Below are 56,490 nucleotides of genomic sequence, written 5' to 3'. Positions count from 1 at the left end.
GCACATGAAGCGCTCACGCGGAACCGAAACCCCTGGGGTCAGTCCTGATCTTGGCTGTACTGGGCCGCGTACCAACTGGAGTCGATGGCGGGGTTGCGCAGCGCCCCCCAGAATCGGTCGTCAGGTATCAGTGGCAGGGGCTGATTGCCCAGGTCCGCATGGAGATCCGCACGCCAGTCGAGAGTGAAGTGACTCCGGATCTCCGCGCTCTCGCACACGGACCTGTACGGGGACCCCCAGATCCCGAGGGCTATCTTCTCCGCGGCCCACCTGCGCGTGTGGTCTCGGCCGGTGTCGGCCTGTGCGAGCACCGCGCGGAGTCGCAGGGCGAGCGGGCCGGTCTGGCCAGGCTGCGGCAGTGCCGCACCGCACTCCCACGCGTCCAGGGCTGTCTTGACCTCCGGGTAGTCGTTCAGACCCGTTTCGACCGCCAGTCTGCGCAGCTGCTTCCGCGCGGCGTCGACCACCTGCTCATACGGCAGGACTGCGATCAACGCACCGAGTTCCTCATGCCCGTCCAGGCGGCTCACATGGAGGAGGTCGGTGGGACCGTAGGACAGGTCCAGCTCCGGCAGCTGCTCATCCGGTGCGGGAAGGGGCTCGTCGGCACCGTACTGCGGCCTGGCAGGCGGACGCGCCTCCCAGAACAGCCGGCCGTTGAAGGTGACGACACCGGCGTCCTGGCCGCGCTCAAGCGTGCCGGCCAGTTCGGCCAGATACTCACCCAGCGAGTCGGCCTGCCCGAAACTGGTGCCCGTCTCGTCGAAGAACCGTCCGATCGCACCGAAGGAGTTCCGCCCGGTACGGCAATCCATCAGAAGACCGTCCGACGTCACGTCGTAAGAACCGAACTTCACGTAATCGTGAAGCCAGTAGCCCTCGGTCTCCCCGTCGAGGCCCTGGTCGATGCCCCGCATGAACCCGGTGTCCCCGAGGATTCCGCTCACTCCGAGCAGCCGGTCGCCCGTGCTGAAGCGGAAGGCCTCAGGTCCCTCCAGCGCCCCGTTGTGCCGGAGGAGTGAAGCGACCAGGTCCGGAGGAAAGGTGACCCCCAGTTCCTGTTGCGCCGCTGCGATCTCCTCGCCGCCTGCAGGCGGCCGGAGCGTGGCGAACGTGCGGGGCGCGTGCTCGCGCAGCCACGCGTCTATGCGAGTCCATGAGTCCTGGACCAGGTCTGATGTCATGGGGCCGACCTTAGAACCAGCGGCTGACAACAGCTTGATCGTCGCTCACCGGCCTTGCCGCCGGGTCGCCACCATCCGGACCGGACCGGCACCCTACGGTGCGAGCACGTCCAGTTCCTCCAGCGCGCCGACCGCGATCTGGCGCGTCAGCGCCTCCGCGGCGGCCGCGTCCCCCTCCCGTACGGCCTCGGCCACCCGCACGTGCAGGGTGACGGCCGCCGGGTCGGGGTCGTGGAACATCACCGCGTGCCGGGTGCGCCCGGTCAGGACCTCGGCGACGACATCGCCGAGCCGCGCGAACATCTCGTTGCCGGAGGCGTTGAGCACGATCCGGTGGAAGTCGATGTCGTGGCGGAGGTACCCGTCGAGCTGGTGGCCGCGTGAGGTGCGGACCATGCCCAGGGCCGCCTCGGTGAGATCGGCGCACTGCTCCGGGGTGGCGCGGACCGCCGCGAGTCCGGCCGCGACCGGTTCGATGGCCGAGCGCAGCACGGTGAGGGAGCGCAGCTGCCGCGGGCGGTCCGCGCCGGCGAGGCGCCAGCGGATGACGCGCGGGTCGTAGACGTTCCACTCCTCGGTGGGGCGGACGGTGACGCCGACCCGGCGGCGGGACTCGACCAGCTGCATCGATTCCAGGACGCGGACCACCTCGCGGACCACGGTCCGCGAGGCCCCGAAGCGTTCGGCGATCTCGTCGGTGCGCAGCACGCTGCCGGGTGGGTGCTCCCCCGCCGTGATCGCCAGGCCGAGCGTGTCCAGTACGTGGGAGTGGAGCCCTTGGCCGCCCGGCCCGCCCGGTCCGTCCGGTCCGCCCGGCCCTTCAGTGGTCATGGCGTAAGCGTACGGTGACGCCCAGAGGGACAAAAGATGTGATGTTTTACCGAGCAACCCTTGAATAAGTACTACGTAATGCGTTTCAGTGGTGCCCAGGCCTTCCGGGCCGATGTCAACGAGGACAAGAACAACGAGAACGAGGTGCGCGATGACGCGCGTCATTGTGGTGATGGGCGTGGCCGGGACGGGAAAGACGACCGTGGGCCGACTGCTCGCCGACGCGCTCGCCCTCCCCTATGCGGAGGGCGACGCCTTCCACCCGGCGGCCAACGTCGCCAAGATGTCCGCCGGCATCCCCCTGGACGACGCGGACCGCCGTCCCTGGCTGGACTCGATCGGCGAGTGGATGCGCAACCGGGCCGGTGCCGGCGGCGGGGTCGTCTCCGCCTCTTCCCTCAAGCGGGCCTACCGGGACCGGCTCCGGGCCGTCGCCCCGGACACCGTCTTCGTCCACCTCACCGGCGACCGGCCGCTGATCGAGGAGCGCATGGCCGCGCGCAAGGGGCATTTCATGCCCACCACGCTGCTGGATTCGCAGTTCGCCGCCCTGGAGCCGCTCCAAGGCGACGAACTGGGCGTTCTCGTCGACGTGTCGGGGGCCCCGGAGGAGATCACCGCGCGGGCCCTGGCCGCCCTGCACCGCCTCCCGGCCCCGGCCGCGTAACCACACGGGCCCCAACCCCAACCCCGGCCCCCGCTCCGCCCCTTGCCCCCTGCCCCTGCCCCTGCCCCTGCCCGTACGCAAGAACGAAGGAACCGTCACCGTGACCAGTCTCAGCGTCGAGACTCTGGCAGCGGCCGCCACCGAGCCGATCACCTCGGCCGGCAACACCCAGCTGGGGATAGCCGTCCTGGCGGGCATCGCCGTCATCGTCCTGCTCATCACCCGCCTCAAGCTGCACGCCTTCCTGGCGCTGACGCTCGGCTCGCTCGCCCTCGGGGTGTTCGCCGGCGCTCCCCTGGCCAAGACCGTCTCCAGCTTCACGGCCGGGCTCGGCTCCACCGTCGCGGGCGTCGGCGTGCTCATCGCGCTCGGCGCCATCCTCGGGAAGCTGCTCGCCGACTCGGGCGGCGCGGACGAGATCGTGGACACCATCCTGGCCCGCGCCAAGGGCCGGGCCATGCCGTGGGCGATGGTGCTGATCGCCTCGGTGATCGGCCTCCCGCTCTTCTTCGAGGTCGGCATCGTGCTGCTGATCCCGGTGGTCCTGCTGGTGGCCAAGCGGGGCAACTACTCGCTCATGCGGATCGGCATCCCCGCGCTGGCCGGCCTGTCCGTGATGCACGGGCTGATCCCGCCGCACCCCGGGCCGCTGGTCGCCATCGACGCCCTCCACGCCAACCTCGGACTCACCCTCGCGCTCGGCGTGCTCGTCGCCCTCCCCACCGTCGTCATCGCGGGTCCGCTGTTCTCCCGGTACGCGGCCCGGTGGGTGGACATCCCGGCGCCCGAGCACATGGTCCCGCAGCGGCCCTCGGAGGAGCTGGAGCACCGCCCGCGCTTCGCGGCGACGGTCTTCACCGTGCTGCTGCCCGTGGTCCTGATGCTGATGAAGGCCCTGGTCGACATCGTGGTCAACGACCCGGCCAACGCGGTCCAGCGGGTCACCGACGTGGCGGGCTCACCCCTGATCGCACTGCTCGCGGCGGTCCTGGTGGGCATGTTCACCCTCGGCCGGGCGGCCGGCTTCACCAAGGCGCGGCTGTCCGTGACGGTGGAGAAGTCGCTGGCCCCGATCGCGGGCATCCTGCTGATCGTGGGCGCGGGCGGCGGTTTCAAGGCCACGCTGATCGACGTGGGCGTCGGCCAGATGATCATGGACCTGTCGGAGAACTGGGCGATACCCACCCTCCTGCTGGCCTGGCTCATCGCGGTGGCCATCCGCCTGGCGACCGGTTCGGCCACGGTCGCCACCATCTCGGCGGCCGGCCTGGTGGCCCCGCTCGCGGCGGGCATGTCCTCCACGGAGACCGCCCTGCTGGTGCTCGCCATCGGAGCCGGGTCGCTGTTCTTCAGCCACGTCAACGACGCCGGGTTCTGGCTCGTGAAGGAGTACTTCGGCATGACGGTCGGCCAGACCCTCAAGACCTGGTCGGTGATGGAGACCATCATCTCGGTGGTCGGTCTGGGCTTCGTCCTGCTGCTGTCACTGGTCCTCTGACCTCCCACCGGGTCGGCCGGTCAGCCGCTCCTCCGGTCAGCCGCTCCTCCGGTCAGCCGGTCCTCCGGTCAGCCGGTCCTCCGGTGCCTGCCCCGCGTCCCCTCCCGGGACCCGGGGCAGGCCAGTTGGGCCGCCGCCAGGTCGAAGCCGCCCGCCGCGGTGGCGCAGCGCTCGGCCAGGGACTCCACCTCGGCGCGGAAGGCGTCGCCCCCCGGACCCTGCCAGCGCAGGTCTCCGGCGGCGCGGCGCAGCCGCTCGGCGTGCGAACGCAGGGCGGCCGAGTGGGCGCGCAGGCCCTCGGCCGGGGCCGGACGGGGCTCGGACCGGGACGCGGGCCCGGCGGTGTCCGTCACTGGGGCCGCCCCGGAACGTAGACGTCGGGGTGGCCGGGCAGCCGTACGAGGTCGCTTCCGGTGACCCGGCCCCCGAAGGCGGCGAGGGCCGCCGCCGGACCCGGCTCGGGGCCGGAGCCCACCCAGGTGACCCGGTACACGGTGGTGAACTCCCGGCTCCCGGCGAGCCGTCCGGCCGTCCGGGCGCCCGGGCCGTGGCCGAGCAGGGCGAGTTCGGTCCCGGACGGCACGAGGCGGCGTACGGTCGCGGCCACGTCCCGGACGTGCGCGGCTGGCTCCTCGTACGGGGCGTCCGCGCGGCCGGACTCCGTTGGTGGTCCCGCGAGTTGGAGCACGCACCGCTCGACCCCGTCCGGGCCGACGACCTGCTGGATCAGGACCGCGCCGGGGGATCCGCCGATCCGGTCGGCATTGCCCCGGTACCCGGCCGGGGTGCCGGTGGTGTCCAGCTCGGCGAGGAGGCGGCTCCCCGGCTCGGAGCAGGCGGGTCCCCGGTCGAAGAACGCCCGCAGGGCGGCGCCGATCCCGAGGAGCGGTTCGGCGGCCACGGCCCTGCCGGTGGCGACCTGCCAGCCGGCGTGGTCGTTGAACGGGTTGTCGTCGGTCAGCGCGTTCCAGGCCAGGATGTCGGCGAAGGAGGGGTTCAGCAGCGCGAAGGCGGACCCCTCGCCGCGTCGGCGCACGAGCTCGCGGAACGCCCGGGCGGCGTCCGCCTGCCGGTCCTCCTCCACCGCGAGGAACACCTCGGCGGCGGCCGGGTCCGCCGACCTCGCCGGGTTACGGGTGCTCTCGGCCCGGATCCGGCCCTTGAGGCCGCACACCGCGAGGCTGACGGCGAGGCTTTCCCGGCCGGTGACGACCCCCGCGAGCCACCCGGCCCGCGCCACGCCCCGCCCCCGGGCGGCCCAGCCGAGTCCGTCCGGGTCGGTGAGGGCGCGCAGCAGCGTACGCCAGGCAGCGCGGCGGCGGCTGCCGAGACCCAGCGCGGTGACCGGGAGGCGGGAGCCCAGGGCGAGCCGGGAGGCGTAGCGGCCGGCTTCGCCGACGGCGTCGGCCGCCTCGGCCAGCTCCCGGCACAAGGCGCCCAGTTGGTCGGCGTCCGGGTCGGTGGGCGCGGAGGGCGCAGACGTCCCGGGGGTCGCGGCGTCGGACATGGATTCCTCGTCGGGTCGGATGAACGTCGGGCAGGACGGGGCGGGACGGCCAAGTCGGTAGACAGGGCGGGCAGGGAGGCGGGCGAGGCGGATCCGTTGCGCCGCCGGGGTGCGAGCAGGGCCGGTGGTGGGGTCAGCGGCGGGTCAGGCGCAGGCGGATGCCTTGCGGATCCAGGGCCGCGGGGAGCGGGCCGAGGGGGTCGAGCAGGGGCCGGACGGGCCGGACCCGGTGGCCGCGCAGCACCTCCGCGCAGAGCGCCGCGGTGACCAGCAGCCCGAGCTGTTCACCGGGGCAGCGTCCGCCGGCATGGCTGAACGGGGCCATCCGGACGTCCCGGTCCGCTTCGCGCGAGGCCCACCGGCCGGGCACGAAGACGTGCGCGGCGGGCACGTGTTCGGGGTCGCGCTGGTGGAACAGCACGGGCAGCACCACGCAGGTCCCGGCGGGATGCCGGACGCCCCGCCATTCGGTCTCGGCCCGGGTGATCCGTATCAGGTCGGGCACGGCCGGGTAGAGGCGCAGCGATTCCCGGACGCAGGCCCGCAGCCGGGGCAGTGCGCCCTGGGCGGCGCCCTGCGCCCATCCGGCGGCCCGGGCCTCGGCGGCGACGGCGTCCTGTTCCGCCGGGTGCGCGCCGAGGAGCAGCAGGGTGCGCAGCAGGACGCCGGGGACGAGGTCGAAGGCCGCCAGCCACTGGCGGACCTGCCCGACCGGGTCCGGCCCGGCCGCCCCGGGAAAGGGTTCCGCGTGGCGGCGGGCCCGCCCGATGAGGGTGTGCGGCTCCGCGAGGGCGGCGTACGCGGCGATGCGCACGCCGGCCTTCTCGTGGAAGCGCCCGAGCCGGCGGCCGAGTTCCGCGTCCTCGGCGGCCGCGTCGCCGAGGACGATGCGCCGGGCCGCGCGGGCCACGGAGTGCCGGACGCGGGCGAGTTCGAGGGAACCGCCGGCCGTCAGGCGCCGGGCCTCGTCGGTGAGGACCGAGAGGAACGCCCCGCAGGAGGGGTGCACGGTCAGCCCCGCGGCGAGCACGGAGTCGTCGACCGCCCGCCGCTCGTCGCGGAGCCCGGTGTGGGCGCAGCCGTCCGTGCCGGCGGCGGCCCGGCCGAGGGAGCCGGCGGGTTCGGCGTAGAACTGCCGGATCTCCTGTGGATCGAGGATGAGCAGGACGGTGCCGGTCAGCCCCCGTACGAGCACGGGCGCCCCGCCGTGGCGGTCGCGCAGCGCCCGCAGGGTGGCGGCGGACCAGCGCGGCCGGTCCGGCCCCGCGTGGCCGTGCGCCGCACGGGGGCGGGCGCTCACGAAGCCCCGTACCAGTGCCGGCAGCGTGTGGGCGGCGGCGAACCGGGCACTCTCGCCGCGCCCCGCCCGCGCCGTCATGCGGGCGCCTCCGCGGCCGGGGCCGGTGGGGTGCACGCATCGCGGGCGGTCTCGTGAGCCGTACGCATGGGTGTACCTCCGCGCAGCCTGGAGTCGACGTTCGGTGATCTCGCGCTCACCGTACGTCGACCGTCCCGGCTCCGCGCTCCGAGGACCACGAGGGGGGTGAGCGAGGGCCGCGGGTGGGTCAGGCCGCGCCCGGTTCCGGATCGGGACGGCAATCGAGGCCGGAATCGGGGTCTGAATCGGGGTCGAGGTCGACCAGCAGTGCGGCGATCTCCGGACCGGCGGCGAGGTAGTCCGTGAAGGCCTCGTTGTACAGGGCCCAGGGGGAGCGTCCGAGGCGGACGAGGCCGATGGCCGCGGCCGGCGCGAGGCCGCCCTCCACGAGGCACTGGGCGACGACCAGGCCGGAGCGGTTGTAGCCGGAATGGCAGCGCACCAGGATCCGCCGTCCGGAGTCGAGGGCCGCGCGGGCGGCCGCGGCCAGCCGGAGGACGGTGCGCAGCTGCGCGCCCGTGAGCGGGGCGTCGGGCATCTCGCCGACCAGGTGTTCCACGCGGGGGTCGGGGCCGTGGCCGGGGCGGGTGAAGAGGCTGATGACGAGGTCGAACTCGGCTCCGACGACGACCGGGCGCAGCTCCCCGGCCGGGTCGGTCCAGTAGTGGCCGCCCATCCACAGGCCGGGGGTGATCTCGTCCCAGGGACTCTGCGGACCGGGTACGTCACGGTCCTTCTGCCGGGTCTTCTTCATCGAACTCCGAAGATACAACGGCGTTGGGCTGGAGGTGAGTTCAGGCGAAGACCACTTCGCGGAAGGCGGTACGGAGCGAGGCCGACGGGGTGGTGGGGAGGAGGGCCGCCCAGCGCCGCCCGCGCGGGGAGATCCACAGGGCCGGGCCGTCGCCGTGGGACCAGGATCCGTACGCGCCGGGGTTCCAGAGGAGGCCCCGGGCGGGGAGGAGTTCGCCGGTGCGGATCCGCAGGGACTGCTCGGTCCAGGCCCGGCTGACGGGTCCGTCCGCCGGGTTGAGGAGGTGACTCAGGAACCGGCCGAGGTCGGCGGCGGGCGCACTCAGGGTCCCGTCGGCGGCGAAACCCGTACGGGTCATGCCGAGCGGCCCCCAGATCCGGTCGGCGGCGAACCCCTCGAGGGGGCTGCCGCACAGCCGCTCGGCGAGCCCGGTGAGCGCGGGCGACACCCCGGAGCCGTGGGTGAGCAGATGGTGCGCGGTGGTTCCGGCGGGCAGGCCGTCGCCCGCCCCGTAGGCGGTGAGCGGGGTGTGCAGGGCCAGCTCCCCCGCGTCCACGAGCATCCCGATGACGGGCCAGACGACGAGTACCCCCACCAGCCCACCGGCATCGGCCGTGCCGCTGCACCCACGGACCCGCTCTCCGGACCCGGCGGCGGCTCCGACGCCGGACTCTCCGGCGGGTCCGGGTCCGGGGCCGGGTCCGGGTCCGGGTCCGGGTCCGGGTCCGGCCTCGACCACCGCGTACGGCCCCTCGGGGCCTCCGATCGCCCAGCCGGCCCCCGGGTCCGCGTCGCGGACGAGGGCCGCGATTCGGTCGGCGCGGCCGGCCGGGATGGGCTGCGTGACCGGCTCGCGCTGCTCGGCCTGCTCGGCCTGCTCGGCCTGCTCGGCCTGCTCGGCCTGCTCGGCCCGGTCGCTCTGGAGCGTCATGGTCAGCCACGGTACGGCGCCCGCCGCGGCCGACCCCGCGCGTCGCGCGCTCCGGCCGCGGCGGGCCACCCGAATGCCCCGCACGCGCCCGGTACCGCCGGTCAGGTGCGGGAGCCGGGGGCGGGGCCCCGAACCGACCCGTCCGGGCCGCGGCCCCCGGCCTCGTACGGCCGGCCACGGACAACCGGTGCCTCGTACGCCCCGTCAGGCCCGGTCCGCCCCGGCCGCCTCCTCCCCGCGCTCCGCCGGAGGCTCTGCGCGGATGCCCGCGACCACCACGGTGATCAGGCAGAACGCGATGAGGATCTCCGCCCAGAGGAAGGCGAGGTAGTCGAGCAGACAGCCGATCGGCGGTGTGCCCGGGGCGGTGTTGCGGAAGGCGGCCAGGGCGAACAGGGTGGCGGCCATCCAGCCGAGGGCGGGCCAGGTGAGCCCCTTGCGGCGGGTGACGAGGAACCAGCCGCCGATCAGGACGGACACGGCGAGCGCCCACATCGCGATCATCATGAACACCGCGAACACGAGCACGCTGTTGGAGCGGGCGAGCCCGATGTCCAGGACGGCCGCGCCGTCGTCCGCCGTCGAGGCCTCCACCGTGGACGCGAAGAGCACGTCGTTGTTGGAGAACAGGACCCGCACCGGGACCTTCTCGTGGCCCAGTACGGCCGCGAACTGCACGTCCGCCCCGTAGGCGTCGAAGGGGTAGTCCGTGATGGAGCCGCCCGTCATGGCCACCGGCACGTCCAGGGTGGAGATGCGCTGGTGGGCCTTGAAGGTCAGGTCGCCGCGGGTGGCCGTCGAGGTCTGGAGGGTGAGGTCGTCGACCGGGGCGATCCCGCCGGCCTCGGCCAGCGCCCCGCGGGGCGTGACCAGGACCCGCAGCACCAGTTCGCGCCCGGCTGCGTCGACGCGCTGGATCGTCGCCTCGATGTCCACCCGGTCCGGATCGGCCCGCCCCGCGGTGTGGACGGTGTCCTGGGCCTGGCGTTCGCCGAACTGCAGCCAGGCCCCCACACCGACCGCCGCGACGATCGCCAGCAGGAACAGACCCGGGAGCAGCGGGAAGCGGCGCCCGGACGGGCGGCGTCGTACTGCGCTCACGCGGCGGGCTTGCCGGGCTGGTCGTGGGTCGCGCAGTGGATGCCGCCACCGCCCGAGGCGATGGTGTCGATCGCGAGGGGCACGATGTCCCGCTTGGGGAAGTGTTCCTGGAGGATGCCGCGGGCCCGGTCGTCGGCCTGGCGGTCCCCGAACTTCGGCATGAAGACGGAGTCGTTGGCGATGTAGAAGTTGGCGTAGGTCGACACGAAGTCGTCGCCCTCGCCCGTGATCTTGTCCAGGTCGGGCTGCGGCAGGTCGATGATCTCGAACTTCCGGCCGCGGGCGTCCGTGGCCTTCGAGAGCACCGACTTCGCCTGGTCGGCGGAGCGGGACCAGGAGTCCTTCGGGGTGTTCGGGTGGGCGCGGTCCAGCAGGACGACGCCGGGCGCGACGAACCGTACGAGGCTGTCCACGTGGGCGTCGGTGATGTCCTCGCCGCGTACGCCGGCCAGCCAGACCACCTTCTCGACGCCCAGGCTCTGCTTGAGCTCGGCCTCGATCGTGTCCCGGCTCTTGCCGCGGTTGCGGTTGTCGTTGACGATCGAGCTCTCGGTGATCAGCAGGGTGCCCTCGCCGTCGGTCTCGAAGGAGCCGCCCTCGGCGACCAGCGGCGCCTGGACCCGCGGGATCCCGTACTTCTGGAGCAGGAGGCGCCCGACCTGGGCGTCGTTCTTGTGCTCCTGCTTGTTGCCCCAGCCGTTGAAGTTGAAGTCGACGCCGAGGAGTTTGTCCCCCTCCTCGACGAAGACGGGGACGGTGTCGCGCACCCAGAAGTCGTCCACGGCCAGCGGGATCACCTCGACCTCGGAGCCGCAGGCCTTCTGTGCCGCGTCCACCTGCTCGGGCCGGGCCATCATGATGACCTCCTCGAACCCCCCGACGGCCCGGGCGATCCGCGCGATGTCCTCGCGCACGTACTTCAGGTCCTCCATCCAGACCGCGTCCAGGGCGGGCCAGGCCATGAAGGTGCGGGTGTGGCTCTCCCACTCGGCGCCGAACCGGCGCTTGGCCCCGGCCGGGGACGGCGAGGTGGAGACCTCGGGGGCCGGCGAGCGCGGGGCGCTCTGCGAGGGGCCGCAGGCGGCGGCCCCGAAGGCCACGGCGCCGATCCCGGCGAAGGTGCGGAGGACGGTCCGGCGCGTGGGGGGCAGGTGGGACACGGGAGGACTCCGATCAAAGGCTGGCGGGACGACTGCATCCGGCCAGGACGGGCGCGGGGCACGGCACGGGCCGACGGTCCCGGGCCCCTGAGACAAGGGTGCGCCCTCCGCCTGCGAAGGGCAGTCACGCGGGGCGGATGGTGCGGGCACGTGTCGCCCACTCTGACACTGACTGAAAATTCAGTCAATTCATGGCACGATGCGCGCAGGCCCCTGCCGCATCGCAGGGCATCTCGCCCCGCACCGTCGAAAGAGCCACCGCATGACCGAGCAGCACTCCGGCGCACAGCCGGCCCGTACGGAACTGTCCGCCGACGATCCCCACGAGATCGGCGGCTACCGCCTGCACGCCCGGCTCGGCTCCGGCGGCATGGGCGTGGTCTACCTGGCCCATACGCCCGGCGGCCGCCCCATCGCGCTGAAGGCCGTCCGCAGGGAGCTGGCCTCCGATCCGGAATTCCGCCAGCGGTTCGCCCAGGAGGTGGCCAGCGCCCGCCGGATCCACGGCCTGTTCACGGCCCAGGTGATCGACTCCGGGGTCGAGGACCCCACGCCGTGGCTCGCCACCGCGTACGTGTCCGGCCCCTCGCTGCACGAGGTCGTACGGCGGCACGGGCCGCTGCCGGCCCGCACGGTCCTGCTGCTGCTCGCGGGGATAGCCGAGGCGCTCCAGGCCATTCACGGGGCGGGGGTCGTCCACCGCGACCTGAAACCGGCCAACGTCCTGCTCGCGGGGGACGGCCCCCGGGTGATCGACTTCGGCATCGCCCGCGCGGCCGACGCCGCCGCGCTCACCGGTACGGGGCTGCGGATCGGCACGGCGGCGTTCATGGCGCCCGAACAGGCCCTCGGCCATCCGGCGACGCCGGCGACCGACGTCTTCGCGCTCGGGACCCTGGCCGCGTACGTCGCCTGCGGGATCGCGCCCTTCGGGAACGGGCCGGAGTCCAGCGCCCTCTACAGGGTCGTCCACGAGCATCCCGACCTCACCCGGGTGCCGCACGAGCTGTACGGACTCGTCTCGTGGTGTCTCGCGAAGCGACCCGAGGACCGTCCGCAGCCGGCCGAACTGATCGCCTCCGTACGGGCGCACCCCCTGGTGTCCGGGCGGCCGGAGTTCACCGGCGGCTGGTTGCCCCGGCAGGTCCGGGAGGAGCTCGGGGGCGGGGGCGACACCGCCCCGCCCGCCCCTGCGCCGTTCCAGGCCACCAGGACGGCCACCGCACGTCCGGGCCCGGCGGACGTCACTCCCCCGTCCCCCGGACCGCATGTCCCCGCGCAGGCTTCCGTCCCCGAACGGGGCCGCGGCAGGCCGGGCCGCGGACGCCGGTTCGCGGTGCCCGTCGCCCTCGCGGTGGCCGGCACCCTGCTGGCCGCCGCCGGAGCCGTGTACTACCTGGACGACCCCGCGGACGAGGCCCCGAACACCGGCCCCACCGGCCCCACGGCCTCCGCACCCGCCACGGCCGGTTCCGCCCCGGCGGACCCGGCCGACCCGGCCGACCCCGCCGCCGCGTACCTGCCCGGCTACGCGAAAGCCAGGCTCACCGCCCCCGACTCGGGATACGAGTTCGACCTGAAGGCCGGCAAGGTGGTGCCCTCGGAGACGGCCGCCTGGTACTTGGCGCCCGACGGCCAGGCCCTGGTCCCCTCCGAGGAGTCGGACTCCTTCGTCTCCGACACCGGGGAACTGACCGTCGCCGCCTGCCTCCAGGGCATCGAGACACGCCCGGCCCCCGCCCTGCCCTTCGCGGCGCTCGCGAAGGACCGGCCGTTCTGCGTGCGCAGCCCGGACCGGAGCCAGATCGCGATCGCGAGACTGGCCGAGGCCCCGGCCGACGGCTCCGTCACGATCCTGGTGGACCAGTACCGCCGGAGCTGACGGCGCGTCCGCCCCGAAACCCGGATGACGCGGGCCGGTGCCTTCGACAGGATCTCCGCATGACCCTCCTGCTCCCGCCCCGTGTCACCGCGTCCGCCGCCCGGCTCCGGGACGCGGCGCACGCGCGCGGGCTGGCCACCGTACAACTGCAGGGCTTCGCCGTGCCCGAGGGGCTGCGGGCCGGTCACCTGCACGCCGGGCCGCGGTTCGCCGATGCCGTGGCCCCCGCGCTCGGGATCGGTCTGCTGGAGGCCCCGTCCGACTGGCTGGCGCGACTGCCCCGGGAGTTCACCGGGCGGGAGGTCCTGCTGATGCCGATCCGCGAGGCGTACGGGCTGCGCAGGCCGGCCTTCGTGAAGTCCCCGAACGACAAGGGGATCCCGGCCCTCGTCTACGCGGACGGCTCCCGCCTGCCGGGGCCGGACGCGGTGGATCCGGGGACGGAGGTGCTGGTCAGCGACGTGGTCCGGTTCACGGCGGAGCACCGCATGTTTCTGCTCGACGGAGCCGTGCACACCGCGAGCCGCTACGCCGAGGACGGTCGCCTCAGCCGCGGCCCCGCCTCGGCCGACGCCCTGGCCTTCGCGGCCGGCCTGCCCTTCTGCGGCCTCCCGTCCGCGATCGTCGTCGATGTGGGCCTCGCGGGCGGCCGCTGGTCGGTGATCGAGGCCAACGCCGCGTGGGCCAGTGGTACGTACGCCTGCGATCCGGACCGCGCCCTGGACGTGGCCCTCCGCGCGGCGGCCCCGCTGGCCTCCTTCGCCGACCGCGACCGGGAGTTCCTCCGCTGACCGCGGGCCCGGCCGGACGGCGGGACGGCGAAGGGCGGGGCGCCCGGAGGCACCCCGCCCGTCGTGCTGTCGCCGGAGGTCAGGCCTTTCCGGAGGTCAGGCCGTGCCGGAGGTCAGGTCTTGTCGGGCCGGTCCGTCACGCGCAGGGAGTTCAGCAGGGGTTTGCCGAAGCCGGTGTGGGTGACGAAGCGGACGTTCAGGGTGCCGTCCGTGACCGTGACCGTGTAGGTGCGGGTCAGGGCAGTGTACGAGCCCGCCTCCAGGGCGATGTCCAGGGAGGGCAGTACCTGGGTGCCCTCCGCCAGGACGTCGAAGACGCGCTTGTTCGGCTTGGTGGAGGAGAGCTCCGCGAAGCCCAGTTCCACGGTGTAGGTGCCGTTGGGGACGTTGTCGAAGCGGTACTCGTACATGCCTTCGCGGGCGTTGCGGAAGAGCTTCTGGTCGTCCGTGCCCGCGATCGTGCGGCTGGTGGACCGGTCCGAGGTGTTGCCCTGGTAGCCGTACGAGCCGGTCGTGTACTTGCGGTCCGGGGACCAGCCGTCGCCCAGCGCGTCCGTGCTCGCGCCCGTGGATCCGGCGTCCAGGGCGACCTGGTAGCGCGGGACGACGAGCTTGACGGGGACGGTGAGCACCGGGGTCCGGCCGCTGGCCGAGGTGATCTTCAGGTCGGCCGTGAGGACGGTGCCCGGGGTCAGGCCCGTGGTGTCCACGGACAGGGTGAGCGGGGCCTTCCCGCCCGTCGGGAGGTCCCCGGAGCCCGGGGTCACCGTCAGCCAGGCCGCGTCCTCGGCCGCCGTGAAGGCCGTGCCGAGACCGGGGTTGGTGAGGTCGAGGGTCCGCGTCCGCTTCTGGCCGGGCGGCAGGACGATCTCCACCGCCGACTTCGACGGGGTCGCCTTGCCGGTGCGCAGGGACCGGGTCACCTGGGTGACGTCGGCCGCCTTGACGTCCACGGTGGCCGTCGCCGGCTCGTACTGGGTGGCGGTCAGGGCGAGTTCCCGTGCTCCCGAGGGGCTCTGGACCACGTACCCGCCGTCCGCCGCGGTGGTGGCGGAGACCGCGGTGGCGCCCGTGCCGATGGTCACGGTGGCTCCGGCGACGCCGTTGCCGTCGTTCGCGTCGAGCACCCGGCCCGCCACCACGCCGCTCTTGGTGGTGCGGAAGGAGACGGACAGGCCGTCCGTGATCACGGGCGTGTTGAACGAGTACCGGAAGGCGTCGGTGCCGGTGGCGTTCTCCACGCCGACCGTGGCGGTGGAGCCGCCCTTGATGCCGGTGCCGCCGGTGCCCTTGTAGAAGTACCGCACGGTGCCGTCCTCGCCGACCGCCGCGGAGAAGGAGAACTTGTCGGACTGCGCCGACCAGTGCGACACCTCGCGCCATTCGATGACGTAACTGCGGTGCGGCGCCGTGCCGGTGACCGCGGTGAAGACGCCGGACCCGCTGCCGGCGGCGCCGACCACCAGGTCGTCCCAGAAGGGGTAGAGCGCCGCGTTGGGCGTGGCCGCGCTCGGGATGTCCCCGTTGATGTCGCCGGTGTTGTTCCCGCCGAAGCTGACCGTGCCGTTCGTGCCGATCCAGGCCTGCGCGTACGTCTTGCCGTACAGCGGCAGCGGGAAGGGCAGGTCGACGCGCTCGGTGGTGTTGTCGCCGGTCAGCGCGAGCTGCCGGTCGCCCGGCTGGTACGGGCTGCCGTTCGCGGCGGCGCAGGCGTAGCCGTAGCCGTCGGTGCGCTCGGGCAGGTTCACCGCGACGGTGGTGTCCCCGGCGACGGTGACCGCGGCCGCGCCGGCGGTGAGGCAGCGGGAGGAGTGGGTGGCGTTCACGGTGTAGGTGCCGTGCGGCAGGGTGACCTCGAAGCGTCCCTGGGCGTCGGTGGTCGCGGTCACCGGGGTGTCCGCGACGGTCACCGCGGCGCCCGCGACGGGGCCCGCGGCCGAGGCGACGGTGCCGGTGAGTTTCCCGGAGGCTGCCTGGACGAGGTCGATGTCGCCGGTGGCGGTGGCGTTCTCGGTCACCGCCACGGTCGCGACCTGCTGTCCGTAGCCGAACTTCGAGGCGGTGACCGCGTACGAGCCCACAGAGAGGGTGGGGAAGCGGTACGTGCCGTCGGCCGCGGTGGTCGTCGTACGGTCGATCGGGCCGTCGGCGGCGACCTTCACCCCGGCGACGGGCTGTCCGCCGGAGCGGACTGTGCCCGCGAGCGCGCCGAGGGCTCCGCGCGGAGCGGCGGAGACGGCGGCGAGCACGTCGAGCTTGCCCTCGCCGAAGACGTTGTTGTCGGCGGCGTTCCCGCCGCACTGGCTGCTGTCGGTGTCCAGCGCGGTGCCGTCGAGCAGCGCTTCGGTCTGCGCGATGTCGCCTTCGAGGGCGGGCGCGGCCGACCAGAGCAGGGCCACGGCCGCCGCGGTGTGCGGGGAGGCCATGGAGGTGCCGGAGAAGGACGCGTATCCGCCGCCGGGGACGGAGGAGCGCACGTTCACCCCGGGGGCCGCGATGTTCGGCTTGACGATTCCGCCGGGGCCCGCGCCGCGCGAGGAGAAGGAGGCGATGGCGCCGTTGATGTCGAAGGCGCCGGAGCTGTAGGAGCTCGCGTAGTCGCCGGGCGATCCGCTGGTGGCGCAGCCGGGTCCGGAGTTGCCGTTGGAGAAGGCCGGGAAGATGCCGGCGGCCCGCCAGGTGTCGACGATCTGCTGGTACCAGGTGTCTCCGCCGGGGCCGCCCCAGGAGTTGTTGACGATGTGCGGGGCCAGGTCGGGGCGCGGGTTCTGGCCGTTCAGGTCGGTCGGGGCGACGATCCACTGGCCCGCGGCGAGCAGCGAGGCCTCGGAGCAGGAGGTGGTCTCGCAGCCCTTGGCGGCGATCCACTTCGCCCGCGGGGCGACGCCGGTCTTGTTGGCGCCGCCGTCGTCGCCGACCATCGTGCCCATGGTGTGGGTGCCGTGGTCGTTGTTGTCGCAGGGGGCCGCGGTGGGGCACACCCCGGCCGGGTCGAACCAGTTGTAGTTGTGGTCGTAGGACCCGTCCGCGCCCCTGCCGCGGTACTGGGCGGCCACGGCCGGGTGGGTGTGGTCCACGCCGCTGTCGATGTTGGCGACGACGATGCCCTCACCGCGCACGCCGAGCTGGTCCCAGACCTGCGGTGCCTTGATCCGGTCGACGTTCCACTCGACGGCGTCGGCCGCCGTCTTCTCCCGGGTGCCCTCGGCGGGCTTCGCCAGGGCGATCTTGTCGTCGGCGTCGATCCGGGCGACCTCGGGGCGCTGGGCCAGGGCGGTGGCGAGCTTCTCGGTACCGACGACGCGGACCGCGTTGACGATCCAGTACGAGGTGTACTCGGCTTGCGTGCCCTCCAGGGCCTTGATCACCTCGGTCTGGCTGCGTGCGGCCTGCTCCTTCTTGAGCCGCAGCACCGTCTCGGCCTTCGCGGCGCGGGTCGGCTGCGCGGCCGCGGAGGTGAGGTCGGCGGCGCTGTCGAGGTAGACCCAGAAGACGGCCTTGGCGGAGCCGTCGAGCTGGGCCCGGAGACTCGGCTCGATCTTGCGCTCGGCCGCGCCCGGGGTGGGGGCCGGATCGGGGGCGGCCGCGGCCACGCCCGCACCGAGGGGCAGGAGCAGGGCCGCGGTGAGGGCGGCGAACCCTGCGCGCAGGGCTCGTAATCGCGCTCGGGAGGATCGTCGGGTGTCGCTTGGTGCCACGTGTGTCTCCTCGTACGCCGTGTGCAGAACGTGCGGAAAGGGTGTGCGTGACGTGCGCGGGCCATGGTGCGGGAGATGTCATGGCCCGTACAAGAGTGCCTAATGAGCCGTATCGCCAGCGGAACCGCCTGCGGCCGGGTGGCCGTTCCGGGCCGCGCGGGCCAGCCTGGGGGAATGACCGCCCCCGCCCCGCCCCCCGCCCCCTCCCCCGGGGTGCGGCTCGGTACCGCGCAGGGCCGGTGGATCGTGCTGACCACCGTGCTCGGGTCCGCCATGGCGCTGCTCGACTCGACCGTGGTCAACGTGGCGCTGCCCGCCATCGGGCGGGATCTCGGCGCCGATCTCGCGGTGCTCCAGTGGACGGTCAACGCCTACCTGCTGACCCTCGCGGGTCTGATCCTGGTCGGCGGGGCGCTCGGGGACCGGTTCGGGCGACGCCGGATCTTCGTGCTCGGGGTGGTGTGGTTCGCGGTGGGCTCCCTGCTGTGCGGGATCGCGCCGAACGCCGGGGTACTCATCGCCGCCCGCGCCCTGCAGGGGATCGGCGGGGCGCTGCTGACGCCCGGTTCCCTCGCGTTGATCCAGGGCTCGATCCATCCCGACGACCGGGCCCGCGCGGTGGGGCTGTGGTCGGGGTTCGGCGGGGTGGGCGCGGCCGTGGGGCCGTTCCTGGGCGGCTGGCTGGTGGACGGGCCGGGCTGGCGCTGGGTGTTCCTGCTGAACGTGCCGGTGGCCGCGCTGTGTGTCCCGGTCGCGCTGCGGCATGTACCGGAGTCGCGGGATCCGGCGGCGCACGGGCGGTTCGACGTGGCCGGGGCGGTGCTCGGGGCGGCCTCGCTCGCGCTGCTGACCTACGCGCTGATCGAGGCCCGGTCGGGCACCGCGCTGGTGGCGGGCGCCGCCGTGGGCGGAGTCCTGCTGGCCGCGGCGTTCGTGGTGGTCGAGCGGCGGCGGGCCGATCCGATGGTGCCCCCGGACATCTTCTCCTCGCGCCGGTTCACCGCCGTCAACCTGGTCACCCTGTGCGTGTACGCGGCCTTCGGCGGGTTCTTCTTCCTCGTGGTGCTCCAGCTCCAGGTGGTGTCCGGCTACTCCGCCCTGGGCGCCGGGGCCGCCCTGCTGCCCACCACGGCCCTGATGCTGCTGCTGTCGGCCCGGTCGGCGCAGCTCGGGGAGCGGATCGGCCCGCGGATCCCGCTGACCGTCGGGCCGCTGCTGTGCGCGGCGGGGATGCTGCTGATGCTGCGGGTGGGCCGGGAGGCCTCGTACGTACGGGACGTGCTGCCGGCTCTGCTCGTGATGGGCCTGGGCATGGCGGCCCTGGTGGCCCCGCTGACGGCGACCGTCCTGTCCTCGGTGGACCCGGGGCGGGCGGGCCTGGCCAGCGGCATCAACAACGCGGCCGCGCGCGCCGCCGGGCTCCTCGCGGTGGCCGCGCTGCCGCTGCTGGCCGGGATGGGCCCGGACGCGTACCTCTCGGCCGGCGCCTTCGACGCGGCCTTCGGGCGGGCGATGTACTGGTGCGCGGGGGTGCTGGTGGTCGGGGCCGCCGTGGCCTGGGCGACCGTACGCTCCCCCGTGCCCGGGGCCTGTCACCCGCAGTGCCGTACGAACTGCGCGGTGACCGCTCCGCCGCTCGAACCCCCGGGAGCGGCGGAGCGGTGACCCCCGTCGACCGGCCGGCCTCTACCAGGGGCTCGGGGCCGGCGGGGCGACGACCGGCGGGCGGTCGTCGCAGGTGATGGTGTTGGGCAGTTCCCAGCCGGCCAGCCAGGGTCCCGTGGTGCCGCCGCCTTCGTTGCCGCCGCGGTCGACGAGGGTGAACTCCGAGCCGGTGGCGGGGAAGTTGAAGGAGCCGCAGTTGTTGACGCCGACGGCCCCGACGTTGCGGGCGTCGACGTTCTCGAAGCTCGCCGAGCCGGCCACGCGCGCGCTGACCACGGAGGTGCCGGTGCCGTCGACGCGGACGTCCTTGAAGTGGACGTTCTCGATGCGCACCTTGTCCTTCACCGGCCAGTCGCTGACCAGCATGATCGCGTTGTAGGTGCTGTCGAGGAAGGAGTTCCCGGTGACCTGGACGTCGGCCTGGTCGATGCTGCGGTCCAGGGCGTAGAACCAGATCGCGCCGAGCCCGATGTTCCAGTTCAGTTCGTACGTGCCGGAGCGCACGGTGGTGTTGCCGTCGATGCGCAGGCTGCCGGTGAAGGGTTCGGCTCCGAAGCGGGAGCCGACGTGCAGGGCGCTGCCCTCGCGGACCGGGTCGGCCACGAGGTTGGCGGTGACGGTGGTGTCGGTGCCGCCGTAGATCGCGATGCCGTTGGCCAGCGTGGGGCTCTGCACGGTGTTGTGGTCGAAGGTGTTGCGGGCGTTGGTGGTCTTCTCGGCCCACATCGCGAGGCCGTCGTCGCCGGTGTTTCGGACGAAGTTGTCCTGGACGAGGGAGTCGGTGACTCCGGTGTGGAAGTTCAGGCCGTCGGCGATCTGGTCGGTGATGACGTTGCGGGTGACCTTCACGTTGCTCATCGGGCCGTCGAACCAGAGGCCGACCTTGGTGTGGTGGATGTAGAGCGAGTCGATGGTGGAGTCGCTCATGGCGCCGCCGACTCCGTTGACCTGGTCGGTGTCCACGCGTTCGCGGACGTCGCCCTCGATGGCGAAGCGGGAGAGGTGGACGCCCCGGCTGCCGCCGTCCGCGGCTTCCTTGCCGTAGAAGCCGACGCCCTTGCCCTTGACGATGGTGTACCAGCTGCCGGCGCCGGTGATGGTGACCCCGTCCACGATGATGTGGCGGTTGACCTGGTAGGTGCCCGGCGGCAGGTAGACCGGGAGCCGGTGGCGCTTGGCGAAGGCGATGGCCCGGTCGATGGCGTCGGCGGAGTCCCGGCGGCCCGTCGGGTCCGCCCCGAAGAGGAGGGCGTTGGCGGCGGCCGCCTCCACGTGCGGGGCGCCGACGCGCTGCGAGTCGAGCAGGTCGATCACGGTCCAGGCGGCGGGACTCCCGGCCGGGACGGTGAGCCGGACCCTGTCGCCCGCGCGGTAGGTGCGGCCCAGCAGCAGGCGCTGCTCGTCGTACATGTGGGTGGGACGGAAGGGCTTGGCGATGACCGGGGCCGGGGTGGTGGCCGCCGGGACGCAGCCGCACTCGGTGATCCACCAGTCGGGATGCAGGAGGCCGGCCTGCGGGTCGTTGCTGAAGGGGTACTGGTTGTACAGCCAGGAGTACTGCGAGGTCAGCGTCATCGAGCGGCGGTTCTTGCCGTTGACGGTGACGTCGAGCGGGGCGGTGATCCCGCCACCGGCGGGGGCGTCGGGGAGGCTGTAGCGGACGGTGACGGCGTCGGCCGCCGCGGGCAGGGTGAACTCCACGTACTGGCCCGGCACCAGCTTCACCGCCTTGCGGCCGGAGGCCTCGGCGGGCAGGGAGTACGCGGTGCGGTCGGGACCGATGACCGTGCCGGAGGTCACGGCGTTCTCCGCCTCCTGCTCGGCGAAGTCCACACGGGCGCCGCGGCCCTCGGCCAGTGCGGGGTCGAGGGCCGCCCGGGTGACGGCCGTGGGCGCCGCGGGATCCGCGGCGGCGGGCCGGGCCTCGGCCGCGCCCGCGCCCAGGGCACCGAGGCCGAGGGCGGACGCGGTGAGCGCCGCCAGTACGGCGGCGGCGCGTGCGGGGACGGCTGTTCTGCTCGCTGCGCCGACTGCGGCTCGGCTCGCGACTCGGATTGCGGCTCGACTTGCGGCTCTTCTTGGGGGCATGGCCGGGACAGTAGGACCCCGCATGGAAACACGGCAAGGGTCGTGCAGGATTCTTCTCTCTTTTGTCGAGTTTTTCCAATGATCCGTGGCGTGGCAGACGTCTGCGCCTGGGCCTACCGTGGGATCGGGAGGGTCTCATGTGCTGGAGCGCGACGGCCGATCTGACGGCGGGTACGGTCATCACCGCCGTCGGGATCGCCTGCCTGGCGCGGACCCGCCGCCCCCGGGACCTGCCGGTCGCGGCGCTCCCGCTGATCCTGGGCGCGCACCAGCTGATCGAGGCCGCAGTCTGGCGCTCCGGCGGCGGCTGCGGCCCGGCCACGACCGCCTGGGCGGTGATCGCCCTCCCGCTGCTGCCCGTATGGGTGCCGCTCGGGGTGCTGCTCGCCGCCGCGCCCGAGCTCAGGCCCAGGCTGCGCCTGCCGGCCGCCGCCGGACTCGCCACCGGCGCGTACTTCGCGTACTGCCTGGCGACCCGTCCGGTGAGCGCCGAGATCCGCGGCCACACCCTCGGATACGGGGTGGACGTTCCGTGGATGCCGCTGGCCCTGGCGGGCTATCTGTTCGCCACGCTCGGCGCCCTGCTCCTCTCGGGGGACCGCCGGCTGCGCCTCCTCGGCTCCCTCCTGGCGGCCGGGGCCCTCGTCTGCGCCGTGCTGTGGCGGCTGGAGTTCGCCTCCACCTGGTGCGCCTTCGCGGCGGCCGCCTCGACGCTGATCCTGGTCTGGACCGGCGGTCGCGCGCGTTCCCCTTCTGTACGCGAGGGCGCCCGGCGGGGTGCGCCGACCCTGTAACACCGGCTCGGGCGCGGAACAGGAGCACCCGCCGAAGGTAAAAAGATTCGCGCGCCGATCACGGGCCCACCTTGCGGTTTGTCGCTTTTCGGCCCCGGAGCCCGCGGGATGCAGCCACGGCGGAGTGGCTGGGTGCGCCGAGGACCCCGCCACCCCGGGGCGGCGGGGCGTCCCGTACCGCGTTCGACTTCTGACGTGGTGGATTCGAGCGGACGCGCCCCGGCCGCGGGGCCCTCCCCGCGGCCGTTTTCCGTCACTTCAGGATGAGCGGCCATGCACAGCGGGTGGTCGTTCCCAGCGTCCGATGGGACTTTCGACGCCCCCGCGCGAGCCCCGGACCGGCACCGCCCACGGCCGCCGCCGGCGAAAGACGCCTTGACGTATCTAGTGACTTCGCAAGCACTCGGCAGTAGAACTCGTTCTCATTCCGCCTAGAGTGAGGAAGCTCACATGAGCGACAAAGGCCTGCACAAAACGAACCAGAACGGCGTCTCCCGTCGAGGATTTCTCGGTAGAACGGGTTCCATCCTGGGTGCAATGGCCCTTGCGGGTCAGATCGCCCCGTCTCAGGCCCAGGCCGCCACGGCCGGCGCGGCCGCCGCCGGCCCGATCGACAACGGAGCGCACGTACCGGCCCTCGTGATCGGTACCGGGTACGGCGGTTCCGTCGCCGCCCTGCGGCTCGCCCAGGCCGGCGTCGACGTCCACATGATCGAAATGGGCATGGCCTGGGACACCCCGGGCTCGGACGGCAAGATCTTCTGCAACACGACCACCCCGGACTACCGCGCGTACTGGCTCCGCACCAAGACCAAGGCGCCGCTGAGCAACTTCCTGGGCTTCCCCATCGACAAGGAGGTCCCGCGCTACACCGGCATCCTGGACGCCGAGGAGATGGGCGGGATCATCGTCTACCAGGGCCGCGGCGTCGGCGGCGGCTCGCTGGTCAACGGCGGCATGGCGGTCACCCCGAAGCGGTCCAACTTCGGCGCCGTCCTGCCGACGGTGAACGCGGACGAGATGTACGACACCTACTACCCGCGCGCCAACGCGGGCCTCGGCGTCGGCCTGATCGACCCGGCCTGGTTCGACACCGTCGACTGTTACCAGTTCGCCCGCGTCGGCCGTAAGCACGCCCAGCGCGCCGGGTTCCCCTTCGTCTTCGTCCCGGACGTGTACGACTGGGACTACATGAAGCAGGAAGCGGCCGGGACCGTCCCCAAGTCCGCCGTCGCCGGCGAGATCCTCTACGGCAACAACGCGGGCAAGAAGTCCCTCCAGCAGACCTACATCGCCCGGGCCAAGGCCACCGGCAAGGTCACCATCTCGCCCCTGCACAAGGTGACTTCGGTCTCCCCGGCCTCCGGCGGCGGGTACACGGTCGTCATCGACCAGATCAACACCACCGGCGACACCGTGGGCACCAAGACCGTGGTCGCGGACAAGGTGTTCTTCGCGGCCGGCAGCGTCGGCACCAGCAAGCTGCTCGTCCGGCTCAAGGCCACCGGCGCCCTGCCCAACCTGAACAACGAGATCGGCAAGGGCTGGGGCGACAACGGCAACGTCATGTGCGGCCGGGCCAACCACATGTGGGACGCGACCGGCAAGGTGCAGGCTTCCATCCCCTGCGGCGGCATCGACAACTGGGACGCGGGCGGCGCGTTCGCCGAGGTGGCCCCGCTGCCGACCGGCATCGAGACCTACGCCTCGTTCTACCTCTCGATCACGAAGAACCCGAACCGCGCGCAGTTCACGTACAACGCGTCGACGGGCGGGGTCGAGCTGAACTGGCAGACGGCCTGGAAGGCGCCGTCCATCGCCATGGCGAAGACCATCTTCGACAAGATCAACTCGAAGGAGGGGACGATCTACCGGACCGACCTCTTCGGCACCAACAAGATCTGGGGCGACCACCTCACCTACCACCCCCTCGGCGGCGCGGTCCTGGACAAGGCCACCGACAACTACGGCCGTCTGCACGGCTACACCGGCCTGTACGTCATCGACGGCGCGCTGATCCCCGGCAACACCAGCGTCAACCCGTTCGTCACCATCACGGCGCTCGCCGAGCGCAACATCGAGAAGATCATCGCAGCCGACATGTAAGGCGGCGGACAGCACGAAGGCCGGGGCCGTCGGATTCTCCGACGGCCCCGGACCCGTGTGCGCGCCGCACGCGCTCCGCGCTCGGCGGCCCGCACTCAGTGGCCCGGCAGCACGCAGACGCTGTCGAGTCCGAGCACGTGGTTGAGCCGGCCGAAGGCCAGCCAGGAGCCGATGCTCATCGTCAGCTCCACGATCTCCACCTGGCTGTAGCGGGCCGTCATCCGCTCCCAGAACTCCTCGTCCAGGCCGTGGTGGTCCAGGCAGTACCGCTCCGCGTACTCCGCCGCGAGCCGGGTGCGCTCGTCGAAGCGGTCCGTGGTGCGCCACTCGGTGACGGCCTCGGGGAACTCGTCCTCGACCTTCTCCCCGTCCCGGTCGGTGCGCCAGTCCAGGCAGAAGATGCAGCCGTTGATCTGCGCGACGCGCAGCCGCGCCGCCTCGAACTCCCGCAGCCCCAGGGTGGTGTGGGCGTACACCGACAGGGAGAAGTTGGCGGCGGCCATGCCGATGCCGGGGACCAGATCGCCCCACACGTACTCGATGGGGTGCTGGCCTTCGGGGATGTCGATCCTCATGACAGTTTCCTTCCGAGTTTGCCGACGGCGGGGCGCAGGGGGACGTCCAGGGCGTCGTAGAGGCCCGGTTCGGCCTCCACCAGCCAGTCGATGGCGCCGACGAGGCGCCCGACCGCGGTGGCGTTGCCTCCGGCGGAGCGGTTCTCGCCCTCGTCGGTGGCCTCGATGGTGACCTCGATGTGCGGGCGGCCCTCGATGATCACCCGGTGGGCGCCGTCGCCGCCGTCGGGCGGGGTCGGCCAGTCGGGGGCGCAGGAGGCGTGGATCCGGGTGACGTGCTCGATGACGATGCGGGGTTCGCCCTCGACGATCCCCTGGACCTCGAAGCGGATGGCGCCCTGGGTGCCTCCCTCGAACTCCCCCATCGTGCGCGTGGTGACGGTGGTGTCGAGGGCGCGGCGCTCCACGGTCTCGCGTATGTCGTCGAGTTCGACGCCCAGGGCGCGGGCCATCATCCGGATCTGCCCGCCCCACACCATGGTCGGGATGGACGGCATGAGCATCATCGGCTCGTAGTCCATGGGCTGGCCCATGCCGATGAGGTAGCGGACGGAGTCCGGCTGGTCGTAGGTGGAGTAGTCGAAGATCTCCTGGCAGCGGATCACGTCGATCCGCGTGCCCAGCCCGCTGAGCAGCAGCGGGAGCACGTCGTTGCCCCAGCCGGGGTCGACGCCCGAGGCGAAGAGCGAACCGCCGCCCTCCGCGACCGCGGCGGTCACCGGATCGAGGAACTCCGGTGGGGCGCTGCGGTAGTCGTAGAGCGGATAGAGGGCGGGGCTCACGACGACGGCGCCGGAGCGGATCGCCCGGGTGATGTCGGCGAGCGCGTCGTCGGGGCGGATGTCGCCGGACGCCGCGTAGACGACCGCCTGCGGACGGGCCGCGAGGACCGCCTCGATGTCGTCGGTGGCCGCGACGCCCGTCTCGTAGTCGAGTTCGCCGAGTTCACCGGCGTCGCGGCCGACCTTTTCTGGATTGTGGACGATGACGGCGGCCAACTTCAGCGCCGGATGGGCCTCTACGGCACGGATGGCCAAACGGCCGACGTTGCCGGTACCCCAGACAACCGTGGAAATCATGCGCGGAGGGTAGCTTCAGGACCTGTAGGTTCCTAGAGCCGTGTACGGAAATTCCGGCCCGCTGTCACTGGTTTTGCGCACCCAGCACGAAGAGCAGGTAGATGAAGAACGCGAACAAGTGACCAACGAACAAATAGGCGATGAGCCGGATGATGAGACCGCGCGGGAACTTCGACTGCTGCGTCTGCTGGGGCTGCTGCGTATCGGGCATGGCGTACGGCTCCTCGCCTATCGGTGGTGTGTGGTCGTGCCGGTGCCGCCGCCGAGGCACAGGCCGGCGAGGCTGCTCTGCAGCAGGGTGTGGACGAACAGCAGATCCGCCCCCGCAGTCGAGGCCGCGCCGATCCGGTGCGCGGTGAGCGAGTCGAAGTGGGCGCTGTCCCCGGGCTCCAGCAGGTACTCGGTCTCCCCCAGGTGCAGCCGCAGCCGCCCCTGGAGCACGTACAGCCATTCCTCCCCCGGATGTACGCGGACCAGCTCGCCCTGGCTGCGGCCGTAGGGGACGTGCACGCGCAGCGCCTGCATCCCGCGGCCGGACCCGCCGGCCTGCCAGTAGGTCCAGCCGTCCGCCTCGCGGGCGCCCGGACCGCCGGCCCGTACGATGGGATCGGCGACGGCCGGGGTCTCCCCGAGCAGCTCCGAGACCGTCGTGCCGTAGGTGCGGGCGAGCCCGAGCAGCAGCGGCAGCGAGGGCTGGCGGCGGCCGGTCTCCAGCCGCGACAGGTGCGCCGGCGAGAGCCGGGCCCGGGCGGCGGCGGCCTCCAGGGTGAGCCCGGCCCGGCGGCGCAGATCGCGCAGCTGCGGGGCCACGGTGGGCAGCTCGGCGTCGGGGGCGGTGGCGTCGGGGGGCGTAGCGCCGGGGGGCGGGTCGGCCGCTTCGTTGGGGCCGGGGGCAGGACCGGTTGTCATGCCCCGATTGAGCCAGATACTTACCTCCCTGGCAATCTGCCTTGCCTCTGAGGCAAATCACCCTCGCTCTCACGTCGCGCCGAGCACCGTCTCCACCGTGTCCGCGTCCTGCGCCCGCTTGTCGGGGCGGTGGCGCAGGACGCGCGCGAAGCGCAGGGCGACCCCGGCCGGGTAGCGCGGGGAGCGCTGCAGGCCGTCGTAGGCGATCTCCACCACCAGTTCGGGGCGCACCCGGACCGTGTAGCCGTCGTCCTCGACCGCGAGCTCGCCGAGCCGCTCGGTCTGCCAGCGCAGCATCTCGTCGGTGAGCCCCTTGAAGGTCTTTCCGAGCATCGCATAGCCGCCGTCGGCGGTCCGGGCGCCCAGGTGCAGATTGGACAGGAGGCCGGTGCGCCGGCCGTGGCCCCGTTCGACGGCGAGCACCACCAGGTCGAGGGTGTGCACCGGTTTCACCTTGAGCCAGTGCTTGCCGCGCCGGCCGGCCGCGTAGACGGAGTCGAGGGCCTTGAACATCACGCCCTCGTGCCCCCGGCTCAGGGTCCGCGTCCAGAACTCCTCCGCCTCGGCCGCCTGCGCCGCCGGGTCCTCGACCACGAGCCGGCCGACCCGGAACTCCTCCGGTACCAGGGCGGTGAGCGCCGCGTACCGTTCGCGCACCGGCAGGTCGAGGAGTACGCGGTCCCCCGCCACCAGCACGTCGAAGAAGTAGGGGACGACCGGCAGGGTCCGCCGGGCGGCCTCGACGTCGGTGCGGGAGCCGACCCGGCTCGCCACCTCCTGGAACGGCACCGGGCGCCCGTCCGCCGGGGAGCGTCCGATGACCTCCCCGTCGAGGATGAACCGGTCCCCCGCAAAGGACCGGGCGAGCTCGGCCACTTCCGGGAGCCGGCCGGTGATTTCGTCGAGGGAGCGCGTGTACACCCGTACGTCGTCCCCCTCGCGGTGGACCTGCACCCGGATCCCGTCGAGCTTCTCCTCCACCGCACACGGCCCTAGCGCGGCAAGTGCCCCGGCCACCGACTTGGCGGTGTTCGCCAGCATCGGCTGGACGGGCTGCCCTACGCGCAGGGTGACCTCGCGCAGGGCCGCCGCCCCCTCGGCGAGCACGGCCGCCGCCACCCGGGGCAGGGAGCCGTCGAGCATCGCGGCCCGGCGCAGGGCGGCGGCGGGCACCCCGGCCGCGGCGGCGACCCCGTCCAGGGCCACGGCGTCGAGCGCGCCCTGGCGCACCTCCCCGCCGAGCAGGCTGCGCAGGAACCGCTGCTCGGCCTCGGTGGCCGCGCCGAGCAGCGCGTCCAGGATCCGGCGGCGTTCGGCCTGGGCGCCGGCCCCGGCCACGGCGGCGAACCGGGTCACTGCCTCGTCGACGGCCCTCACGGTCAGGGTCGGTTCCGCGGCGGGCGGCGTCTCCTGGGCCAGCGCCCGCCAGCCGATCCCGGGGCGTCCCTGCGGGAGCCGTCCCGCAAGGTACGAGACCACCAGCGCAGCCTCTTCGGCGGGCGCGGCGGCGAACAGCTCCGCGAGCAGGGCGGTCTTCCCCGACCGTGCGGGGGTCTCACCGACCTCCCGGGACACACGCGCAACCTCGGCGAGCAGCATGCGGCCATCCTCCCGCCGGGCGGCCTGCGCCGCAGCCTGTACATCCAGCCTCGCCGGCATGTGAGGCGCGGGATCCGGGGCGAAGCCCCAGGGGCCTTTCAGCCGTCCGGCGTTTGAGGACCGGGGTCTGGGGCGGAGCCCCAGGAGGGGTCCGGGCGCAGCCCGGCACCCCTCCAGCCCGTCCGGCGCTTGAGGACCGGGCCCCGGGCAGCCCCCGGGGCACCCCATCCAGCCTCGCCGGCGTTTGAGGACCGGGGTCCGGGCAGCGCCCGGGGCACCCCATCCAGCCCCGCCGGCGTTTGAGGCGCGGGTCCGGGCAGCGCCCGGGGAACGGTGGAAGGGCGGGTAGGGGACTTCGCCCCGCAGGGCAGCAACCGTGGTGCGGATCGCGCGCCGCGTCACAGGAGCCCCGGGCCGGCCCGGCTTCCGCCCATCGAGGCCGGAGACCACCCCGCATACCGCAGGCGCGGTACACGCGACGGCCCGCGTAGTCCTTGAGGACGTCGGCAGTTCAACCTGCGGGAGCGCGGCCGCCGCCGCCCCTGCGCTTAGGGTTCCCGTATGAAGCTCCGACTGCCCCGGCGCCGCCGAAGCCGCCTGCTCGCGGGCGCGGCCGCGCTCGCCGTCGTCGCGGGGGCGGGCACCCTCACGGCCGCCGCCGCGGCCGGCGACGCCCCGTCCGTGCACCGCGAGGACAAGGTCCTCGACATGCCCGGCGCCGGGATCGACATCTCGTACTTCACCAGCGGGGACACCGCGGGGGACGGTGGGGCGAAGCGTCCCGCCGTGCTCCTCGCCCACGGTTTCGGCGGCAGCAAGGAGGACGTGCGTCCGCAGGCCGAGCGCCTCGCGCGCGACGGCTACGCGGTGCTGACGTGGTCGGCGCGCGGATTCGGCCGCTCCGGCGGGAAGATCGGGCTGAACGACCCCGCGTACGAGGTCAAGGACGTCTCCCGGCTGATCGACTGGATCGCCGCCCGGCCCGGGGTGCGGCTCGACGCGGCGGGAGATCCGCGCGTCGGCATCGCGGGCGGCTCCTACGGCGGGGCGGTCTCGCTGCTCGCGGCCGGCAACGACCCGCGTGTGGACGCCATCGCCCCCTCGATCACCTACTGGAACCTCGCGGACTCCCTCTTCCCCGGCGACGTCTTCAAGAAGCTGTGGGCGGGCCTCTTCTTCACCACCGGTTCCGCGGGCGGGCTGCAGCCGGGCGCTTCCGGTCCGGGCGCCGCCCCGCAGGCGGCCCCGGCCGCGCCCGGCTGCGGACGCTTCCAGCCGGAGCTGTGCGCCATGTACGAACGGGTCGCGGTGGCCGGCAAGCCCGACCCCGAGGCCCGCGCGCTGCTGGAGCAGCGCAGTCCCTCGGCGGTCGGCGGCGCGATCAAGGTGCCGACCCTGATCACGCAGGGCCAGGACGACTCCCTCTTCCCGCTGGACCAGGCCGACGCCATGGCCCGGGCGATCGCCGCCAACGGTGCGCCGGTCTCCGTGGACTGGGCGGCCGGCGGTCACGACGGGGGCATGCGCGAGGCGGACCGGGTCGAAGACCGGGTGAAGACCTGGTTCGACCGGTACCTCAAGGGCGACACGGCCGTGGACACCGGTCCCGCCTTCCGCGTCTCGCGCTCCGGCGGCATCGACTCCACCGACGGCCGGGTCACGCTGCGCGGAGCGAGCGGCTCCACCTATCCCGGGCTGCTGTCCGGGCCGCGCGAGTTCGCCCTGACCGGCCGGGAGCAGACCTTCGCCAACCCGGCGGGCGGGGCCCCGCCGGCGCTGTCCGCGCTCCCGGGCATCGGCGGGCAGCTCGCCGCCCTCGGAGGCGGCCTCTCGCTGGACTTCCCCGGGCAGAACGCCCGGTTCGAGTCGGAGCCGCTGACCGCGGAGACGCGGATCACCGGGACCCCGACCGTCACCCTAAAGGTGAGGTCTACAGCCGCGGACGGTTCGGCCGTCCTGTTCGGCAAGGTGTACGACGTCAGCCCCGATGGGCGCCAGCAGGTGCTGCCGAGTCAGCTGGTGGCCCCGGTGCGGGTGGAGGGCGCGCAGCAGGACAAGACCGTCGAGCTGCGGCTGCCCGCGATCGACCACGCGGTCGAGGCCGGGCACCGGCTGCGGCTCGTCGTCGCCGCCACCGATCTCGGCTACGCCTCCCCGGCCGCCCCGGCGGCCTACACCGTCTCGGCGCAGGGCCCCCTGGCCGTACCCGTCGCGGGCGGGGTGCGCACGGCGTCCTCGGGGCTGCCCGCCTGGACCTGGTGGATGCCCCTCGGGGCCGCTCTGCTGGCCGCGGCGCTGGTGGGGATCCGCAGGACCGGCCGGGGGCCGGGCGGCGACCGGGCGGGGGCGTCACAGCCCGACCCGGCGCTGGCCGACGTACCGCTGGAGATCACCGGGTTGACCAAGCGGTATGCGAAGGCGCAGGACCGGTACGCCGTACGGGACCTGTCCTTCCGGGTGGAGAAGGGCCAGGTGCTCGGCCTGCTCGGGCCCAACGGCGCGGGCAAGACCACGACCCTGCGGATGCTGATGGGCCTGATCACTCCGGACGCCGGGGAGATCCGGGTCTTCGGGCACCAGGTCCGGGCCGGCGCGCCCGTGCTCTCGCGGGTCGGGGCGTTCGTGGAAGGTGCCGGCTTCCTGCCGCACCTGACGGGGCGCGCCAACCTGGAGCTGTACTGGCAGGCCACGGGCCGCCCCGCCGCGGACTCCCACATGGAGGAGGCCCTGGAGATCGCCGGGCTCGGCGACGCGCTGGAGCGGGCGGTGCGCACGTACTCGCAGGGCATGCGCCAGCGCCTCGCGATCGCGCAGGCCATGCTCGGCATGCCGGACCTGCTGATCCTCGACGAACCGACCAACGGTCTGGACCCGCCGCAGATCCGCGAGATGCGCGACGTGATGATCCGGTACGCGGCCGGCGGGCGGACGGTCATCGTCTCCAGCCACCTGCTGTCGGAGGTCGAGCAGTCCTGCACGCACCTGGTGGTCATGGACCGCGGGCGGCTCGTCCAGGCGGGCGAGGTCGCCGAGATCACCGGCGGCGGGGACGTCCTGCTGGTGTCGCTGGCCGAACCGGTGGACGAGGCGGCCGTCGGGAAGATCGCCGCGCTGGAGGGAGTGGAGTCCGTGGCGAGCGCCGAGGACGGTCTGCTCGTACGGCTGGACGGCGCGAGCGCCGCCGAGCTGATCGCCGAACTCGTACGGCTGGAGGTGCCGGTGTCGGGAGTGGGGCCGCACCGGCGGCTGGAAGACGCGTTCCTGACCCTGATCGGAGGCGCGGCATGAACACCGTGACGGATGTGAACGCGCACGGGAACCCAGACTCGCCGGACTCACCCGCGAACGACGACGTGACCCCGGACGGCATCGGCCGCGAGGTCGCCCACGGCTACCGGGCGAACCGGACGCTGCCGCTGCGCGTGGAGGCGCTGCGGCAGTGGCGCCGGCGGCGGACGCTGGTAATGGGCGGGATCCTGGCCGCTCTGCCCTTCATCCTGATGATCGCCTTCGCGGTCGGCGGCGGCCCCGGCAGCCGGGGCGGCGACGACGGCCGGATCACCCTCATCGACACGGCGACGGCCTCGGGTGCGAACTTCGCGGCCACCTGCCTGTTCGTGTCGGCCGGGTTCCTGCTGGTGGTGCCGGTGGCGCTGTTCTGCGGGGACACGGTGGCCTCGGAGGCCAGCTGGTCCTCGCTGCGGTACCTGCTGGCCTCGCCCGTGCCCAGGGCCCGGCTGCTGTGGAGCAAGCTGGTGGTGGCCCTCGGGTTCAGCCTGGCCGCGATGGTGCTGCTGCCGTTGGTGGCGCTCGCCGCGGGTACGGCGGCCTACGGGTGGGGGCCGCTGGAACTCCCCGCGGGCGGCTCGCTGCCGGCCGGGGACACGATCGGGCGGCTCGCGATCGCCGTGGCGTTCGTCTTCGTATCGCAGCTGGTCACGGCCGGTCTGGCGTTCTGGCTGTCGACGCGGACGGACGCGCCGCTGGGTGCGGTGGGCGGGGCCGTCGGTCTGACGATCGTCGGCAACGTGCTGGACGCGGTGACCGCGCTGGGGTCCTGGCGGGAGTTCCTGCCGGCGCACTGGCAGTTCGCCTGGGCCGACGCCTTGCAGCCGCAGCTCGAGTGGGGCGGGATGATCAAGGGGACGGTGGTGTCGGTGTCGTACGCGGTGGTGCTGTTCGCGCTCGCGTTCCGCGGGTTTTCGCGCAAGGACATCGTGTCCTGAGGTTCGGCCGTCGGGGGCCAACCCCGACGGACCCGTGTGTGCCTGCCGCACCGGCGGCCCGTACCCCCCAAGAATCGCCTCGGTCAGGACGTACGGACGCGTCCGAACGGCACCGAGGGGTACGACCCATGGACAGAGCAGGACTTCCGCCTCGCAGGTTCGTGCTGACGGGTGGCCTCACGGCAGCCGCGGCCCTGCTCACGGGTTGCTCGGCCAAGAGCGCCCCGAAGGCGACGACGGCCGCCCCCGAGCCGCGGCCGAGCACTCCCGAGGGCGCGTACAGCCGCCTGATGGAGGGCAACAAGCGCTGGGTGAGCGGCAGCCTCAACCACCCCGACCGGGATCCGAACCGCCGTGAGCTGGTGTCGCAGGCGCAGGATCCCTTCGGCGTGATCCTGGCCTGCATCGACTCCCGGGTGCCGCCGGAGCTGCTCTTCGACACCGGGCTCGGCGACCTGTTCGTGCTGCGGACGGGCGGGCAGGCGGTCGGCCCGGTGGTGACCGGGTCGGTGGAGTTCGGGCCCATGACGGCCGGCACCCCGCTGATCATGGTCCTCGGGCACCAGCGCTGCGGGGCCATCGACGCCTCGTACAAGGCGTTGCGGGAGGGCAACCCGCTGCCCGGCAACCTGCGGGCGATCGAGAAGGCGCTGGTGCCGGCGTACGAGCTGACGATCAAGGACCCGGGCGCCGATCCGGTCGACACGATGATCCGCAATCAGATCAAGGTGACGGCGGACGACCTGCGGGGCAACGCGGATCTGGCGCCCCTGGTGGGGAAGGGATCACTGGCCGTGGTCGGCGCCTACTACTCGCTGGACACCGGCCAGGTGGAGATCCTCACGGGGGCGCCGACGGGGAGCGCTTCCGCCAGCCCGTCGGCCAGTACCTCGGCCGACGCCTCCGGGAGCGCCTCGCCGAGCCCGTCGGCATCCGCGTCCGCGTCCCCGTCGGCATCGGCATCGGATTCCGCGTCCGCGTCCCCGTCGGGGTCCGCTTCCGTCGGTCCGTCGCCCGACGCCTCCTGACGGCGGGACCGGTCAGACCGCGGCAGCTCCCGCGACGGCGTCGACCTCCGCGAGGAGTTCGGCGTCGAGGGGCCGGTCCGCGACGGCCGCGTTGGCCCGTACCTGCTCGGCGGACGTGGCACCCGCGATGACGGAGGCACAGCCGGGCTGGGCGGAGAGCCAGCCGATGGCGAGTTCCAGGACGGTGCGCCCGTGCTTGTCGGCCAGCGCCGCGAGCGCTTCCACGGTGTCGAGACGCTCGTCGGTGAGGTAGGCGTCGCGGCCTTCGAGGCGGGAGCCCGCGGGGACGGGGGCGCCGCGGCGGATCTTTCCGGTCAGCAGCCCGTTGGCCAGCGGGAAGTACGGCAGGACGCCGACTCCGTAGTGGAGGGCGGCCGGGACGAGCTCGCGCTCCGCCGATCGCTGGAGCAGCGACCATTCGTTCTGGGCCGATACGAAGGGTGCCGCGCCGGTCTCGCGGGCCACGTGGGCGGCTTCGGCGAGCTGCCAGCCGCTGAGGTTGGAGTGGCCGATGTAGCGGATCTTGCCTTCGGTGACGAGCTCTGTGAGCGCGGCGAGGGTTTCGGCCACGGGAACGGCCGGGTCCGGGCTGTGGAGTTGGTAGAGGTCGATGTGGTCGGTCTGCAGGCGGGTCAGGGACGCTTCGACGGCGCGCCGGATGTAGGCGCGGCCGCCGCGGGAGCCGGCGGCGGGTCCGTAGCCCATGTCCACGCCGTCGTAGCCGAACTTGGTGGCCAGGACGACCTGGTCCCGGCGGCCCTTGAGGACCTCGCCGAGGTGGGTTTCGGAGCCGCCGGCGCCCCCGTAGATGTCGGCGGTGTCGAGGAGGGTGATGCCCGCGTCGAGGGCGGCGTCGACGACGGTGCGGGTGGCCCGGGCGTCGAGGCGCCCGCCGAAGTTGTTGCAGCCGAGCCCGATCGCCGACACCTGAAGACCTGAACTACCCAGGGGGAGATGGCGCATTTCTTTGTTCCTCCGCACTCGTCCGGCACATGATCGGCAGGACGGCAGTGTAGATCGCACCCGTCCCCCGGCCCCGGGACGGGTGCCCGCACCGGCGTGGAAGTTCACACGATCGCAAAAGACTTCCGGGATCGAGAGCCACGTGTCGGGGCCGGCGCCGCGGCCGGGGTTTGTGACCATCGGGACTTCGGATCTCACCGCAGGAGCCGCCACGTGACCCACCCCGCCTCCGATTCCGACTCCTTCCTCTCCCCTCTCGCTGCGCCCCGCCGGCCGGTCACCGTGCTCGCCATGAGCGTCCCGACCCGGGCCGCCGTGCTCGGTGAACGGGTGCTTCCGGAGCTGGTCCGGGTCGCCGATGTGGACCCCGGGCTGCTCGTCACCGACTTCGGCTCCGCCCGCTCCGAGGACGCGCTGCGGCAGCGGCTGGCCGTGGCCGAGGTGCTGTTCACCGGGTGGGGCTGCCCTCCGCTGGACACGCGGGCGCTGGAGCTGATGCCGGAGCTCCGGGCGGTCGTGCACGCCGCCGGCAGTGTCAAACACCATGTCACCCCGGCTTGTTGGGAGCGGGGGCTGCTCGTCTCCAGTGCGGCGGCCGCGAACGCCCTGCCGGTCGCGGAGTACACGCTCGCAGCCATCCTGTTCGCCAACAAGCGCGTACTGGACTCCGCGCACGCCTACCGGGCCGCCCGCGGCCCCATCGACCCGCTGCGCCACTACCCCGCCGTCGGCAACTACCGCCGTACCGTCGGCCTGGTCGGCGCCTCGCTGATCGGCCGCCGCGTGCTCGAGCTGCTGCGCCCCTTCGACCTGCGGGTGCTCGTGCACGATCCGTACGCCGATCCGGCCGAGCTCGCCGCCCTCGGCGCCGAGGCCGTCGCCCTGGACGAACTGCTCTCCCGGAGCGACGTGGTGAGCCTGCACGCTCCCGAGCTGCCGCAGACCCGCCGGCTGCTGAACGCGTCCCGGCTGGCCCTGATGCGGGACGGGGCCACCCTCGTGAACACCGCGCGGGGCTCGCTCGTCGACACCGCGGCGCTGACCGGGGAGCTGGTCTCGGGGCGGCTGCACGCCGTGCTCGACCACACCGAGCCGGAGGTGCTGCCCGCCGACTCCCCGCTGTACGACCTGCCCAACGTGCTGCTCACCCCGCACGTGGCCGGTTCCCTGGGCGGGGAGCTGGACCGGCTGGCACTGTCGGCGGTCGAGGAAGTGGAGCGCTACGCCCGGGGGTTCCGCTTCCGCCACACCGTCGACCGCGACCGGCTCGGACAGTCGGCCTAGGGGGTGTCTTTCCGCTCTAGCCCGGCCCGCGCCGCGCGGACGAGGCGCTCCAAGTACGCGCGGCCCGGCCCGAGGCGCTCCGGCAGTGTGCCGGCGCCGGGGTACCAGCGCTTCTCGTACTCCCAGCAGAGCCAGCCCCCCGGCGGTACGAGGGCCACCGCCTCGGCGAGCGGCAGCGCTCCCCCGCCGAGCTCGAGCGGGGTCAGCTCCTGCGCGGACGCCACGTCCTTGACCTGGACGTACCCCAGGTGCCCGGCGAGGGCCCGGCTCGACCCGGCCGGCGACTCGCCGCCGAGCCAGGTGTGCAGTACGTCCCACAGCGCGCCCGCGCCGGGATGCGCGACGCGGTCGAGGACCCGGGCCGTGGCGGTCGCGGTGCGGTGTGAGTCGTGGGTCTCCAGCAGGATCCGGACCCCGTGCCGCTCGGCGAAGGGTGCGGCGGCCCGGAGCCTGCGGACGGCGTGGTCGTCGGCGTCGGCTCGGGGTGGTTCTCCGCCGCCGGGGAAGACCCGTACGTAGGGGGCTTCGAGGTCGGCGGCGAGCCGGACCAGGGCTTCGATCTCGGCGAGGACGGGCTCGTCGGGGCCGGGCGCGGCCACCCGGGCATAGCCCGCGACTCCGAGGACGGTGACTCCGGCGGAGGTCAGGGTGCGCAGGCCGGCCGCGCGGTCGCCGGCGGAGCTGGCGGGGTGCAGGGGCTCCTCGGGGTGGGCCCGCAGTTCGAGGCCCTGGTAGCCGTGCGTGGCGGCGAGCTCCGCGCTGCGCTCCAGCGGGGTGCCGGGCAGGCCGAGGGTGGAGAAGGCGTACCTCACGGACGGCCCCCTTCGGTGGCGGCGGGGAGCCCGGTGCCGGTGGGCCCGGTGGCGGTGGGCGAGGTGGCGGGCGGCGGAGCGGTGGAGGCGCGCACCGTCAGCTCGGCGGGCAGCGTGGTGATGCCGCCGGGGGGCAGCGCCCTGCGACCCGTGACGAGCTGGGCCGCGAGCACCCCGGCCTCGCGCAGCGGCACCCGGACGGTGGTGAGGGTGGGTGCGGTGTCGACGCAGACGGGCAGGTCGTCGAAGCCGGCGACGGAGACGTCCTCGGGTATCCGCAGGCCGGCCTCGCGCAGGGCCGCGGCGACCCCGGTGGCGACGGTGTCGTTGGCGGCGGCCACGGCGGTGAAGGGCGCGCCGCGGCGGAGTAGTTCGCGGGTGGCGTCGTATCCGGAGGACCGCTCGAACCCCGCGTGCACGGTGAGGCCGGCGCAGTGCGCGGGCAGTTCGGGGTCGTGGTCGCGCAGGGCGTCCCGGTGTCCGGCGAGGCGCTCCCGGGTGGTGCTCAGCCCGGGCGGGCCGGCCACGTAGGCGATGTGCCGGTGGCCGAGCGTCAGCAGGTGCTCGGTGAGCCGGAAGGCGCCGCCCCGGTCGTCGAACATGACGGTGGCGACGGGGAGTCCGGCGGGCAGGGGCAGCGGGGGTCGCCCGCAGAGCACCACCGGGGCGCCGGTGGCCGCGATGCGGGCGAGGCGGGCGGCGAGCGCCCGGGTGTGCTCCGGATCCTCCACGGCGCCGCCGGTCAGGACGACCCCGCCGGCCCGCTGTCCTTCGAGGAGGGCGAGGTAGTCGAGCTCGGCGGCCGGGGCGCCCTCGGTGTTGCAGACGACGGCGAGCCGGCGCGCACCGCCCTGCCCGCCGGGGGCCAGGGCGCTCTGCAGGGATCCGGCGAGGATCCCGAAGAAGCTGTCCGCGACATCGTGTACGAGGACGCCGATCAGGTCGGAGGTCGCGGCGGCGAGGGCCCTCGCCGGGCCGTTGGCGATGTAGCCGAGGTCCTCGATCGCCCGCTCCACTCGGGTCCTGGTGCCGCCCGCCACCGGATACCCGCCGTTGAGCACGCGCGAGACCGTGGCGGGCGATACGCCCGCGTGCGCCGCCACTTCGGCGAGTGTGACCGCCATCGTCCCCTCCTTCCGTTCCGTCCCGGGTCATCGTCTCACCCGATGTGTGGATCTCCATAGTCGCCGATGAAGAAAGCGCTTTCCATCACCCGTAAGAGTCTTGCACCGCGACACCGAGCGGCCCTAGCCTGAACGGAGAGAAAGCGCTTTCTATGCTTTCTCCATCGCTTCCTCGGAAGCTCCGCACAAGGAACACCGCAACAAGACGAAGGAGGGGACACCGTGCAGCGCAGGACGATCAAGATCGCCATGAACGGCGTCACCGGGCGGATGGGATACCGCCAGCACCTGGTCCGCTCCCTGCTCGCACTGCGCGAGCAGGGCGGGCTCGACCTCGGCGACGGCACGGTGCTGTGGCCGGAGCCGGTGCTGGTCGGCCGCCGCGAGGAGGCCCTGCGGGCCATCGCGGAGCGGCACGGACTGGAGCACGTGAGCACCGACCTGGCCGCGGTGCTGGCCGACCCCGAGGTCGAGATCTACTTCGACGCCCAGGTCACCGGCGCCCGCGAGGCGGCCGTGCGGCAGGCCGTGGCGGCCGGCAAGCACGTCTACTGCGAGAAGCCCACCGCCCTCACCTTCGAGTCCTCGCTGGAGATCGCACGCCTGGCCGACGCGGCCGGCGTCAAGCACGGGGTGGTGCAGGACAAGCTGTTCCTGCCGGGCCTGCTGAAGCTCAAGCGGCTCATCGACGGCGGCTTCTTCGGCGAGATCCTGTCCGTGCGCGGGGAGTTCGGATACTGGGTCTTCGAAGGCGACTGGCAGTCCGCCCAGCGCCCTTCCTGGAACTACCGCTCCCAGGACGGCGGCGGCATCGTCGCCGACATGTTCCCGCACTGGGAGTACCTGCTGCACGAGCTGTTCGGCCGGGTCCGCTCGGTGCAGGCGCTGACCCGCACCCACATCGGCCGCCGCTGGGACGAGGAGGGCAAGCCGTACGAGGCCACCGCGGACGACGCGGCGTACGGGATCTTCGAGCTGGAGGGGGGCGCCGTCGCGCAGATCAACTCCTCCTGGGCGGTACGGGTCAACCGCGACGAGCTCGTGGAGTTCCAGGTCGACGGGACGCACGGGTCGGCGGTCGCCGGGCTGCGCGGCTGCCGGATCCAGCACCGCGCGACGACTCCGAAGCCGGTGTGGAATCCGGACCTGCCCCTGACCGAGAACTTCCGCGACCAGTGGCAGGAGGTCCCGGACAACACCCCCGCCGACAACGGCTTCAAAGCCCAGTGGGAGCTGTTCTTGCGCCACGTCGTACGGGACGAGCCCTGGCAGTGGGACCTGCTGGCCGGCGCCCGCGGGGTGCAGCTGGCCGATCTCGGGCTGCGTTCCTCTGCGGAGGGCCGACGGCTCGTGGTCCCGGAGGTGGCGCTGTGAGCATCCGGCTCCCCTCCGCGGACGGCGGGCTGCGCCTCCACGCGCCGGTGACCGCTCCGCTGGCGCCGCTCAGCTGCGGCCCGGCCCGCAGCCGCGCCTTCTACTCGGCCGCGCACGTGGTGGCCGACCCCCTCTCCGCCTCGGCCGACTCCGGACCGGTGATCGACTGGGAGTCCACGCTGGCCTTCCGGCACACGCTGTGGGCGCAGGGCCTCGGGGTCGCCGAGGCCATGGACACGGCGCAGCGCGGGATGGGCCTGGACTGGCCGGGCGCGGCGGAGCTGATCCGCCGTTCGACCGCCGAAGCCCGGTCGGTGGGCGGCCGGATCGTCTGCGGGGCGGGCACGGACCAGCTGGCTCCGGATACCACCCATGACCTGGCCGCCGTCACCGCGGCGTACGAGGAGCAGCTGGCGCTGGTCGAGGAGTGCGGGGCGACGGCCGTGCTGATGGCCTCCCGGGCGCTGGCCGCCACGGCGCGCGGCCCGGAGGACTACCTGGAGGTGTACGGGAGGCTGCTGCGGCAGAGTTCCCGGCCCGTGGTCCTGCACTGGCTGGGGCCGATGTTCGACCCGGCGCTGGAGGGGTACTGGGGGCGCGCCGATCTGGACGCGGCCACGGACGTCTTCCTGAAGATCATTTCCGAGTATCCGCAGAAGGTCGACGGCATCAAGGTCTCGCTGCTCGATGCGGGGCGCGAGGTGGACATCCGGCGGCGGCTGCCCGCGGGCGTGCGCTGCTACACGGGCGACGACTACCACTATCCCGAGCTGATCGCCGGGGACGGCGAGCTGGCCAGCGACGCCCTTCTGGGGATCTTCGATCCGATCGCCCCGATCGCGGCGCGGGCGGCGCTCGCCCTCGACCAGGACGATGCGGCCGGATTCCGGGAGCTGCTGGATCCGACGGTGGCGCTGTCCCGGCACCTGTTCGCTCCGCCCACCCGCTACTACAAGACGGGCGTCGTGCTCCTGGCCTGGCTCGCGGGGCACCAGGAGCACTTCGCGATGGTCGGCGGGCTGCACTCGGCCCGCTCCCTCCCCCATCTGGCCACCGCCTACGAACTGGCCGACGACCTCGGCCTGTTCCCGGATCCGGAGCTCGCCGAGGCCCGGATGCGACAGCTGCTGGCCCTGCACGGGGTGGCCGCGTGAGCCCGGCGGGGGCGCCTGCCCGGTTCAGCCTGAACCAGGAGACGATCCGCCAGTGGTCCCTTCCCGAGCTGGTGGCCGGGTGCAGCGCGGCCGGGGTCGGCGCGGTCGGGCTGTGGCGCGATCCCGTACAGCGGTTCGGGGTGCGGGAGACCGCGAAGCTGGTCGCCGGGGCCGGACTGCGGGTCAGCTCGCTGTGCCGGGGCGGCTTCTTCACCGCCGCCGATCCGCACGGGCGGGCGGCCGCCCTCGAGGACAACCGCCGTGCCGTGGAGGAGGCCGCCGAGCTGGGCGCCGACGCGCTGGTCCTGGTCTCGGGCGGCCTGCCGGACGGAGACCGGGACCTGGCGGGAGCCCGGCGGCGGATCGTCGACATCCTGGGCGACCTGGTCCCGTACGCCGCCGGGCACGGGGTGCGCCTGGGGATCGAGCCGCTGCACCCGATGTACGCGGCGGACCGCTGCGTGGTCTCCACCCTCGGTCAGGCCCTGGACATCGCCGAGGAGTTCCCGGCGACGCGGGTGGGGGTGGTCGTCGACTCCTACCACCTGTGGTGGGACGAGCGGCTGCCTTCCGAGGTCCGGCGGGCCGGAGAAGCCGGGCGGATCGTGTCCGTCCAGGTCGCCGACTGGGTCACGCCGCTCCCCGAGGGCGTGCTGCTGGGACGGGGGCAGCTGGGCGACGGCTCGATCGACCTGAGGGCCTTCCGGGAGCTGACCGACGCCGCGGGGTACCTGGGGCCGGTGGAGGTGGAGATCTTCCATCCCGGGCTGTGGGCGCGCGACGGCGCAGAGGTGCTGCGGGAGGTGATCGACCGCTACCGCGCGCACGTCGCATGAGGTGAAGGGGGGAGTGCACGAGCCGAAGTACACGGGGGCCACAGCGTTTCGGGCGCAGCAGCTGTTCAGGCGAAGCAGCGTTTCGAGCGAAGCAGCGTTTCAGTCAAAGGAGACTGTGATGACAGATGTGTGGAGCCGCCGTGCCTTCCTCACGGCGGTCGGTGGCAGCGTGGTGCTGCTCGGCACCCCCGCCTTCCCCGCGACCGCCGGGACGGTGACCTCGGTGCACGCCGCCATGCGCGCGGTTTGGCAGGGCCTCGTCCTGGGGAGCGTGTCCTCCCCCACCGCGGAGCCGTTCCGCACCCGGCTGACCGCGCTGGGCGCGCAGGCAGGCCAGTGGCGCTCCTCGATGGCCCCGGCGACCGGTTCGCTCTGGCCCGACCAGGTCTTCACCACCGACCCCGAGTGGCTGGCGCAGAGCTACTACCGGCTGCGGAGCATGGCGGAGGCCTACGTAAGACCCGGGACGGGGCTCACCGGTGACGCCGCGCTGGGTACGGCCGTGCTGACCGGGCTGGACCATCTCCACGCCCAGGCCTACAACGCCGGCCAGACGCGGTACGGCAACTGGTGGTGCTGGCAGATCGGCGCCCCCCAGGCGCTGCTCGACACCGTCGTCCTGATGTACGGCCTGCTCTCCGCGGCCCAGCTCTCCGCCTACTGCGCCGCCGTGGACCATTTCGTACCGGATTCCTCGGTCGGCTCGTACACGGGGACCAGCACCGGGGCGAACCGGGTGGACCTGTGCCGGGTGCTCGCGCTGCGCGGTGTGGTCGGCGGCGACGACGCGAAGATCGCCCTGGCCCGGGACGCGCTCACGCCGGTGTTCCCGTACGTCACCTCCGGCGACGGGCTCTACCGGGACGGTTCCTTCATCCAGCACACCTACGTCGCGTACACCGGCTCGTACGGTTCGGTCATGCTCGGCGGACTGGGCATGCTGTTCGGCCTGTTGAAGGGGACGGCCTGGGAGGTCACCGATCCCGGCGCGCAGATCGTCTTCGACGCGGTGGAGCACGCGTGGGCTCCGTTCCTCTACAACGGGCTGATGATGGACGCCGTATCGGGGCGGGCCCCGAGCCGCGGGGTCCAACTGGCCGATCCACTCCAGGCGCAGCTGGACGACCACACCCGCGGGCACTCGGTCCTCGCCGCGATCCTGCTCCTCGCCGAGGGCGCGAGCACCGCCGAACGGACGCGCTGGCGCGGACTGGTGAAGGGTTGGACGGCGCGGGACTACTACGGCCCCCCGTTGTCGGACGTCACGCAGAGCCTGTCGGGCCTGGCCCGGCTCGCCGAGGTCTCGGCGGACGCCACGGTCACGGCGGTGCCCGAGCCGGTGGCGCACCGGCTGTTCCCCTCGATGGACCGGGCCACGCACCGCAGGCCGACGTGGGCGGCTTCCCTGTCCATGGCCTCGAAGCGGATCACGCACTACGAGACGGGCAACGGCGAGAACCTGCGCGGCTGGCACACGGGCAGCGGCATGCTGTGCTGGTGGGGCTCCACCTACGGGAACGGCCAGTACTCGGACGCGTTCTGGCCCACGGTCGATCCCTACCGGCTGCCCGGGACCACCGCCTCCCGCAAGGCACTGGCCGACGGCGCCGGGGGCGACTGGGGTGCCTCCCGGCCGGACGTCACCTGGGTGGGCGGCACGACCGACGGGGAGTTCGCCTCGGTGGGCCAGCACCTGAAGGGGCTGGGCAGTACGCTCACGGCCCGCAAGTCCTGGTTCTTCCTCGACGACACGGTGGTCTGCCTGGGCGCCGGGATCAGCTCCACGGACGGCGCCGCGGTCGACACGGTCATCGACAACCGGAACCTGGGCGCGACCGGCGCCCACGCCCTGAGCGTGAACGGCACGGTCCAGCCGGCCACGCTGGGCTGGACCGCCTCCTTCCCCGGGCCCGGCTGGGCGCACCTGGCGGGCTTCGGCGGCTATGTGCTGTCGGGTTCGGGCACCTTCCGGGCGTTGCGGGAGGCCCGCACCGGCCGGTGGAGCGACATCAACCGGGGCTCTTCCACCACGGTTCTCACCCGGCGCTATCTGACCCTCTGGTACGACCACGGGACGAACCCGACTACCGGCAGCTACGTCTACCAGCTGATGCCGGGAGCCTCGGCCGCCCAGACCGCGGCGCGGTCCGCGGCCACCGGATGGCTCACGGTCCTCGCCAACAACCCGACCGCCCAGGGGGTGGCGGTGGGCTCGCTCGGCTTCACCGGGGTGAACTTCTGGCAGGCCGCGACCATCGGCGCGCTGCAGGCGAGCGCGCCGTGTTCGGTCACGGTGCGGGAGCTCGGCGACGGCACGGCCGTGGTCTGCGTCTCGGACCCGACCCGCACCCTCTCGGGGCTGACCCTCGTGTGGAACCGGCCCGTCACCCAGGTGCTGTCCCAGCCGGCGAGCGTGGTCTCGGCAGGCACCGGGAGCGCGCTCCAGCTCGGCTTCGGCAGCTTCACCGCCCTGGCGGGGGCGAGCCAGGTGGTGAAGGTGAGGCTGGGGTGATCTCCGGGCCGCCTGATCCTCCCCGGGCCACCTAGTCCCGGACACGCGCGGGGCGGTAAAAGCTGAGCCCACGGTGTGACATAGCGTGACCTGCATGGATCAGGAGCACATATCCGGGGACGGCGAAGGCGCGGGCAGGCGGCGGTTCCTCGCCCTGGCGACGGGGGCCGCGGCCACCGCCGCCGGGCTGGGGGCCGTGGCCGGCTGCGCCGGCGGGGACGCCGGGGACGCCGGGGAGGCGGACGGGGCGGGGCCCGGCGAGAGCCCGGAGCCGTCCGGTCCCCCGGAGAAGAAGGAGGGGCCGCAGGGCTTCGACGTCCGGGCCGAGAACGCCCGCCCGGGGAACGCCGACTGGCAGGTCACCAAGGCCGGCCCGGCCCGCGCCATCGAGGGCTTCGCCGACCGGGTGAGCGTGCTGCCCGGCGAGTCCTTCGGCCTGCACGTCTCCACCACGGCGCCCCGGTTCACCGTCTCCGCCTACCGGATGGGCTGGTACGGCGGCGCCCGGGCCCGCCTGGTCTGGCGCTCCGAGGCCCTGCCCGGGGTGCGCCAGCCCGACCACACGGTGGACGCCTCGACGCGTACGGTCCGCACCCGGTGGGCCCGTAGCACCACCGTCGAGACCAAGGACTGGCCCGAGGGCTGCTACCTGCTGCGCCTCGACGCGCAGGGCGGCGAGGGCCAGCGGTTCGTCCCCGTCACCGTGCGGTCCGCGGCCACGGCCGGACGTACCGTCGTGGTCAACGCGGTGGCGACCTGGCAGGCGTACAACCGCTGGGGCGGATACGGCAGTTACGACGGCCCGAGCGGCGGCTACGCCTCGCGCTCGCTCGCCGTGACCTTCGACCGGCCCTACGAGTACGACGACGGCGCGGGCCTCTTCCTGGTGTACGAGGCTCCGCTGCTCGCGCTCGCGGAACGACTCGGCATCGCCCTGGCGTACACGACCACCACCGACCTGGCGCGGGAGAAGCGACTGCTGGAGGGGGCATCGGCGGTCCTCTCCCTCGGACACAACGAGTACTGGTCGCCCGAGCAGCGGGCGCACGTCACGGCGGCCCGGGACGCGGGCACCAACGTCGCGATCCTGGGTGCGAACTGCTGCTACCGCCGGATCCGGCTGGAGGCCTCCGAGCTCGGGCCGGACCGCACGGTGGTCTGCTACAAGTCCTCCTACGAGCAGGATCCCGGCTTCAAACGCGGACACCCCGCCACCGTCGACTTCCGTTCCCCGCCGGCCGCCGACCCGGAGAGCTCGCTGCTCGGCGTGATCTACGACGGCTACCCGGTGGACGCCCCGTACGTGGTGACCAACCCGGGCCACTGGCTCTTCGAGGGCACCGGCGCGAAGGCCGGCGACAGCTTCCCGCACCTGGTCGGCGTGGAGTACGACAGGGTCAACACCGGTTTCACCACCCCGCGTCCGATCGAGATCCTGGCCCACTCCCCCGTGGTCTGCGACGGCCGCCCCAGCCACCAGGACACGGCGTACTACACGACGCCGAGCGGCGCCGCCGTCTTCGCGACGGGGACGATGCGCTGGGTGGAGGCCCTCGATGCGAAGGGCGACGGCCGCAGCGGAGCCAACCACGGCCTGGACGCCCGCTCGGGCGCCCTGACCACGCGGATGACCGAGAACCTGCTCCGCACCTTCGCGGCGGGCCCGGCAGGACGGACGCATCCGGCGCAGGACAACGTGAAGTCGGTGTACGGGGGTCCGGGCGCATGAGGCCCGCCGCTCCACCCAAACGCACTGGACTCATCTCGTAAGGGCTGTTTAGGATCATGTCGCGGCATCGCGTGTCGGTCACCGGCCGGGTGAGACATGGAGGTGCCGGGACATGCCTTTCGGAGGCATCCACTCATGACCGTTCAGCTCAACCACACGATCGTCCACTCCGTTGACCACCGGGAGTCGGCCGAATTCCTGGCGTACTTCCTCGACCTGGAGGTCGGAGCCCCCTGGGGCCCCTTCATCCCCATCGAGATCGCCAACGGCGTCACCTTGGACTTCGCGACCATCCCCGCCGAGTCCATCACCCCACAGCACTACGCGTTCCTCGTCTCCGAGGCCGAGTTCGACGAGGCCTTCGAGAAGATCAAGCGGGCGAAGATCACCTACTTCGCCGACCCGCACGGACAGCGCCCCGGCGAGATCAACCACAACGACGGCGGCCGCGGCGTCTACTTCCAGGACCCCTCGGGCCACGGCATGGAACTGATCACCGTCCCGTACGGCGGCTTCACGCAGTAGGACCCGGGCCCGCCCGGCCCCGCCGGGCGGGCCCCGTCCGCCGTCGGGCCTCATCCGCCGTCACGTCAGAATCCCGTTCGTGCCCCGTCCTCCGGAAGGTAGACGATGTGCGGCGCGCCCGTCGTCGGATGGGTGGCGATGCGGGTGCGCACCCCGTAGACCTCCGCCAGCAGGGGCTCCGTCAGCACCTCCGCCGGAGTGCCGCAGGCCGCCACGCGGCCGCCCGCCAGGACGTACAGGCGGTCGCAGTACATCGCCGCCAGGTTGAGGTCGTGCAGAACCAGCAGGGCGGTGGCCGGCAGGGCGCGGACCAGGCCGAGGATCTCCAGTTGGTAGCGGATGTCCAGGTGGTTGGTCGGTTCGTCCAGGGCGAGCAGGCCGGGGTCCTGGACGAGGGCGCGGGCCACCAGGGCGCGCTGGCGCTCGCCGCCCGAGAGCCCGTCGAAGCGGCGGTCCGCGAGGGCGGCCGCGCCGACGGTGTCCAGGGCCCGCGCCACGCGGCGTACGTCGTCGGGTCCGTCCTGCTCCCAGAACCGCTTGTGCGGGCTGCGCCCCATGGCGACCACCTCGCGCACGGTGAGCCCGAACGTACCGGCCGCGTCCTGGGGCACCACCGCCACCCGCCGGGCCCGGTCCTTGACGCCCAGCGAGGCCGTGTCCGCGCCGTCCAGCAGGACGCGCCCGCCGGTCGGGCGCAGGGCGCCGTAGACGCAGCGCAGCAGTGTCGTCTTGCCACTGCCGTTGGGACCGACGACCCCGACCGTCTCGCCGGGGCGGGCGGTGAGGTCGATCCCGTGCAGCAGCGGCTGCCCGTCGATCGCGTACCGCACGTCCTCGACGGCGAGTTCCGCAGGTCCTGCCTGTCCCACCTGTCCCGCCGTCATCCCACGACCCCTTCGGTACGGGTGGACCTGCGCAGCATCCACAGGAAGAACGGCCCGCCGACCAGCGCCGTGACCACGCCCACCGGGATCTCCTCCGGTGCGGCGGCGGTACGGGCGATCAGGTCGGCCAGGGTCAGGAACACCGCCCCGCCCAGCGCGGCCACGGGCAGCAGCGCCCGGTGCCCGGCGCCGACGGCCATCCGGGCGGCGTGCGGGACCATCAGCCCCACGAAGCCGATCGCACCGCTGTAGGCCACCAGTACGCCGATGACCAGCGAGGTGAGGACGAACACGGCGGCCCGGAACCGGCCCGTGTCCAGGCCGAGCGTCTGGGCTCCCTCCTCCCCCGCGAGCAGCAGGTCGAGCGGCCGGGCCAAGGCGACGAGCAGCCCGGTGCCCAGGACCAGGGCCCCGGCGGGCAGGGCCAGTTCGCTCCAGCGCGCCCCGCCCAGCCCGCCGAGGGTCCAGAACAGCACGCTGCGGATCTGGTCGGGATGGGCGGCCAGCACCAGGATCAGGCTGGTCAGGGCGGAGAGCACGTACTGGACGGCGACCCCGGCGAGGATCAGCCGGCCGGTGGTCATGGTGCCGCCGCGCCGGGCCATCGCGTAGACGGCGACGAGCGCGCCCATCGACCCGGCGAACGCGGCGAGCGGTACCGCGGCGGCGCCCGCGAAGCCGAGGAACCCGGCGCCGAAGACGATCACCAGCACCGCCCCGGCCGAGGCCCCGGAGGAGGCCCCGAGCAGGAACGGGTCGGCGAGCGGATTGCGTACGAGGGCCTGGAGCACGGTTCCCGCGACGGCGAGGCCCGCGCCGACGACGGCTCCGAGCAGGACGCGCGGCATGCGGACGTCCCACACGATCGCCCCGAAGGCGCCTGTTCCCCCTCCGGGTCCCGGCCCTGCGAGCACGATGTCGAGCACCTGGCCCGGAGGGATCCGCACCGGTCCCAGGGCCAGGCCCGCCAGGGCCGACGCGGCCAGCGCGGCGCCGAGCAGGGCCAGTACGACCGGGGTACGGGTGAACGCGCGGGCGGCCCGGAGCCTCACGGGGCGGCGGGGTGGAGCTGGCCGCCCAGCGATTCGACGGCGTCGGCGACGCGTACGCCGAGCACGGCGGAGGACAGCGGCAGCACGACGAACCGCTGGTTCTTGACCGCGGGGACCTGCGCCAGCGCCGGGTCGTTCAGCAGGCGCTGCTTCTTGGCTTCGACGGTGGTGCCGCCGTAGTCGTAGATGAGGACGACCTCGGGCTTGCGCTCGATGACCTTCTCCCACGACACGTCGCCGAAGGTGTCGTCGAGGTCGGCGAACACGTTCGCGCCGCCCGCCAGCGCGACGATCTCGTTGCCGATGCCCTTGCCGCCCGAGGTGAAGGCGGAGGCCTCGCCCGAGTCGTAGACGAAGACGGCCGGCTTGGCCCGGTCCTTCACGCGTGCGCTGACGGCCTCGATGCGGCGCTGTTCGTCGGCGATGAGCCGTTCGCCGCGCTCGGGCACGCCGAAGGTCCGTGCCACCTCGGTGATTTCGGTCCTGAGCTGGTCGAGGCCGACCTTGCCCTCGGTGCAGTACTCCACGCTGAGGCGGGAGTTGATGCCGGACTTCGCGAGTCCCTCGCGGTCGCGGCCCTGCGCCTTGTCGAAGGCGCTGGAGTAACCCCCGTACACGAAATCGGGGTTGGCGCCGAGGAGGATCTCCTTGGAGGGGTACTCCTTCGCCAGCACCTTGATCTTGTCGTACGCGGGCCGGTAGGCGGGCAGTACGGCGTCGTCCAGGTAGGCCGTCCCGACCGTCTTGCCCTCCAGGCCGAGGGCCAGGAGGATCTCGGTGGCGTGCTGGTTCATCGCGACCGCACGCTGCGGCGGCGCCTGATAGGTGCTGGTGACACCGCAGTTGGTGACCGTGTACGGGAATCCGGGCGCGGCGCCCGCCGCCGCCTTCCCGTCCTGCGCCGCGGGAGATCCCCCGCACGCGGCCAGCGGTATCAGGAGGGGGACGGGCAGGAGCGCGCGCAGCAGCGCACGGGGGTACGAAGACATGGTGAAGCCTCTCCGGGGGATCCGCGTCCCCTGGTCGAACCGAAAGAGGCGGTGCGTCAGTGTCTGACTCCCGGGTCCCCGCACGGGGGTGCCCGGTCACAGTGGCGGGACCGCACCGGATTCGCACCGGTTTCCTGTCCTGCACCGCCTGGATAACCCGGCCCAGTGTGCCAGAAGGGCGACGTCAGCGGCGCGTGCGCACCGCATCGGCCGCCCGGGAGGCGAGGGTGCGCAGCGCCTCGTCGGACGGTGATCCCGGTTCGGCCGTGTAGAGGTAGAGCATCTGGTCGGGGTCGTCCGGAAAGGCGAAGGACTCGTACTCCAGGGCCAGTTCGCCGACGCCCGGGTGCCGGAAGCGCTTGGTCCCGTGGGTGTGTTCGAGCACGTCGTGGCCGGCCCACCACCGCCGGAAGTCCCCGTCGAGCGCGCCCAGTTCCTTGACGAGCGGACTCAGATCCGGATCGTACGGGTGCCGGCCCGCGTAGAACCGCAGCGCGGCGACGGCTGCGCGCGCGGCACCCTCCCAGTCGGCGAAGAGCCCGCGGGCGGCGGGGTCGAGGAAGAGGAACCGCGCCAGATTGCGCCCGCGCCGGCCGGGCGTGCCCGACTCCGGGGTGTGGGGCGCTGCCGCACCGAAGTCGGCGTACAGGGCCTCCGCGAGCCGGTTCGCGGCCAGGACCTCGAGCCGGCGCCCCATGATCATCGCCGGGGTGCCGTCCTCCAGGGCGTCCAGTACCCGGTACAGGCCCGCCCGGACCCGCTGCGGGCCGGCGGCGTCCGCGGGGCCGGGAGCTCCGGCCGCCGCTCGGGCGGCGCGCCCGGGCCCGGGGGCCCGCTGCGGCCGGGCCAGGTCGAAGAGGTGGGACCGCTCGGTGGCGTCGAGCCGCAGCGCCCGGGCCACGGCGTCGAGGACCTCGTCGGAGACGTGCAGGGTGCGCCCCTGCTCCAGCCGCGTGTAGTAGTCGACGCTGACCCCCGCAAGCTGCGCCACCTCCTCCCGCCGCAACCCGGGCACCCGCCGCCTCCCCGGGTGGGCGGCGACCCCCACCTCCTCGGGACCGATCCGGGCCCGCCGGGAACGCAGGAAGTCCCGCAGGTCGGAACGGGGCTCGCGCCCGGCGGTGGCGTTCATTCCCCCAGGCTAGGCGGTCCCCCCGGCTTCCTCCGTCACCTCCGCCCCGGGCCACTCCGAGCCGACGCCGCGAGCCACCTCGTCCGAGCCGTCCGGGCCATCGGGCGGGCCGGCCCTTTCCGGCCGTCCGGGCCGCCCGAGCCGTCCGGGCCGCCCGAGCCGCCCGAGCCGCCCGAGCCGCCCGAGCCGCCCGAGCCGCCCGAGCCGCCCGAGCCGCCCGAGCCGCCCGAGCCGCCCGAGCCGCCCGAGAGAGTCTCCGGCAGCCGCGCCGGCACCGCTGCCCTCTGTCCCTCAGCCCAACTGCCCAACTGCCCCCGGGCCACAGTCGCGCCACGTCTGTCACAGCCCCGTCACATCAGCCCCACGGGCCCCGCTCCCGGGCCACCATGACCCGATGCGCAGACACCACGTGATCATCGCCCTCACCGGCGCCGGAATCCTCGCCCTCACCGGCTGCGGCAGCGACTCCGACGCACCGACCTCCGACAAGGCCTCCACCTCGACCGTACCGAGCGCCCGACCCAGCGCCGATCCGAGCGCGGCCCGCCCCGACAGCGGCCTCCCGCCGAGCCCCGCACCGGCGCAACGCGCCACCTACCTGGCCGCGCTGAACAAGATCGACCCCGAGATCGTCAACGGCCAGGACGACAAGGCCGTCTCGCGGGGCCTCGACCAGTGCCAGTCCATGAAGGGCGAGAAGGACCCGGCCAAGCGAGTCGCCGGCGCGAACCAGCGCTTCATCGGCCCCAACCACCCCGACGGCTTCGGCCCCGTCAAGTCCGCCCTGATCGTCGCAGCCACCCAAGCCAACCTCTGCCCGACCTACTGATCCCGGACGAGGCAGGCAGGGGGGCGGACCGCAGGCACCGGCAGCGGTTCGCCTTCGACGACGAGCCAGGCCTCAAGGAGCCAGGCCTCGACGAGCTCGGCTCGACGAGCTCGTCGCTCTCCCGGTCGTCCACCGGTGACTGCCGATGCCCCCTCATGTGCCCCTCCCCTGAACCCTCCAGCGCTTTGGCGCCTTTCCCGGTTCTCGTCCAGCCCGATCATGACCAGTAGAGTCTGCCCGGCGGAAGATCAACCCCTCGTGACCCGCCAGTCCACCTTCCTCTCCGGACAGGCCTCACACCGTGACCCCACCTCCTCGGCGGCATCGTGGCGCCGCCGCGCTGGCTGCCATAGCCACCGTCTGCGGACTGATCACCGCCGCAGGCACCACCTCGGCCGCCGCAGCTACGGCGACGGCCCAGTGCCCGTCGCCGCAGTTCACCCGCGATTTCTTCCCCACCACCTCGTTCAGCCAAGCGCCCGTACGGACCGACTGCGACGTCGCGGTCGACGAGAACTGGGGCACCGGCGCTCCGGCAGCCGGCCTGCCGTCCGACAATTTCGGGGTCCGCTGGACCCTGGACCGCGACTTCGGATCGGGCGGCCCGTTCACCCTGACAGCCACCGGCCAGGACGGCATACGCGTCTACCTCGACGGTGCCCTTCACATCGACCTGTGGAAGAACGTCGCGGCTGACCAGACGCAGACCGTGAACGTGACGATTCCGCCCGGCACCCACAAGTTGCGCGTCTACACCGTCAACTGGAGCGGCGCCGCCGACGTCAAGTTCGGCTACGTGCCCAGGACCTCCGCGGCCGAGGACAAGGTCAAGCCCCTCGCCCCGACCGGCCTCACGTCAGTGCTCGACAACACCACCGCGCAGGTGAAGGTGGCCTGGGCGGCGAACCGGGAAATGGACCTCGGCGTCTACCGGGTCTACCGACGGCTCGCGGGGACCACCGCCTGGACCGCCGTCCGCACCACGAAGGCAACGTCCTTCGCCGAGCCGCCGCCCGAAGGCGCCGGCCGTACCTACGAGTACCAGGTACGCGCCTTCGACCTGGCCGGCAACGCCTCTGCCGCGACCACCGGGCAGCCGGTGGCCACCTCCAACGCCGCCGTCCCCGGCGTTCCCCGTGCCACGGCCGCCGACACCGGCATCTCCCTGACCTGGCCGACGTCCCCCGGAGCAACCGGCTACCTGGTCAAGCGGACCGGTGACGCCACCGTCCGCAAGACCACCGCGGCGAGCTTCAAAGACACCGCGGCCCCGCGCTCGGTCGTCTCCGAGTACCAGGTCGCGGCCGTCGACTCGGCCGGCCGGGCCTCCCGGTACAGCACCCCGGTCACCGCTCGCCGCCCGGTCGCGGCACCGCACGAGGTCACCGCGAAACCTGTCGGCAAGTACGTCGACCTGACCTGGAAGGTCCGCCCCGCGACGGACGGCGCCTACGAGGGCTTCACCGTCTACCGGTCCACCACTCTCCCCGTGAACACCCAGACGGCGGAGGTCTTCTGCAGCAGCCGTACCTCGAAGAAGCTGCCGGACGGGCAGATCCAGTGGACCTGCCAGGACAACGGGACCGCAGCCAACACCAAGTACCACTACGCGGTGCGGGGCTGGGGCGTCGACCAGCACGCGGGCAACACCTCCGTACCGTCCAACACCGCCACCGTCACCACGGGCTCCCGCGACCAGACACCGCCCCCTCCGGTCACCGGCCTGACCGCACGGGCCACCGCCTACGGCATCGTCCTGAAGTGGAGCGCCAACCCTGCCTCCGACCTCCAGCGGTACGAGGTCTACGCCGGCACCCCGATGGGCCAGGACTGCTCGGCGGGCGTGACGGCGTACCTCGGCACGGCTGACACGTCATACCTGTTGGAGACCCTGCCTGACGGCGAGGAGCTGTGCTTCTTCGTCGACGCCGTCGACACCACCGGGAACTCCAGCTTCCAGTGGACCGGGGACGCCTCGGTCGTGAACGCCACCGAGCTGGACCTGACACCGTCCGTCGCGACTCCCGAGAACGGACCGATCACCCTCGACGCCACCCGTACGTCCTCCGGCACCGGCGCCGAACTTTCGTGGAACAAGGTCACGGACGCGATCGGCTACCTGGTGTACCGCTGGAATCCGACGACCAAGGCCTACGAGAAACTGACGCCCCAGCCCATCACCGGCACCGCCTACACAGACTCCGCCCCGCCCACCGGAACCACCCACTTCTACCGGGTGACCGCCTCATACGCCGACGGCAAGGAGTCGGCACCCGGCGGGAACCACGTGATCCTCCCACCGGCCCACCCGTAGGACGGACGCACGCGGGCCGCGGCCGGCAGGGCTTGGCGCGGTCCGCGTGACAGCCGTGAACACCACCGACGCCAGTGCGGTCCCTGCTGTCGCCGGCCGACGAGCCGTGGCCCGTGTGCGAGGGACCGCACCTGCGGCGCACTGACCCGTCCGTACCTCACGATGGACAGCGGCCGCGACCCGGACCTCAGCGTGGGCCGATTCGGCGAACTGCGCATCTTCACCTGTCCGGTGGACGCCGCGCACCCTCTCCGCCTGAACATCCAGTAGCGGCGCGCTGCGCATCCCGAACCCCAGATCAGGAGAAGTCGGGTAAGGAAAAGCCCCCCGGCCGATGACGGCCGGGGGGCTGAAAACAGGGTTTCACCTGTTCACCAACTTGCAGGGGCGGCAGGGCTCGAACCTACGACAACCGGTTTTGGAGACCGGTGCTCTACCAACTGAGCTACGCCCCTTCGGTGAGACCAACCATGCCATGTCGCGCTCCGAAGATCCACTGAATTCGGTGGTCAACCGCTGAGAATTTCGTCCCGCGTGCGGGCGCCGGCCGACTTGAGCCAGTCGATGATCGGGTTGTCTTCGCTGGTCAGGGTCATGTCGAGGGGCGTCTGGCCGCCGTGGCCGATCCAGTTGATGTCCGCTCCTTGAGACAACAAGTATTGCGCCGTGGACAGCTGGCCCCCGTGGCACGCCCCCCAGAAGGCGCTGGTGATCTCATCCGGATCGGCCCCCGCCCCGACGGAGTCCTCGACCGCGGCGAGGAGTCCGAGGGTGGCCGCGTCCTGGAGGGTGGGGCGGGCTCCGAGTTCGAGGAGTCTGCGTGCCGCCCTCCACTGCCCGAAGCCGCTCGCGTCGGCCAGGGGGGCGCCGCCTCCCAGGACCGAGCCCGGGGCCTCGAGGTCGGCCCCGGCTTCGACCAGGGCGTCGATCGCGGTGACGTCGTCGTTGCTCGCGGCCCAGTGGAGCGGGGTTTCCCGGTGCGCGCCGACGAAGCGGGCTCCCGGGTCGGCTCCGGCGGCGACGAGGGTACGGATCACCTCCGCGGTCCGCGGGTAGTGGCCGGGCCAGTCCACGGCGAGGTGCAGCAGGCTCCGCTCGCCCGCCGCCTCGCCCCGCTTCACGATCCGGCTCCCCGCCAGCCCGGGGTGCGCGGCCAGCAGCCGCCGGAGTCCGTCCAGGTCGCCGCCCCGGATCGCGGCCGTGACGGCTACGGCGAGCGGGTCCTCCGATGTGAGGGAGAGCATGCGGCCCAGCCTACGAGCCCCCCGGTCAGCACGGGCGCGGCGCGGGTCGCGTGTCCCGACTCCGCGGAGGATCGTGGAATGGTGGACAGGGTGACGAGCGGTGCGGCGTCGGCAGGTTCCGTCCGGCACGGGTCGGCCCGGACGGGCCCCGTCGGACGGCGCCGGCCGCGCACGCTCGCCGTCCTCGCGGCGCTGACGGCCGCCCTGCTCCTCGGCCCCGCCCCGCCGGGTTCCGGCGCCGGTCCGGGGCCGGACGCCTCCGGCGAGACCGTGTCCCTCACCGGAAGCGCCCCCGGCGCGCGGCTCGACGTGACCCTCCTGCGGGTGGCCGACCCGGCGGGCCCCGCGCCCGACGACGCGGACCGGCTGGTCTCCGTACGGCTGCGCCTGGAGAACACCGGGACGGCCGTGTACGAGGATTCCCCGGCCGCCGCCACTCATCTGCTGGATTCCGAGGGGCACCGCTTCACCGGCCTGAACCTGTCAGAGGAGCCCGGCGTGGCCGGGGTCGCCGGCGCCGCCGGGGCCGCCTTCCCCGAGGCCGTCGTGCTCGGCCCCGGCTCCACGGCCACCGGCCTCGTCGCCTTCCGGCTGCCGCGGGACGCGGGCCTCGCCGCGGTCCAGTTCGCCCTCGACGGCGGACTCGCCGACGACGTCGCCCAGTGGAGCCTGGCCTGACCCGGACGCCCTCCCGTCCGCACCGACTTGCCCCGCCCCCTTGACCCGCTCTGGTCCAGACCAATAGTTTCCGCATGCACAGCGCACGCGCCCCGGCACCACTCACCGCATCCGCAAAGGAAGCCCATGCGCCGCAGCATGCTCGGCAGGCTGGCAGTCGCCGCCTGCTCCCTCTCCCTGCTGACCGCCTTCGCCCCCGCCCACGACGGCTCCGGCCACGAAGGCTCCGGGCACGGCCGCTCGTACAAGAAGGTCGGCTACTTCACCCAATGGGGCGTCTACGGACGGGACTTCCAGGTCCAGGACCTGGAGAAGAACGGCAGCGCGAGCAAGCTCACGCACATCAACTACGCCTTCGGCAACATCAGTGCGGACGGCAAGTGCTTCACCGGCAACATCCCCGGTGAGGCCGACGCCTGGGCCGACTACGTCCGTCCGCTGGACGCCGAGAACTCGGTGGACGGCGTCGCCGACGACTGGGTCCAGCCGCTCGCCGGCAACTTCAACCAGCTCCGCGAGCTCAAGGCCAAGCACCCGAACCTCAAGGTCCTGCTCTCGCTGGGCGGTTGGAGCTGGTCCACGCACTTCTCGGACGCCGCGCTCACCCCGGCCTCCCGCAAGGCCCTCGTCTCCTCCTGCATCGACCTGTACATCAAGGGCAACCTCCCGCAGGACGGCAGCCGCGGCGGCGCGGGTTCGGCTGCCGGGATCTTCGACGGGTTCGACATCGACTGGGAGTGGCCCGGCTCTTCGGGCGACACCGACACCACCTACCGCCCCGAGGACAAGAAGAACTTCACCGCGCTGGTGAGCGAGTTCCGCACGCAGCTCGACGACTACGCGCGCAGCCAGAAGCGGAAGGCGAAGTACGAGCTGTCCGCGTTCGTCCCGACCGCCCCCGCCAAGATCGACGCGGGCTTCGACGTCCGCCGGATCATGCGCGACCTGGACTTCGTGACCCTCCAGGGCTACGACTTCCACGTCTCCGGCGAGGCCACGACCGCCCAGCAGTCCGCGCTCTACGCGCGCAACGACTTCAGCGTCGACGGCACCGTGGACGCCTGGGAGCGGCGCGGCGCGCCCGCGCACAAGCTCGTGATGGGCATGCCGTTCTACGGGCAGGGCTGGACCGGAGTCAGCGGCGGCGGGGACGGCATGGGGCAGCCCGCGACGGGTCCGGCGCCGGCCAAGTGGGCGAACGGATACGCGGACTACAAGGAGCTCAAGGAGCTTGCGGCGTCCGGTACGTACAAGCTCCACCGGGACCGCCGCAACGGCAGCGCCTGGCTGTTCGACGGCACCACCCTGTGGACGTACGACGACCCGCAGGTGCTGCGCACCAAGACCCGGTACATCCGCGAAGAGGGCCTCGGCGGCGCGATGTTCTGGTCCCTGGACGCGGACACGGCCGACGGTGAGCTGATGACCGCGGTCGACGAGGGACTGCGCGGCCACTGACGGCCCCGCCCCCGAACAGCGGCGCCGGGCAGGGGGGAAAGGAGTGGGCCGGGGGGGGCCCCAAACCTCCCCCCCCCCCCCTGGGGGGGAAAAAAGGGCGAGGGGGTGACAAGCTCCCCTCCCCCTCGGGCGGGGGCGCGGGGGTA

At 73.1% G+C, this 56,490-nt stretch carries 45 protein-coding genes, 1 tRNA gene and 1 riboswitch; of the genes, 21 read left to right on the top strand and 25 right to left on the bottom strand.

All coding sequences use genetic code 11. The annotated features are described in order from the left end of the window. Positions 1 to 38: 38 nt before the first annotated feature. A complete protein-coding gene (locus ACFRU2_RS02040; protein ID WP_382966647.1) occupies positions 39 to 1,184 on the bottom strand; it encodes an SMI1/KNR4 family protein in 1,146 nt (381 codons plus the stop codon). A gap of 93 nt (positions 1,185 to 1,277) precedes the next feature. After that, the gene (locus ACFRU2_RS02035) at positions 1,278 to 2,015 is read right to left on the bottom strand and encodes a FadR/GntR family transcriptional regulator (RefSeq protein WP_382966646.1); all 738 of its coding nucleotides are present in this window, start codon (positions 2,013 to 2,015) and stop codon (positions 1,278 to 1,280) included. A 151-nt stretch (positions 2,016 to 2,166) separates the two neighbouring features. Here ACFRU2_RS02035 and ACFRU2_RS02030 point away from each other — a divergent pair, with 151 nt between their 5' ends. After that, positions 2,167 to 2,682, top strand: a complete 516-nt coding sequence (locus ACFRU2_RS02030; protein ID WP_382966645.1) for a gluconokinase — start codon at positions 2,167 to 2,169, stop codon at positions 2,680 to 2,682. A gap of 100 nt (positions 2,683 to 2,782) precedes the next feature. Further along, on the top strand, positions 2,783 to 4,180 hold the full coding sequence (locus ACFRU2_RS02025) for a gluconate:H+ symporter (RefSeq protein ID WP_382966644.1): 1,398 nt from the start codon (positions 2,783 to 2,785) through the stop codon (positions 4,178 to 4,180). 68 nt (positions 4,181 to 4,248) lie between these two features. Here the strand turns inward: ACFRU2_RS02025 and ACFRU2_RS02020 are convergent, their stop codons facing one another. The 7 genes from ACFRU2_RS02020 to ACFRU2_RS01990 form a co-directional block, all read right to left on the bottom strand. After that, on the bottom strand, positions 4,249 to 4,533 hold the full coding sequence (locus ACFRU2_RS02020) for a hypothetical protein (protein ID WP_382966643.1): 285 nt from the start codon (positions 4,531 to 4,533) through the stop codon (positions 4,249 to 4,251). Further along, on the bottom strand, positions 4,530 to 5,687 hold the full coding sequence (locus ACFRU2_RS02015; RefSeq protein ID WP_382966642.1) for a hypothetical protein: 1,158 nt from the start codon (positions 5,685 to 5,687) through the stop codon (positions 4,530 to 4,532). The genes ACFRU2_RS02020 and ACFRU2_RS02015 overlap by 4 nt, the downstream gene beginning before the upstream one ends. Positions 5,688 to 5,820: 133 nt before the next feature. Continuing rightward, the gene (locus tag ACFRU2_RS02010) at positions 5,821 to 7,065 is read right to left on the bottom strand and encodes a cytochrome P450 (protein WP_382966641.1); all 1,245 of its coding nucleotides are present in this window, start codon (positions 7,063 to 7,065) and stop codon (positions 5,821 to 5,823) included. A gap of 187 nt (positions 7,066 to 7,252) precedes the next feature. Beyond that, a complete protein-coding gene (locus ACFRU2_RS02005; protein ID WP_382966640.1) occupies positions 7,253 to 7,819 on the bottom strand; it encodes a protein phosphatase in 567 nt (188 codons plus the stop codon). A 40-nt stretch (positions 7,820 to 7,859) separates the two neighbouring features. Continuing rightward, complete coding sequence (locus ACFRU2_RS02000) at positions 7,860 to 8,750, bottom strand: hypothetical protein (protein WP_382966639.1); 891 nt, start codon at positions 8,748 to 8,750, stop codon at positions 7,860 to 7,862. 204 nt (positions 8,751 to 8,954) lie between these two features. Further along, positions 8,955 to 9,851, bottom strand: a complete 897-nt coding sequence (locus ACFRU2_RS01995; protein WP_382966638.1) for a DUF4436 family protein — start codon at positions 9,849 to 9,851, stop codon at positions 8,955 to 8,957. Beyond that, positions 9,848 to 11,011: an agmatine/peptidylarginine deiminase gene (locus ACFRU2_RS01990; RefSeq protein ID WP_382966637.1), complete on the bottom strand. Its 1,164-nt coding sequence runs from the start codon at positions 11,009 to 11,011 to the stop codon at positions 9,848 to 9,850. Before ACFRU2_RS01990 ends, ACFRU2_RS01995 begins: the two co-directional genes overlap by 4 nt. A gap of 262 nt (positions 11,012 to 11,273) precedes the next feature. Here ACFRU2_RS01990 and ACFRU2_RS01985 point away from each other — a divergent pair, with 262 nt between their 5' ends. Both ACFRU2_RS01985 and ACFRU2_RS01980 read left to right on the top strand, forming a co-directional pair. Then, positions 11,274 to 12,893: a serine/threonine-protein kinase gene (locus ACFRU2_RS01985; protein ID WP_382966636.1), complete on the top strand. Its 1,620-nt coding sequence runs from the start codon at positions 11,274 to 11,276 to the stop codon at positions 12,891 to 12,893. 59 nt (positions 12,894 to 12,952) lie between these two features. Next, on the top strand, positions 12,953 to 13,684 hold the full coding sequence (locus ACFRU2_RS01980) for an ATP-grasp domain-containing protein (RefSeq protein ID WP_382966635.1): 732 nt from the start codon (positions 12,953 to 12,955) through the stop codon (positions 13,682 to 13,684). A gap of 113 nt (positions 13,685 to 13,797) precedes the next feature. Here ACFRU2_RS01980 and ACFRU2_RS01975 read toward each other — a convergent pair whose 3' ends face one another. After that, positions 13,798 to 17,382 carry a S8 family serine peptidase gene (locus tag ACFRU2_RS01975; RefSeq protein ID WP_382966634.1) on the bottom strand — a complete coding sequence of 1,195 codons (3,585 nt, stop codon included), beginning with the start codon at positions 17,380 to 17,382 and terminating at the stop codon, positions 13,798 to 13,800. A gap of 174 nt (positions 17,383 to 17,556) precedes the next feature. Here ACFRU2_RS01975 and ACFRU2_RS01970 point away from each other — a divergent pair, with 174 nt between their 5' ends. Then, positions 17,557 to 19,047: an MFS transporter gene (locus ACFRU2_RS01970; RefSeq protein WP_382966633.1), complete on the top strand. Its 1,491-nt coding sequence runs from the start codon at positions 17,557 to 17,559 to the stop codon at positions 19,045 to 19,047. 21 nt (positions 19,048 to 19,068) lie between these two features. Here the strand turns inward: ACFRU2_RS01970 and ACFRU2_RS01965 are convergent, their stop codons facing one another. Continuing rightward, on the bottom strand, positions 19,069 to 21,135 hold the full coding sequence (locus ACFRU2_RS01965) for a glycosyl hydrolase family 28-related protein (protein ID WP_382966632.1): 2,067 nt from the start codon (positions 21,133 to 21,135) through the stop codon (positions 19,069 to 19,071). A 137-nt stretch (positions 21,136 to 21,272) separates the two neighbouring features. On the opposite strand from ACFRU2_RS01965, the gene ACFRU2_RS01960 reads away from it, so the two are divergent. After that, positions 21,273 to 21,929, top strand: coding sequence for a DUF6629 family protein (locus tag ACFRU2_RS01960; protein ID WP_382966631.1), 657 nt, complete (start codon positions 21,273 to 21,275; stop codon positions 21,927 to 21,929). 450 nt (positions 21,930 to 22,379) lie between these two features. Beyond that, positions 22,380 to 24,035, top strand: coding sequence for a GMC oxidoreductase (locus ACFRU2_RS01955; RefSeq protein ID WP_382966630.1), 1,656 nt, complete (start codon positions 22,380 to 22,382; stop codon positions 24,033 to 24,035). Between the two features lie 95 nt (positions 24,036 to 24,130). Here ACFRU2_RS01955 and ACFRU2_RS01950 read toward each other — a convergent pair whose 3' ends face one another. From ACFRU2_RS01950 to ACFRU2_RS01930, 5 genes are all read right to left on the bottom strand, one after another. Then, positions 24,131 to 24,610 (bottom strand): carboxymuconolactone decarboxylase family protein, encoded by a 480-nt coding sequence (locus ACFRU2_RS01950; protein ID WP_250738006.1) that lies wholly within the window; start codon positions 24,608 to 24,610, stop codon positions 24,131 to 24,133. Next, positions 24,607 to 25,689 carry a dihydrodipicolinate reductase gene (locus tag ACFRU2_RS01945; RefSeq protein WP_250738009.1) on the bottom strand — a complete coding sequence of 361 codons (1,083 nt, stop codon included), beginning with the start codon at positions 25,687 to 25,689 and terminating at the stop codon, positions 24,607 to 24,609. Before ACFRU2_RS01945 ends, ACFRU2_RS01950 begins: the two co-directional genes overlap by 4 nt. A gap of 64 nt (positions 25,690 to 25,753) precedes the next feature. After that, entirely contained in the window at positions 25,754 to 25,900 is a 147-nt protein-coding gene (locus tag ACFRU2_RS01940) for a DUF6126 family protein (RefSeq protein ID WP_382966629.1), read from the bottom strand. 17 nt (positions 25,901 to 25,917) lie between these two features. After that, positions 25,918 to 26,598, bottom strand: coding sequence for a helix-turn-helix domain-containing protein (locus tag ACFRU2_RS01935; RefSeq protein WP_382966628.1), 681 nt, complete (start codon positions 26,596 to 26,598; stop codon positions 25,918 to 25,920). Between the two features lie 69 nt (positions 26,599 to 26,667). Next, positions 26,668 to 28,197: an ATP-dependent DNA ligase gene (locus ACFRU2_RS01930; protein ID WP_382966627.1), complete on the bottom strand. Its 1,530-nt coding sequence runs from the start codon at positions 28,195 to 28,197 to the stop codon at positions 26,668 to 26,670. Between the two features lie 561 nt (positions 28,198 to 28,758). Between ACFRU2_RS01930 and ACFRU2_RS01925 the strand changes: the two genes are divergently transcribed. The 3 genes from ACFRU2_RS01925 to ACFRU2_RS01915 all read left to right on the top strand — a co-directional run bounded on the left by ACFRU2_RS01925 (position 28,759) and on the right by ACFRU2_RS01915 (position 33,451). Further along, positions 28,759 to 31,485: an alpha/beta fold hydrolase gene (locus ACFRU2_RS01925; RefSeq protein ID WP_382966626.1), complete on the top strand. Its 2,727-nt coding sequence runs from the start codon at positions 28,759 to 28,761 to the stop codon at positions 31,483 to 31,485. After that, positions 31,482 to 32,423, top strand: a complete 942-nt coding sequence (locus tag ACFRU2_RS01920; RefSeq protein WP_382966625.1) for an ABC transporter permease — start codon at positions 31,482 to 31,484, stop codon at positions 32,421 to 32,423. Before ACFRU2_RS01925 ends, ACFRU2_RS01920 begins: the two co-directional genes overlap by 4 nt. A 128-nt stretch (positions 32,424 to 32,551) precedes the next feature. Further along, a complete protein-coding gene (locus tag ACFRU2_RS01915; RefSeq protein ID WP_382966624.1) occupies positions 32,552 to 33,451 on the top strand; it encodes a carbonic anhydrase in 900 nt (299 codons plus the stop codon). 12 nt (positions 33,452 to 33,463) lie between these two features. Here the strand turns inward: ACFRU2_RS01915 and ACFRU2_RS01910 are convergent, their stop codons facing one another. After that, positions 33,464 to 34,414, bottom strand: coding sequence for an aldo/keto reductase (locus ACFRU2_RS01910; protein WP_382966623.1), 951 nt, complete (start codon positions 34,412 to 34,414; stop codon positions 33,464 to 33,466). A 291-nt stretch (positions 34,415 to 34,705) separates the two neighbouring features. On the opposite strand from ACFRU2_RS01910, the gene ACFRU2_RS01905 reads away from it, so the two are divergent. Beyond that, a complete protein-coding gene (locus ACFRU2_RS01905; RefSeq protein ID WP_382967800.1) occupies positions 34,706 to 35,698 on the top strand; it encodes a hydroxyacid dehydrogenase in 993 nt (330 codons plus the stop codon). Here the strand turns inward: ACFRU2_RS01905 and ACFRU2_RS01900 are convergent. After that, positions 35,695 to 36,510: a sugar phosphate isomerase/epimerase family protein gene (locus ACFRU2_RS01900; RefSeq protein WP_382966622.1), complete on the bottom strand. Its 816-nt coding sequence runs from the start codon at positions 36,508 to 36,510 to the stop codon at positions 35,695 to 35,697. The two genes, ACFRU2_RS01905 and ACFRU2_RS01900, sit on opposite strands and share 4 nt — an antisense overlap. Then, a complete protein-coding gene (locus tag ACFRU2_RS01895; RefSeq protein ID WP_382966621.1) occupies positions 36,507 to 37,634 on the bottom strand; it encodes a LacI family DNA-binding transcriptional regulator in 1,128 nt (375 codons plus the stop codon). Before ACFRU2_RS01895 ends, ACFRU2_RS01900 begins: the two co-directional genes overlap by 4 nt. A gap of 249 nt (positions 37,635 to 37,883) precedes the next feature. On the opposite strand from ACFRU2_RS01895, the gene ACFRU2_RS01890 reads away from it, so the two are divergent. The 6 genes from ACFRU2_RS01890 to ACFRU2_RS01865 all read left to right on the top strand — a co-directional run bounded on the left by ACFRU2_RS01890 (position 37,884) and on the right by ACFRU2_RS01865 (position 45,764). Beyond that, positions 37,884 to 39,008 carry a Gfo/Idh/MocA family protein gene (locus ACFRU2_RS01890; RefSeq protein ID WP_382967798.1) on the top strand — a complete coding sequence of 375 codons (1,125 nt, stop codon included), beginning with the start codon at positions 37,884 to 37,886 and terminating at the stop codon, positions 39,006 to 39,008. Next, a complete protein-coding gene (locus ACFRU2_RS01885) occupies positions 39,005 to 40,162 on the top strand; it encodes a dihydrodipicolinate synthase family protein (protein WP_382966620.1) in 1,158 nt (385 codons plus the stop codon). The genes ACFRU2_RS01890 and ACFRU2_RS01885 overlap by 4 nt, the downstream gene beginning before the upstream one ends. Beyond that, complete coding sequence (locus ACFRU2_RS01880) at positions 40,159 to 40,998, top strand: sugar phosphate isomerase/epimerase family protein (protein ID WP_382966619.1); 840 nt, start codon at positions 40,159 to 40,161, stop codon at positions 40,996 to 40,998. Before ACFRU2_RS01885 ends, ACFRU2_RS01880 begins: the two co-directional genes overlap by 4 nt. 118 nt (positions 40,999 to 41,116) lie before the next feature. Beyond that, positions 41,117 to 43,510 carry a polysaccharide lyase 8 family protein gene (locus tag ACFRU2_RS01875; RefSeq protein WP_382966618.1) on the top strand — a complete coding sequence of 798 codons (2,394 nt, stop codon included), beginning with the start codon at positions 41,117 to 41,119 and terminating at the stop codon, positions 43,508 to 43,510. Between the two features lie 94 nt (positions 43,511 to 43,604). After that, complete coding sequence (locus ACFRU2_RS01870) at positions 43,605 to 45,239, top strand: N,N-dimethylformamidase beta subunit family domain-containing protein (RefSeq protein WP_382966617.1); 1,635 nt, start codon at positions 43,605 to 43,607, stop codon at positions 45,237 to 45,239. Positions 45,240 to 45,374: 135 nt separating this feature from the next. Then, the gene (locus ACFRU2_RS01865) at positions 45,375 to 45,764 is read left to right on the top strand and encodes a VOC family protein (RefSeq protein ID WP_382966616.1); all 390 of its coding nucleotides are present in this window, start codon (positions 45,375 to 45,377) and stop codon (positions 45,762 to 45,764) included. 65 nt (positions 45,765 to 45,829) lie between these two features. On the opposite strand, the gene ACFRU2_RS01860 is transcribed toward ACFRU2_RS01865, so the two are convergent. The 4 genes from ACFRU2_RS01860 to ACFRU2_RS01845 all read right to left on the bottom strand — a co-directional run bounded on the left by ACFRU2_RS01860 (position 45,830) and on the right by ACFRU2_RS01845 (position 49,821). Next, a complete protein-coding gene (locus tag ACFRU2_RS01860; protein WP_382966615.1) occupies positions 45,830 to 46,648 on the bottom strand; it encodes an ABC transporter ATP-binding protein in 819 nt (272 codons plus the stop codon). Then, on the bottom strand, positions 46,645 to 47,700 hold the full coding sequence (locus ACFRU2_RS01855; RefSeq protein WP_382966614.1) for a FecCD family ABC transporter permease: 1,056 nt from the start codon (positions 47,698 to 47,700) through the stop codon (positions 46,645 to 46,647). The genes ACFRU2_RS01860 and ACFRU2_RS01855 overlap by 4 nt, the downstream gene beginning before the upstream one ends. Further along, the gene (locus tag ACFRU2_RS01850; protein WP_382966613.1) at positions 47,697 to 48,689 is read right to left on the bottom strand and encodes an ABC transporter substrate-binding protein; all 993 of its coding nucleotides are present in this window, start codon (positions 48,687 to 48,689) and stop codon (positions 47,697 to 47,699) included. Before ACFRU2_RS01850 ends, ACFRU2_RS01855 begins: the two co-directional genes overlap by 4 nt. 57 nt (positions 48,690 to 48,746) lie before the next feature. Next, positions 48,747 to 48,827: riboswitch (cobalamin riboswitch) on the bottom strand. A 46-nt stretch (positions 48,828 to 48,873) separates the two neighbouring features. Continuing rightward, positions 48,874 to 49,821 (bottom strand): helix-turn-helix transcriptional regulator, encoded by a 948-nt coding sequence (locus ACFRU2_RS01845; RefSeq protein WP_382966612.1) that lies wholly within the window; start codon positions 49,819 to 49,821, stop codon positions 48,874 to 48,876. A gap of 394 nt (positions 49,822 to 50,215) precedes the next feature. On the opposite strand from ACFRU2_RS01845, the gene ACFRU2_RS01840 reads away from it, so the two are divergent. Together ACFRU2_RS01840 and ACFRU2_RS01835 are read left to right on the top strand one after the other, a co-directional pair. Next, positions 50,216 to 50,650, top strand: coding sequence for a hypothetical protein (locus tag ACFRU2_RS01840; RefSeq protein WP_382966611.1), 435 nt, complete (start codon positions 50,216 to 50,218; stop codon positions 50,648 to 50,650). A 301-nt stretch (positions 50,651 to 50,951) separates the two neighbouring features. Next, complete coding sequence (locus ACFRU2_RS01835; RefSeq protein WP_382966610.1) at positions 50,952 to 52,964, top strand: PA14 domain-containing protein; 2,013 nt, start codon at positions 50,952 to 50,954, stop codon at positions 52,962 to 52,964. Between the two features lie 382 nt (positions 52,965 to 53,346). Here ACFRU2_RS01835 and ACFRU2_RS01830 read toward each other — a convergent pair. Both ACFRU2_RS01830 and ACFRU2_RS01825 read right to left on the bottom strand, forming a co-directional pair. Then, positions 53,347 to 53,419: transfer RNA gene (locus ACFRU2_RS01830), tRNA-Trp, on the bottom strand. Positions 53,420 to 53,473: 54 nt separating this feature from the next. Beyond that, on the bottom strand, positions 53,474 to 54,208 hold the full coding sequence (locus ACFRU2_RS01825; protein WP_382966609.1) for an ankyrin repeat domain-containing protein: 735 nt from the start codon (positions 54,206 to 54,208) through the stop codon (positions 53,474 to 53,476). A gap of 78 nt (positions 54,209 to 54,286) precedes the next feature. Here ACFRU2_RS01825 and ACFRU2_RS01820 point away from each other — a divergent pair, with 78 nt between their 5' ends. Both ACFRU2_RS01820 and ACFRU2_RS01815 read left to right on the top strand, forming a co-directional pair. Then, positions 54,287 to 54,886: a hypothetical protein gene (locus ACFRU2_RS01820; protein WP_382966608.1), complete on the top strand. Its 600-nt coding sequence runs from the start codon at positions 54,287 to 54,289 to the stop codon at positions 54,884 to 54,886. Positions 54,887 to 55,012: 126 nt separating this feature from the next. Beyond that, a complete protein-coding gene (locus tag ACFRU2_RS01815) occupies positions 55,013 to 56,344 on the top strand; it encodes a glycoside hydrolase family 18 protein (RefSeq protein WP_382966607.1) in 1,332 nt (443 codons plus the stop codon). Positions 56,345 to 56,490 lie beyond the last annotated feature (146 nt).

Source organism: Streptomyces sp. NPDC056883 (assembly GCF_042788835.1).
GTDB lineage: Bacteria > Actinomycetota > Actinomycetes > Streptomycetales > Streptomycetaceae > Streptomyces > Streptomyces stoeckheimensis.
The sequence above is the reverse complement of the archived record's forward strand: the minus strand, read 5'-3'. Positions and strand labels throughout refer to the sequence as shown.

Excerpts from the sequence above, each read along its gene's own strand:
- ACFRU2_RS01850 (WP_382966613.1), bottom strand. The coding sequence starts at position 48,689 with ATGTCTTCGTACCCCCGTGCGCTGCTGCGCGCGCTCCTGCCCGTCCCC.
- ACFRU2_RS01895 (WP_382966621.1), bottom strand. The coding sequence starts at position 37,634 with ATGGCGGTCACACTCGCCGAAGTGGCGGCGCACGCGGGCGTATCGCCC.
- ACFRU2_RS01965 (WP_382966632.1), bottom strand. The coding sequence starts at position 21,135 with ATGCCCCCAAGAAGAGCCGCAAGTCGAGCCGCAATCCGAGTCGCGAGC.
- ACFRU2_RS01970 (WP_382966633.1), top strand. The coding sequence starts at position 17,557 with ATGACCGCCCCCGCCCCGCCCCCCGCCCCCTCCCCCGGGGTGCGGCTC.
- ACFRU2_RS01980 (WP_382966635.1), top strand. The coding sequence starts at position 12,953 with ATGACCCTCCTGCTCCCGCCCCGTGTCACCGCGTCCGCCGCCCGGCTC.
- ACFRU2_RS01955 (WP_382966630.1), top strand. The coding sequence starts at position 22,380 with ATGAGCGACAAAGGCCTGCACAAAACGAACCAGAACGGCGTCTCCCGT.
- ACFRU2_RS01865 (WP_382966616.1), top strand. The coding sequence starts at position 45,375 with ATGACCGTTCAGCTCAACCACACGATCGTCCACTCCGTTGACCACCGG.
- ACFRU2_RS01820 (WP_382966608.1), top strand. The coding sequence starts at position 54,287 with ATGGTGGACAGGGTGACGAGCGGTGCGGCGTCGGCAGGTTCCGTCCGG.
- ACFRU2_RS01890 (WP_382967798.1), top strand. The coding sequence starts at position 37,884 with ATGAACGGCGTCACCGGGCGGATGGGATACCGCCAGCACCTGGTCCGC.
- ACFRU2_RS01960 (WP_382966631.1), top strand. The coding sequence starts at position 21,273 with ATGTGCTGGAGCGCGACGGCCGATCTGACGGCGGGTACGGTCATCACC.
- ACFRU2_RS01985 (WP_382966636.1), top strand. The coding sequence starts at position 11,274 with ATGACCGAGCAGCACTCCGGCGCACAGCCGGCCCGTACGGAACTGTCC.
- ACFRU2_RS01840 (WP_382966611.1), top strand. The coding sequence starts at position 50,216 with ATGCGCAGACACCACGTGATCATCGCCCTCACCGGCGCCGGAATCCTC.
- ACFRU2_RS01910 (WP_382966623.1), bottom strand. The coding sequence starts at position 34,414 with ATGCGCCATCTCCCCCTGGGTAGTTCAGGTCTTCAGGTGTCGGCGATC.
- ACFRU2_RS02030 (WP_382966645.1), top strand. The coding sequence starts at position 2,167 with ATGACGCGCGTCATTGTGGTGATGGGCGTGGCCGGGACGGGAAAGACG.
- ACFRU2_RS01845 (WP_382966612.1), bottom strand. The coding sequence starts at position 49,821 with ATGAACGCCACCGCCGGGCGCGAGCCCCGTTCCGACCTGCGGGACTTC.
- ACFRU2_RS02010 (WP_382966641.1), bottom strand. The coding sequence starts at position 7,065 with ATGACGGCGCGGGCGGGGCGCGGCGAGAGTGCCCGGTTCGCCGCCGCC.
- ACFRU2_RS01935 (WP_382966628.1), bottom strand. The coding sequence starts at position 26,598 with ATGACAACCGGTCCTGCCCCCGGCCCCAACGAAGCGGCCGACCCGCCC.
- ACFRU2_RS01905 (WP_382967800.1), top strand. The coding sequence starts at position 34,706 with ATGAGCGTCCCGACCCGGGCCGCCGTGCTCGGTGAACGGGTGCTTCCG.
- ACFRU2_RS01915 (WP_382966624.1), top strand. The coding sequence starts at position 32,552 with ATGGACAGAGCAGGACTTCCGCCTCGCAGGTTCGTGCTGACGGGTGGC.
- ACFRU2_RS01920 (WP_382966625.1), top strand. The coding sequence starts at position 31,482 with ATGAACACCGTGACGGATGTGAACGCGCACGGGAACCCAGACTCGCCG.
- ACFRU2_RS01930 (WP_382966627.1), bottom strand. The coding sequence starts at position 28,197 with ATGCTGCTCGCCGAGGTTGCGCGTGTGTCCCGGGAGGTCGGTGAGACC.
- ACFRU2_RS01925 (WP_382966626.1), top strand. The coding sequence starts at position 28,759 with ATGAAGCTCCGACTGCCCCGGCGCCGCCGAAGCCGCCTGCTCGCGGGC.
- ACFRU2_RS02005 (WP_382966640.1), bottom strand. The coding sequence starts at position 7,819 with ATGAAGAAGACCCGGCAGAAGGACCGTGACGTACCCGGTCCGCAGAGT.
- ACFRU2_RS01875 (WP_382966618.1), top strand. The coding sequence starts at position 41,117 with ATGACAGATGTGTGGAGCCGCCGTGCCTTCCTCACGGCGGTCGGTGGC.
- ACFRU2_RS01870 (WP_382966617.1), top strand. The coding sequence starts at position 43,605 with ATGGATCAGGAGCACATATCCGGGGACGGCGAAGGCGCGGGCAGGCGG.
- ACFRU2_RS01950 (WP_250738006.1), bottom strand. The coding sequence starts at position 24,610 with ATGAGGATCGACATCCCCGAAGGCCAGCACCCCATCGAGTACGTGTGG.
- ACFRU2_RS01815 (WP_382966607.1), top strand. The coding sequence starts at position 55,013 with ATGCGCCGCAGCATGCTCGGCAGGCTGGCAGTCGCCGCCTGCTCCCTC.
- ACFRU2_RS02040 (WP_382966647.1), bottom strand. The coding sequence starts at position 1,184 with ATGACATCAGACCTGGTCCAGGACTCATGGACTCGCATAGACGCGTGG.
- ACFRU2_RS02015 (WP_382966642.1), bottom strand. The coding sequence starts at position 5,687 with ATGTCCGACGCCGCGACCCCCGGGACGTCTGCGCCCTCCGCGCCCACC.
- ACFRU2_RS02000 (WP_382966639.1), bottom strand. The coding sequence starts at position 8,750 with ATGACGCTCCAGAGCGACCGGGCCGAGCAGGCCGAGCAGGCCGAGCAG.
- ACFRU2_RS01860 (WP_382966615.1), bottom strand. The coding sequence starts at position 46,648 with ATGACGGCGGGACAGGTGGGACAGGCAGGACCTGCGGAACTCGCCGTC.
- ACFRU2_RS01825 (WP_382966609.1), bottom strand. The coding sequence starts at position 54,208 with ATGCTCTCCCTCACATCGGAGGACCCGCTCGCCGTAGCCGTCACGGCC.
- ACFRU2_RS01940 (WP_382966629.1), bottom strand. The coding sequence starts at position 25,900 with ATGCCCGATACGCAGCAGCCCCAGCAGACGCAGCAGTCGAAGTTCCCG.
- ACFRU2_RS02035 (WP_382966646.1), bottom strand. The coding sequence starts at position 2,015 with ATGACCACTGAAGGGCCGGGCGGACCGGACGGACCGGGCGGGCCGGGC.
- ACFRU2_RS01945 (WP_250738009.1), bottom strand. The coding sequence starts at position 25,689 with ATGATTTCCACGGTTGTCTGGGGTACCGGCAACGTCGGCCGTTTGGCC.